The sequence below is a fragment of the Amycolatopsis echigonensis genome (assembly GCF_014174495.1).
In the GTDB taxonomy this organism is placed as follows: domain Bacteria; phylum Actinomycetota; class Actinomycetes; order Mycobacteriales; family Pseudonocardiaceae; genus Amycolatopsis; species Amycolatopsis echigonensis.
The window spans coordinates 167,464-223,883 of record NZ_JACJHR010000002.1 but is presented as its reverse complement, the minus strand read 5'-3'; the positions used below and the strand labels follow the sequence as shown (position 1 = coordinate 223,883).

At 68.3% G+C, this 56,420-nt stretch carries 54 protein-coding genes and 1 tRNA gene (2 of these 55 only partly in view); 33 read left to right on the top strand and 22 right to left on the bottom strand.

Annotated features, from left to right (window positions below; translation table 11 throughout):
• On the top strand, nt 1–826 hold the 3' portion of the coding sequence (locus H5411_RS02605; RefSeq protein WP_312877401.1) for an LLM class flavin-dependent oxidoreductase. 170 nt of this gene lie to the left of the window's left edge; 826 of the gene's 996 nt are visible here — the last part of the coding sequence; its start codon lies off the left edge, out of view; the stop codon is at nt 824–826.
• Between the two features lie 64 nt (nt 827–890).
• Here the strand turns inward: H5411_RS02605 and H5411_RS02600 are convergent, their stop codons facing one another.
• From H5411_RS02600 to H5411_RS02590, 3 genes are all read right to left on the bottom strand, one after another.
• Nucleotides 891–1,277, bottom strand: coding sequence for an SCO5389 family protein (locus tag H5411_RS02600; RefSeq protein WP_043831500.1), 387 nt, complete (start codon nt 1,275–1,277; stop codon nt 891–893).
• 92 nt (nt 1,278–1,369) lie between these two features.
• On the bottom strand, nt 1,370–2,095 hold the full coding sequence (locus tag H5411_RS02595; RefSeq protein WP_101436682.1) for an ABC transporter permease: 726 nt from the start codon (nt 2,093–2,095) through the stop codon (nt 1,370–1,372).
• Between the two features lie 11 nt (nt 2,096–2,106).
• Nucleotides 2,107–2,817: an ABC transporter ATP-binding protein gene (locus H5411_RS02590; RefSeq protein ID WP_183122835.1), complete on the bottom strand. Its 711-nt coding sequence runs from the start codon at nt 2,815–2,817 to the stop codon at nt 2,107–2,109.
• A gap of 166 nt (nt 2,818–2,983) precedes the next feature.
• On the opposite strand from H5411_RS02590, the gene H5411_RS02585 reads away from it, so the two are divergent.
• Together H5411_RS02585 and H5411_RS02580 are read left to right on the top strand one after the other, a co-directional pair.
• Nucleotides 2,984–4,786 carry a sensor histidine kinase gene (locus H5411_RS02585; RefSeq protein WP_183122834.1) on the top strand — a complete coding sequence of 601 codons (1,803 nt, stop codon included), beginning with the start codon at nt 2,984–2,986 and terminating at the stop codon, nt 4,784–4,786.
• Nucleotides 4,726–5,382, top strand: a complete 657-nt coding sequence (locus H5411_RS02580; RefSeq protein WP_183122833.1) for a response regulator — start codon at nt 4,726–4,728, stop codon at nt 5,380–5,382. Before H5411_RS02585 ends, H5411_RS02580 begins: the two co-directional genes overlap by 61 nt.
• On the opposite strand, the gene H5411_RS02575 is transcribed toward H5411_RS02580, so the two are convergent.
• Nucleotides 5,379–5,975: a TetR/AcrR family transcriptional regulator gene (locus H5411_RS02575; protein WP_312877399.1), complete on the bottom strand. Its 597-nt coding sequence runs from the start codon at nt 5,973–5,975 to the stop codon at nt 5,379–5,381. The genes H5411_RS02580 and H5411_RS02575 overlap by 4 nt on opposite strands.
• A gap of 62 nt (nt 5,976–6,037) precedes the next feature.
• Here H5411_RS02575 and H5411_RS02570 point away from each other — a divergent pair, with 62 nt between their 5' ends.
• Complete coding sequence (locus H5411_RS02570) at nt 6,038–6,949, top strand: NADP-dependent oxidoreductase (protein ID WP_101436677.1); 912 nt, start codon at nt 6,038–6,040, stop codon at nt 6,947–6,949.
• On the opposite strand, the gene H5411_RS02565 is transcribed toward H5411_RS02570, so the two are convergent.
• Nucleotides 6,946–8,262 carry an FAD-dependent oxidoreductase gene (locus H5411_RS02565; RefSeq protein ID WP_183122856.1) on the bottom strand — a complete coding sequence of 439 codons (1,317 nt, stop codon included), beginning with the start codon at nt 8,260–8,262 and terminating at the stop codon, nt 6,946–6,948. The genes H5411_RS02570 and H5411_RS02565 overlap by 4 nt on opposite strands.
• Nucleotides 8,263–8,373: 111 nt before the next feature.
• Between H5411_RS02565 and H5411_RS02560 the strand changes: the two genes are divergently transcribed.
• From H5411_RS02560 to H5411_RS48815, 4 genes are all read left to right on the top strand, one after another.
• Nucleotides 8,374–9,018, top strand: a complete 645-nt coding sequence (locus tag H5411_RS02560; RefSeq protein WP_101436675.1) for an aminodeoxychorismate/anthranilate synthase component II — start codon at nt 8,374–8,376, stop codon at nt 9,016–9,018.
• 14 nt (nt 9,019–9,032) lie between these two features.
• The gene (locus tag H5411_RS02555; protein WP_183122855.1) at nt 9,033–9,836 is read left to right on the top strand and encodes an ABC transporter ATP-binding protein; all 804 of its coding nucleotides are present in this window, start codon (nt 9,033–9,035) and stop codon (nt 9,834–9,836) included.
• Entirely contained in the window at nt 9,824–10,468 is a 645-nt protein-coding gene (locus H5411_RS02550; protein WP_183122831.1) for a hypothetical protein, read from the top strand. The genes H5411_RS02555 and H5411_RS02550 overlap by 13 nt, the downstream gene beginning before the upstream one ends.
• A gap of 304 nt (nt 10,469–10,772) precedes the next feature.
• Complete coding sequence (locus H5411_RS48815; RefSeq protein ID WP_101436672.1) at nt 10,773–11,102, top strand: effector-associated constant component EACC1; 330 nt, start codon at nt 10,773–10,775, stop codon at nt 11,100–11,102.
• 61 nt (nt 11,103–11,163) lie between these two features.
• Here the strand turns inward: H5411_RS48815 and pknB are convergent, their stop codons facing one another.
• The 7 genes from pknB to H5411_RS49740 all read right to left on the bottom strand — a co-directional run bounded on the left by pknB (nt 11,164) and on the right by H5411_RS49740 (nt 20,513).
• The gene (pknB, locus tag H5411_RS02540; RefSeq protein ID WP_183122854.1) at nt 11,164–13,152 is read right to left on the bottom strand and encodes a Stk1 family PASTA domain-containing Ser/Thr kinase; all 1,989 of its coding nucleotides are present in this window, start codon (nt 13,150–13,152) and stop codon (nt 11,164–11,166) included.
• Nucleotides 13,149–14,396, bottom strand: a complete 1,248-nt coding sequence (locus H5411_RS02535) for a serine/threonine-protein kinase (protein ID WP_183122830.1) — start codon at nt 14,394–14,396, stop codon at nt 13,149–13,151. The genes pknB and H5411_RS02535 overlap by 4 nt, the downstream gene beginning before the upstream one ends.
• Nucleotides 14,397–14,399: 3 nt before the next feature.
• Entirely contained in the window at nt 14,400–15,863 is a 1,464-nt protein-coding gene (locus H5411_RS02530) for a peptidoglycan D,D-transpeptidase FtsI family protein (RefSeq protein ID WP_183122829.1), read from the bottom strand.
• A complete protein-coding gene (locus H5411_RS02525) occupies nt 15,860–17,347 on the bottom strand; it encodes an FtsW/RodA/SpoVE family cell cycle protein (RefSeq protein WP_183122828.1) in 1,488 nt (495 codons plus the stop codon). The genes H5411_RS02530 and H5411_RS02525 overlap by 4 nt, the downstream gene beginning before the upstream one ends.
• A complete protein-coding gene (locus H5411_RS02520; protein WP_183122827.1) occupies nt 17,347–18,723 on the bottom strand; it encodes a PP2C family protein-serine/threonine phosphatase in 1,377 nt (458 codons plus the stop codon). The genes H5411_RS02525 and H5411_RS02520 overlap by 1 nt, the downstream gene beginning before the upstream one ends.
• Nucleotides 18,720–19,181 carry an FHA domain-containing protein FhaB/FipA gene (locus tag H5411_RS02515; RefSeq protein WP_101436667.1) on the bottom strand — a complete coding sequence of 154 codons (462 nt, stop codon included), beginning with the start codon at nt 19,179–19,181 and terminating at the stop codon, nt 18,720–18,722. The genes H5411_RS02520 and H5411_RS02515 overlap by 4 nt, the downstream gene beginning before the upstream one ends.
• Nucleotides 19,182–19,283: 102 nt before the next feature.
• Nucleotides 19,284–20,513 carry a DUF3662 and FHA domain-containing protein gene (locus H5411_RS49740; RefSeq protein ID WP_183122826.1) on the bottom strand — a complete coding sequence of 410 codons (1,230 nt, stop codon included), beginning with the start codon at nt 20,511–20,513 and terminating at the stop codon, nt 19,284–19,286.
• Between the two features lie 130 nt (nt 20,514–20,643).
• On the opposite strand from H5411_RS49740, the gene H5411_RS02505 reads away from it, so the two are divergent.
• The 7 genes from H5411_RS02505 (at nt 20,644) to H5411_RS02475 (ending at nt 27,305) form a co-directional block, all read left to right on the top strand.
• Nucleotides 20,644–20,726, top strand: a tRNA-Leu gene (locus H5411_RS02505).
• Nucleotides 20,727–21,131: 405 nt separating this feature from the next.
• Entirely contained in the window at nt 21,132–21,500 is a 369-nt protein-coding gene (locus tag H5411_RS02500; protein ID WP_101436658.1) for a WXG100 family type VII secretion target, read from the top strand.
• The gene (locus tag H5411_RS02495; RefSeq protein WP_183122825.1) at nt 21,497–22,867 is read left to right on the top strand and encodes a putative T7SS-secreted protein; all 1,371 of its coding nucleotides are present in this window, start codon (nt 21,497–21,499) and stop codon (nt 22,865–22,867) included. The genes H5411_RS02500 and H5411_RS02495 overlap by 4 nt, the downstream gene beginning before the upstream one ends.
• A gap of 105 nt (nt 22,868–22,972) precedes the next feature.
• The gene (locus tag H5411_RS02490; protein ID WP_101436656.1) at nt 22,973–23,482 is read left to right on the top strand and encodes a hypothetical protein; all 510 of its coding nucleotides are present in this window, start codon (nt 22,973–22,975) and stop codon (nt 23,480–23,482) included.
• A gap of 39 nt (nt 23,483–23,521) precedes the next feature.
• Complete coding sequence (locus tag H5411_RS02485; protein ID WP_101436655.1) at nt 23,522–24,148, top strand: hypothetical protein; 627 nt, start codon at nt 23,522–23,524, stop codon at nt 24,146–24,148.
• A 38-nt stretch (nt 24,149–24,186) separates the two neighbouring features.
• Nucleotides 24,187–24,750 carry a hypothetical protein gene (locus H5411_RS02480; protein WP_143271402.1) on the top strand — a complete coding sequence of 188 codons (564 nt, stop codon included), beginning with the start codon at nt 24,187–24,189 and terminating at the stop codon, nt 24,748–24,750.
• 542 nt (nt 24,751–25,292) lie between these two features.
• Nucleotides 25,293–27,305: an NB-ARC domain-containing protein gene (locus H5411_RS02475; protein ID WP_183122824.1), complete on the top strand. Its 2,013-nt coding sequence runs from the start codon at nt 25,293–25,295 to the stop codon at nt 27,303–27,305.
• Here H5411_RS02475 and H5411_RS02470 read toward each other — a convergent pair whose 3' ends face one another.
• The 5 genes from H5411_RS02470 to H5411_RS02450 form a co-directional block, all read right to left on the bottom strand.
• Nucleotides 27,306–28,484, bottom strand: a complete 1,179-nt coding sequence (locus tag H5411_RS02470; protein ID WP_183122823.1) for a hypothetical protein — start codon at nt 28,482–28,484, stop codon at nt 27,306–27,308. It lies immediately after the preceding gene.
• 497 nt (nt 28,485–28,981) lie between these two features.
• Nucleotides 28,982–29,317, bottom strand: a complete 336-nt coding sequence (locus tag H5411_RS02465; RefSeq protein WP_037367447.1) for a hypothetical protein — start codon at nt 29,315–29,317, stop codon at nt 28,982–28,984.
• Nucleotides 29,318–29,353: 36 nt separating this feature from the next.
• A complete protein-coding gene (locus tag H5411_RS02460) occupies nt 29,354–30,088 on the bottom strand; it encodes a S1 family peptidase (RefSeq protein ID WP_101436649.1) in 735 nt (244 codons plus the stop codon).
• 124 nt (nt 30,089–30,212) lie between these two features.
• Nucleotides 30,213–30,968: a S1 family peptidase gene (locus H5411_RS02455; RefSeq protein ID WP_101436648.1), complete on the bottom strand. Its 756-nt coding sequence runs from the start codon at nt 30,966–30,968 to the stop codon at nt 30,213–30,215.
• Between the two features lie 122 nt (nt 30,969–31,090).
• Nucleotides 31,091–31,465 carry an FKBP-type peptidyl-prolyl cis-trans isomerase gene (locus H5411_RS02450; protein WP_101436647.1) on the bottom strand — a complete coding sequence of 125 codons (375 nt, stop codon included), beginning with the start codon at nt 31,463–31,465 and terminating at the stop codon, nt 31,091–31,093.
• Nucleotides 31,466–31,628: 163 nt separating this feature from the next.
• Between H5411_RS02450 and H5411_RS02445 the strand changes: the two genes are divergently transcribed.
• From H5411_RS02445 to H5411_RS02430, 4 genes are all read left to right on the top strand, one after another.
• Entirely contained in the window at nt 31,629–34,844 is a 3,216-nt protein-coding gene (locus H5411_RS02445; protein WP_101436646.1) for a penicillin acylase family protein, read from the top strand.
• A gap of 177 nt (nt 34,845–35,021) precedes the next feature.
• On the top strand, nt 35,022–36,053 hold the full coding sequence (locus H5411_RS02440) for a trans-sulfuration enzyme family protein (RefSeq protein ID WP_101436645.1): 1,032 nt from the start codon (nt 35,022–35,024) through the stop codon (nt 36,051–36,053).
• A 237-nt stretch (nt 36,054–36,290) separates the two neighbouring features.
• Nucleotides 36,291–37,025, top strand: a complete 735-nt coding sequence (locus tag H5411_RS02435; protein WP_101440921.1) for a hypothetical protein — start codon at nt 36,291–36,293, stop codon at nt 37,023–37,025.
• On the top strand, nt 37,025–37,621 hold the full coding sequence (locus tag H5411_RS02430) for a class F sortase (RefSeq protein WP_183122822.1): 597 nt from the start codon (nt 37,025–37,027) through the stop codon (nt 37,619–37,621). Before H5411_RS02435 ends, H5411_RS02430 begins: the two co-directional genes overlap by 1 nt.
• A 1-nt stretch (nt 37,622) precedes the next feature.
• On the opposite strand, the gene H5411_RS02425 is transcribed toward H5411_RS02430, so the two are convergent.
• On the bottom strand, nt 37,623–38,360 hold the full coding sequence (locus H5411_RS02425) for a FadR/GntR family transcriptional regulator (RefSeq protein ID WP_183122821.1): 738 nt from the start codon (nt 38,358–38,360) through the stop codon (nt 37,623–37,625).
• Between the two features lie 75 nt (nt 38,361–38,435).
• Between H5411_RS02425 and H5411_RS02420 the strand changes: the two genes are divergently transcribed.
• Genes H5411_RS02420 through H5411_RS02385 form a run of 8 tightly spaced genes read left to right on the top strand, consistent with a single transcriptional unit; the run spans nt 38,436 to nt 46,750 of the window.
• Nucleotides 38,436–39,926, top strand: a complete 1,491-nt coding sequence (locus H5411_RS02420; RefSeq protein ID WP_183122820.1) for an ABC transporter substrate-binding protein — start codon at nt 38,436–38,438, stop codon at nt 39,924–39,926.
• Nucleotides 39,923–40,867: an ABC transporter permease gene (locus H5411_RS02415; protein WP_183122819.1), complete on the top strand. Its 945-nt coding sequence runs from the start codon at nt 39,923–39,925 to the stop codon at nt 40,865–40,867. Before H5411_RS02420 ends, H5411_RS02415 begins: the two co-directional genes overlap by 4 nt.
• Nucleotides 40,867–41,682: an ABC transporter permease gene (locus tag H5411_RS02410; RefSeq protein ID WP_183122818.1), complete on the top strand. Its 816-nt coding sequence runs from the start codon at nt 40,867–40,869 to the stop codon at nt 41,680–41,682. Before H5411_RS02415 ends, H5411_RS02410 begins: the two co-directional genes overlap by 1 nt.
• Nucleotides 41,679–42,413, top strand: coding sequence for an ABC transporter ATP-binding protein (locus H5411_RS02405; protein ID WP_183122817.1), 735 nt, complete (start codon nt 41,679–41,681; stop codon nt 42,411–42,413). The genes H5411_RS02410 and H5411_RS02405 overlap by 4 nt, the downstream gene beginning before the upstream one ends.
• Nucleotides 42,410–43,177 carry an ATP-binding cassette domain-containing protein gene (locus H5411_RS02400; protein WP_183122816.1) on the top strand — a complete coding sequence of 256 codons (768 nt, stop codon included), beginning with the start codon at nt 42,410–42,412 and terminating at the stop codon, nt 43,175–43,177. Before H5411_RS02405 ends, H5411_RS02400 begins: the two co-directional genes overlap by 4 nt.
• Nucleotides 43,170–44,594: an aldehyde dehydrogenase family protein gene (locus H5411_RS02395; RefSeq protein WP_183122815.1), complete on the top strand. Its 1,425-nt coding sequence runs from the start codon at nt 43,170–43,172 to the stop codon at nt 44,592–44,594. The genes H5411_RS02400 and H5411_RS02395 overlap by 8 nt, the downstream gene beginning before the upstream one ends.
• Nucleotides 44,591–45,349, top strand: coding sequence for an SDR family NAD(P)-dependent oxidoreductase (locus tag H5411_RS02390; RefSeq protein WP_183122814.1), 759 nt, complete (start codon nt 44,591–44,593; stop codon nt 45,347–45,349). The genes H5411_RS02395 and H5411_RS02390 overlap by 4 nt, the downstream gene beginning before the upstream one ends.
• 15 nt (nt 45,350–45,364) lie before the next feature.
• Nucleotides 45,365–46,750, top strand: a complete 1,386-nt coding sequence (locus H5411_RS02385; RefSeq protein WP_183122813.1) for an amidase — start codon at nt 45,365–45,367, stop codon at nt 46,748–46,750.
• A 37-nt stretch (nt 46,751–46,787) separates the two neighbouring features.
• Here H5411_RS02385 and H5411_RS02380 read toward each other — a convergent pair whose 3' ends face one another.
• Together H5411_RS02380 and H5411_RS02375 are read right to left on the bottom strand one after the other, a co-directional pair.
• Nucleotides 46,788–47,648, bottom strand: a complete 861-nt coding sequence (locus tag H5411_RS02380) for an HpcH/HpaI aldolase/citrate lyase family protein (RefSeq protein ID WP_183122812.1) — start codon at nt 47,646–47,648, stop codon at nt 46,788–46,790.
• A complete protein-coding gene (locus H5411_RS02375) occupies nt 47,645–48,715 on the bottom strand; it encodes an HpcH/HpaI aldolase/citrate lyase family protein (RefSeq protein WP_183122811.1) in 1,071 nt (356 codons plus the stop codon). The genes H5411_RS02380 and H5411_RS02375 overlap by 4 nt, the downstream gene beginning before the upstream one ends.
• 419 nt (nt 48,716–49,134) lie before the next feature.
• On the opposite strand from H5411_RS02375, the gene H5411_RS02370 reads away from it, so the two are divergent.
• The 3 genes from H5411_RS02370 to H5411_RS02360 are packed head-to-tail and all read left to right on the top strand — an operon-like array spanning nt 49,135 to nt 51,433.
• Complete coding sequence (locus H5411_RS02370) at nt 49,135–49,797, top strand: hypothetical protein (protein ID WP_183122810.1); 663 nt, start codon at nt 49,135–49,137, stop codon at nt 49,795–49,797.
• A gap of 41 nt (nt 49,798–49,838) precedes the next feature.
• Entirely contained in the window at nt 49,839–50,489 is a 651-nt protein-coding gene (locus tag H5411_RS02365; protein ID WP_183122809.1) for an SDR family oxidoreductase, read from the top strand.
• Complete coding sequence (locus H5411_RS02360; protein WP_183122808.1) at nt 50,489–51,433, top strand: ribose-phosphate diphosphokinase; 945 nt, start codon at nt 50,489–50,491, stop codon at nt 51,431–51,433. The genes H5411_RS02365 and H5411_RS02360 overlap by 1 nt, the downstream gene beginning before the upstream one ends.
• 11 nt (nt 51,434–51,444) lie before the next feature.
• On the opposite strand, the gene H5411_RS02355 is transcribed toward H5411_RS02360, so the two are convergent.
• On the bottom strand, nt 51,445–52,746 hold the full coding sequence (locus H5411_RS02355; RefSeq protein WP_101436630.1) for a D-arabinono-1,4-lactone oxidase: 1,302 nt from the start codon (nt 52,744–52,746) through the stop codon (nt 51,445–51,447).
• A 100-nt stretch (nt 52,747–52,846) separates the two neighbouring features.
• Here H5411_RS02355 and H5411_RS02350 point away from each other — a divergent pair, with 100 nt between their 5' ends.
• Nucleotides 52,847–54,034, top strand: coding sequence for an amino acid deaminase/aldolase (locus tag H5411_RS02350; RefSeq protein WP_101436629.1), 1,188 nt, complete (start codon nt 52,847–52,849; stop codon nt 54,032–54,034).
• A 17-nt stretch (nt 54,035–54,051) separates the two neighbouring features.
• Here H5411_RS02350 and H5411_RS02345 read toward each other — a convergent pair whose 3' ends face one another.
• Nucleotides 54,052–54,711 (bottom strand): TetR/AcrR family transcriptional regulator, encoded by a 660-nt coding sequence (locus H5411_RS02345; protein ID WP_101436628.1) that lies wholly within the window; start codon nt 54,709–54,711, stop codon nt 54,052–54,054.
• Nucleotides 54,712–54,825: 114 nt separating this feature from the next.
• Between H5411_RS02345 and H5411_RS02340 the strand changes: the two genes are divergently transcribed.
• Entirely contained in the window at nt 54,826–56,148 is a 1,323-nt protein-coding gene (locus tag H5411_RS02340) for a GH1 family beta-glucosidase (RefSeq protein WP_101440919.1), read from the top strand.
• Nucleotides 56,141–56,420 carry the beginning of an MFS transporter gene (locus tag H5411_RS02335; protein ID WP_101436627.1) on the top strand. It continues 980 nt past the right edge of the window, so only the first 280 of its 1,260 coding nucleotides appear in the window; it begins with the start codon at nt 56,141–56,143; its stop codon lies off the right edge, out of view. Before H5411_RS02340 ends, H5411_RS02335 begins: the two co-directional genes overlap by 8 nt.

Here is a 56,420-nt window from a genome sequence, read left to right as displayed (position 1 = left end):
GTATGGGGTGTGTCCGTCGGCCATCACGCTCGCCGCGCATGTGCTCGGCCAAACGTCGCGAATCAGCGTGGGCACGGCGGTGAGCGTGTTGTCCACGACGCATCCGGTGGCGCTGGCTGAGCAGTGGTCCATGCTCGACGCGGTCTCCGACGGGCGCCTGCGATTGGGTGTCGGCAGGGGTGGGCCGTGGCAGGACTTGGAGGTGTTCGGCACCGGATTGGCGCGCTACGACACGGGTTTCGCCGAGTCGCTGGATCTTCTGCTGACCGCCGCCACCGGCAAAGTCTCGGCTAGCGGCGACCAGTTTTCCTTCCGCGAGGTTTCGCTGCGCCCTGCTCCGCAACGTCCCCCGGAAGTCGTGGTGGCATGCGGCGGGCCGGCTTCTTCCTCAGTCCGGTTGGCCGCGGAACGTGAGTTGCCGTTGTTGCTGGGCCTGCACGCGGACGATTCCGAGAAGTCCGCGACCGTTGCCGCTTACGGCAAACCGGCGGCCCATGTGTCGACCGTGCTGTGCCAGGTCGGCGACGATGCGCGGGAGGTGGTGCGCCGCGCTTTGCCGGGGTGGCTGGCGGACGGCTTAGCCGCCCATGTGCCGGTGGACGACCGACCGGGTCCGGCTCGGGATCCTGGGGAATACACGGAAAAGCTGTGCGCGATCCATCCGGTCGGGCCGGTGGAGTATTGCGTCGAGACCTTGCGGACGAGCCTCCGGCGCACCGGGGTGTCCCACGTGATCATGTTCGTGGAAGCGTCCGGCACGCCGGAGGGCACGATGGCGAATATCGCGCGGATTGGTGCTGAGGTGCTGCCCGCGCTGCGGGATTAGCCGGGCGTTGGGACTCGCGCCTTCTCATCTCGCGGGTTCGAACGTTTTACCGGGGACTCGATGGTCAGCAGTCCCGCAGTTCAGGGCTCTGGTTCAGCAACTGCCCCCGCGGCGAGACGAACGCCCGGTACCGATCTCCGTCGGTGTCCCGGAACACGGCTACCCGGTGGCAGTTCTGGAACGCCAGCTTCACTCCGAAATGCCGCTCCAGCCCGCCCCGGATCGCGTCCGAGGCCAGTGCCCGCAGCAGCTGACCGCGGGCGGTCTCGTCCGGCGGCGGGGTTTCGTTGTCCGCGAATCCGTCCGCGGCGGTGTCTGCTTCCGCGATCACTCCGGTGATGACCTCCCACGCGTACGGCAGCGATTCCCGCACGCAGGCCACGAACTCGGCGTCGGAGACCTCCCCGCGTTCGGCCTTTTCCAGCAGCGCGGGCGATACGTCCAAGGACAAGACAACCTCCATGGTCAGCGGTACCCCTCAGGGCTACCGGCCCGCCGGGCCCGGCCACAAGAGAAAACGAGTTTCATCACCACTTTGGTGGATCACTCCCACCGGAACAGCCGCACGGCGAGCGCCGTTCCGCCCAGCGCGAAGGCGGCCAAGGCGGCGAACTGCAGCGGCTGTCCGCCGTTGCCGACCCAGGCGTCTTGGAGCGACTGGGTGCCTGGTGGCACGTAAGCGCCGATTTTCTGCAGCACCGGGGGCAGCAGCGGCCGTGGCAGGTAGACGCCGCCGAGGAACATGACGGGAAAGAAGGCGATCATCGCCAGTCCGCCGGCGGCTTTGCCCGTGCGGGCGAGGGACGCGGCGATCAAGCCGAGCGCGAAGATCGAAACCAGGCCGAGCAGCAGGGCCAGCAGGAAGAGCCCGGGGTGTCGCGGAATCGGCACGTCGAAGGCGATTTTGGCGGTGACGAGCATCAGCGCCACGCCGGCCAGTGCGACGGCGGCGTGGATGAGCACTTGGGCGAGCAGAAGATACGCGGGCGGCACCGGCGTGGTGGCGAGACGGCGAAGGATGCCTTGCTCGCGATAGGTCGCGACGGCGGCTGGGATCACCTGCAGGCCCAGCATCGCCAGTGCGATGACCACCAGCGACGGAACCCATAAGTCGACAAATCGGTATCCGCTGGTCACGGGGCTCGGCTCCCGCATTCCGGGGATCGAGCCGACGCCCAGCAAAACCGCGGTCGGCAGGAAGACGCCCAGGACCGCCCACAGCGGCGTGCGCAGGAAGAGTTTTGCTTCGGTCATCAGCAAAGTACGCATCGGAAATTCCTTCAGTTGCGCGAGGTGAGGGCGACGAACGCGTCTTGCAGATTGGGCTGTCCGGTATCGGCGAGCAGTTCTGCGGGAGTGCCGGTGGCGACGACTCGGCCCTGGTCAAGCAGCACGAGGCGATCGCACAGCCGTTGCGCCTCGTCCATGAAGTGGGTGACCAGCACGATCGTCACGCCGGAAGCGCGCACGTTCTCGACCAGCTGCCAGGTTTCCTGCCGGGCATGCGGGTCCAGGCCGGTGGTCAGCTCGTCGAGAATGGCGACCTCGGGGTTGCCGACCAGGGCGAGTGCGATCGACAGCCGCTGCCGCAGACCTCCGGAGAGCTTGCCGAAGGCGACGTCGCGGTGGGTATCCAGACCGAGTTGGGTCAGCAGCCCGTCGGTGTCGGCTGGGTTCGGGTAGAAGGACGCGAACAGTGCGAGCGCCTCGCGGACCCGCAGTTTCTCCGGCAGCCGTGCGTCCTGCAGCTGGGTGCCGACGCGTCTGCGCAGTTCGGCGGCATCGCGTGCTGGATCCAGGCCCAGCACGGAAATCATGCCGGAATCCGGTGAACGCAGACCCTGGAGACATTCGACCGTGGTGGTCTTCCCGGCTCCATTCGTGCCGAGAACGCCGAAAATCTCGCCGCGTTCGACGGAGAACGAGACGCCGTCGACCACGACCCGGCCCGCGTAGGCCTTGCGGAGTTCGGAAACTTCGATGAGTCGCATGCGAACGACGCTAGAAGCGCGCGCGGTCCGGCAGAATGAGCCGGAAACCCCGGTTGAGGTGGGATTTTGCGGGCAGTGGGGTGGGGCTAGGGCCACCTCGGTCCGGGAGCTGGGGCCAGGGCGCGGGAAGACCGGGGCGGCGAGACTGGGCCGGAGAGGGGGTGCCATGACGTCGGTGCGGCGTGCGTGGGCCCTCGCCGGGCTCGCAGTGGTGAGCTGGGTGGACGTCCTGCTCGAACTCATCGCGTTCGCGCTGTTGTGCGTCGGCCTGGTGCTGTTCTTCTCGCCGGTGGTCGAACTCGCCCGCATTCGGTCGCGGCGCACCCGGGAGCTGGTCGGTCAGTGGACTGGTCGGGAGATTCCCAGCCCGTACCGGCCTGCCCCGCCGGAGCCGCAACGCGAGCGCGACGGCTGGTACCGCGACGGCACCCAGCTGTACCGGCGCGCGTGGTGGATCCGCTGGAATCGACGTTTCACGTGGATCATGGAGGATCCGGCGACCGGCCGGGAGTTCGGCTGGCAGCTGCTGAACCCGCTGGTCGCGCTGGTTTTCGCGGGGCTTTCGCTGGTCTCGGGTCCAGTAGCGCTGCGCGGGTACGCCCGGTGGACCGCGTACTGGCTCGGCCCGCGCGCGCCGCGGGGGAAGAGCTGGCCCCACCGCCGGCTCGAGACGCTCGGGCACCAGCTCGGCCTGTGGGCGATCTCTTTGGCGCAGCTGGGCATGACGGTCGCCCAGCTCATCGTGTTGTTCGGGGCGGTACCGGTGTTCCCGACCGTCACGCGGGCCAGCCGCGCGGTCGCCGACACCTTCCGCCGCGAAGCGGAGCGCTGGACCGGCGTGCGGATCGCGCAGCCGTACGTCCCGCCGCCCGCACTGCCGATACCGCGCGGCGACGGCCTGTACCAGTTCGGCAAGCAGTTGTACGAGGAACCGTGGTGGCCGATGCGGCGCGCCCGGCTCCGCTGGATGCTCCGCGATCGTGCCACTTGGCGAGACATGGCGGCCGGAGTGGTGCTTCCGGTGGTGACGCCGGTGCTGTGGGTGCCGTCGGCGGCGCTGGTTTTCTGGGGGACGTACGGACTGGTCGCCTTGTGGATCGGGGCTGGTCATGGGTGGTTCGAGATGGTCGGGCTGCCTGCGGTGACGAGCACTGGCGGCGCGTTCGCGATGACGCCGGTGACGTTGGCGGCGGTGTTCCTGGGGCTGCTGCCGACGCGGTGGTCGGTCAGGGCGCAGGCGAAACTCGGCCGATGGCTGCTTGGCCCGACCGAGGCGTCCCGGCTGGCGCAGCGGGTGCACCGGCTCGACCAAAACCGGGTCGAGGTCACCGTCGCGCAGGCCGCTGAGCTGCGCAGGATCGAGCGCGACCTGCACGACGGCATCCAGTCGCGGCTGGTCGCGATGGGGATGAAGCTCGGCGCGGTGGAAGCGTTGATCGACCACGACCCGGACAAGGCGAAACAGCTGGCCGCCGAGTTGCGGGAAGCGTCGTCGGAGGCGCTCACCGAGCTGCGGTCGCTGGTGCGCGGCATCCATCCGCCGGTGTTGTCGGAGCGCGGGCTGGTCGACGCGGTGCGCGCGGCGGCGCTGGACAGTCCGTTGAAAGTCGAGGTCACGGCGTCAGTGCCGGGTCGGCTCGAACAGCCGGCGGAGGCTTGCGCGTACTTCGCGGTGTGCGAATTGCTCGGCAACGCGGCAAAACACGGCGAGGCCCGGCGCGCGACGGTGGCCCTGGAGTACCTCGACGGGGTGCTGCGCGCGATCGTGACCGACGACGGCAAGGGCGGGGCGGACGCCGCGCGGGGGACGGGTTTGCGCGGAATCGAGCGGAGACTGTCCGGATTCGCCGGTAGGTTGGCGCTGACCAGCCCGCCGGGCGGCCCGACGGAGGCGATCGTGGAGGTGCCGTGCCAGCTCGACCCCGGACCGTCGTCGCCGAAGACCAGTACCTCCTCCGAGACGGCCTGACCCACCTGCTCGCCGCACACGGTTTCGACGTCGTCGCGGCCGTCGGCTCCGGGCCCGAACTCGCCGCCGCGCTCCGCGAACACCGACCCGATGTGTCCATTGTGGACGTACGGATGCCGCCGACCAACACCGACGAGGGGCTCCAGGTCGCGCTCGCCGCCCGCCGGGAGAACCCCGGGCTGCCGATTCTCGTGCTGTCGCAACACGTCGAGCAGCTGTACGCGCGCGAACTCCTCGCGGACGGCACCGGCGCGATCGGCTATCTGCTGAAGGATCGGGTGTTCAACGCGGAGCAGTTCATCGACGCGGTTCGCCGGGTCGCCGCGGGCGGGACCGCGATGGACCCCGAAGTGATCGCAAAACTGGTAGCTGGCAACGCTTCGGACCCGTTGGCGGCTTTGACACCCCGGGAACGCGAGGTGCTCGGCTTGATGGCGGAAGGCTGCTCGAACGCCGCGATCGCCGGCCGGTTGCACTTCAGCGAAGGCGCGGTCGGCAAACACACCGCGAATATCTTCGCCAAGCTCGGGATTTCCGCGTCGGACGACACGAATCGCCGGGTGCTCGCGGTCCTGAAGTTCCTCGGCTCAAGTTAAGCGCGGAACGGCACTCGCACCGCGGGCGGCAGCGGTGCGGCAGCCGGGTGGGCACGGAACGACTGGAGCAGCAACGCCGTGAACCGCCGCACCGCCGCGACTCGCGCGGAAGCGGGTTCCATCTGGATGCCCTCGTTGGCGACCAACGCCAGCACGAGGTCCTCCAGCACGAAATCCGGGCGCAGATCGCCGGTTTCCTTCGCTCGGCGGATGAGTTCGAGCAGCATCCGCAGCGTCCGGGCGCGGTCGGCGACGAAATCGAGCTTGCGCGGCAGTTGGGCGACGAACGCGCGGAACCCCTGCTCACGCGCGTGCACCTCGGTGAGCTTCTCCAGCACCAGCACGAATCCCCGCCACGGATCAGCCGCCGCCAGGCCCTCCTCGACGATCGACGAGCACAACGCCAGCTCCTCGGCGAACGCTTCGGCGATCAACGCCTCTTTGGTCGGAAAATGCCGGTAAATCGTCGCGACGCTCACCTCGGCCTTCCGTGCGATTTCCCGCATCGGCACGCCGTATCCGCGGACGGTGAAAGCCACCCGGGCCGCGGCGAGAATGCGCACCCGGTTGTGCTCGGCGTCGGTCCGTCTCACTTCGGCCTTCCCCTCTCTCACTTCCGGCTGTCCCGCTGACCTGCTGGAATACCTTCGGAAGCATGAAAGCCGTCCAGTTTTCCCAGTATGGCCCGCCGAGCGTCGTGCACGTCGCCGATGTCGCCGAACCGCATGCCGGACCCGGTGAGATTCGCATTTCCGTGCGCGCGTCCGGCTTCTCCGCGGGCGAAACGAGCATCCGATCCGGTGCGCGAAAGGGCTTGGTGCCGGTGGAGTTCCCGTACCGGACCGGGTACGACGCCGCCGGCGTGGTGGACGAGGTCGGCGACGGGGTCGACGGGGTCGAGCTTGGTGCACCCGTCTTCGGCATGACCGCGGCGGATCGGCGAGGGGCCAACGCCGAGTACGCCGTTCTTGTCCACTGGGCGGCCAAACCGGCTTCGTGGAGCTGGGCCGAGGCGGGCGGGGCCGCGGGTGCGGTCGAAACCGCCACCCGGGTGCTCGATCAGCTCCCTGGCGGAACGATCCTGGTGCACGGCGCGGCGGGGAGCGTCGGCACGGTCGCCATCCAGCTGGCAGTAGCCCGCGGTGCCACGGTGATCGGCACCGCCAGCCCGCACAACCACGATTTCCTGCGCTCGCTCGGTGCCGAGCCGACGACTTACGGTCCCGGCCTTGTCGACCGAGTCCGCGCCCTGGCCAGCGTTGACGCCGTCTTCGACTGCGCTGGGGGAGCACTGCCGGACCTGATCGAGCTCACCGGAGATCCGGCTCGCGTCGTGACGATCGCTGATCCCACTGCGGCACAGCATGGCGTGCACTTCTCACACGGTGCCGCGATACCCGGCGCTGACCCGCTGGCGGTACACGGCCTTGGCGATGCGGTGAAACTCGCCGGGGAAGGCCGTCTGCGGATTCCCGTCGCAGCGACCTTCCCGCTCAGCGAAGCCGCGGCCGCGCACGAACTGAGCGAAAGCCGGCATGCCCGCGGGAAGATCGTGTACGTGAACTAAGCGCGCGAAACCCGCACCATCTCGTCCCGCTCCACGACCTTCACCCGCTCGCGTCCCTCGGCCTCGCCGAGCGACTTCTCGTGCGCGTCGAGCATGCCCCACCCTTCCCAGGTGGTGAACGCGATACCGCGTGCGGAAAGGAACTCCAGGATCGCGTCCGGCGACGAATGCCGCGGCGCGGCGAGAGTATCCGCGTCCGCCAGCAGGTTCGCGACCGTCTCGGCCGCGTCGCCCTTCGTGTGCCCGATCAGGCCGACCGGGCCGCGCTTGATCCAGCCGGTCACGTACACGCCGGGGACCTGGTTCTCGTCCAGGTCCAGCACGCGGCCGCCCTGGTTCGGGATCACGCCCGCGGTGTGGTCGAACGGGATTTCCGGCAGATGCGACGAGAGGTACCCGACCGCGCGGTACACCGCCTGCACGTCCCAGTCGTGGAACTCGCCGGTGCCGACGACCTTGCCGTCGCGGTACTCGGTGCGTTCGGTGCGCAGGCCGACCACCTTGCCGTCCTCGCCGAGCACCTCGACCGGCGAATGGAAGAAGTGCAGGTGCAGCCGGCGCGGACGGGTGCCCTCGTCGCGAATCGCCCATTCCTGCAGGGTCTTCACGACCATGTCGGTCTGCTTGGACGAGCGCAGTTCGGCGACGCTCGCCTCGTCGAACTCCATGTCCTCGGGGTGCACGATCACCTCGACGTTCGGCGAATGGTCGAGTTCGCGCAGTTCCAGCGGCGAGAACTTCGCCTGCGCCGGGCCGCGACGGCCGAACACGTGCACGTCGGTGACCGGGCTGGCCTTGAGGCACTCGTACACGTTCGCCGGGATGTCGGTCGGCAGCAGTTCGTCGGCGGTCTTGGCGAGCATGCGCGCCACGTCCAGCGCGACGTTGCCGACGCCGAGCACCGCGACCGACGACGCGGTGAGCGGCCAGGTGCGCGGCACGTCCGGGTGGCCGTCGTACCAGGACACGAAGTCGGCGGCGCCGTGGCTGCCCTCGAGGTCGATGCCGGGGAGGTCGAGCGCGCGGTCGGCCATCGCGCCGGTCGCGAAGATGACCGCGTCGTAGAACTCGCGCAGGTCGTCCAGCTTCAGGTCGGTGCCGTAGTCGACGTTGCCGAGCAGCCGGATGTTCGGCCGGTCGAGCACCTTGTGCAGGGCGTTGACGATGCCCTTGATGCGCGGGTGGTCGGGCGCGACGCCATAACGGATCAGCCCGAACGGCGCTGGCATGCGCTCGAACAGGTCGATCTCGACGCTCGCGTCGGACTTGTCCAGCAGGTCGGCGGCGTAGATGCCGGCGGGGCCGGCGCCCACCACGGCGACACGAAGGATTCGGCTCACCCGCTCCACGGTAAGTTAGGTGATCCTAACAATCACTGTGATCTGGCGTACGGTCCACCAGGTGGGAGCCGCTAAGCTGGCGGCATGCGCGTTCTCGTCGTCGACAACTACGACAGCTTCGTCTACAACCTCGTCCAGTACCTGGCGCAGCTCGGCGCCGACTGCACGGTGTGGCGCAACGACGTCGTCGATCTCGAGCGCGTGCCGGAGTTCGACGCGGTGCTCGTCTCCCCGGGGCCTGGTACGCCGGAACGCGCAGGTCAGAGCATTGAAGTGATCGCGAAATGCGCCGAGACGCGCACGCCGATGCTGGGCGTGTGCCTCGGCCACCAGGCGCTGGGCGTGCACTTCGGAGCCACCGTCGACCGGGCGGACGAACTGCTGCACGGCAAGACCAGCCAGGTGCGGCACACCGGCTCCGGCATCCTCGCCGGGCTGCCGGAGGAGTTCACCGCCACTCGGTATCACTCGCTCACCGTGTTGCCGGACACCATCGACCCGGCCGTCTTCGAGGTCACCGGGACCACCGAGAGCGGCATCGTGATGGGCATGCGGCACCGCGAACTGCCGCTGGAGGGCGTGCAGTTCCACCCGGAATCCGTGCTCACCGAATGCGGTCACCGGATGCTGGCGAACTGGATGGCGTCGGCGGGCCACCCGGTCGACCCGACCGTCGTCGACGACCTGGAGCGGGCCACCCGCGCCTTGCAGAAGGCCGCGGCTGCGTGACCGCGCCGGCTCCGCTGATCCGGCTCAGCGGAGTCGGAAAACGGTACGGAAGCGGCGAACCCGTCCTGACCCACATCGATTTCGAGGTGCCCGCCGGGCGGGTCGTCGGCATTCTCGGCGCCAACGGATCGGGCAAATCGACGCTGCTCCGGATCCTCGCCGGAGTGTCGCGCGCGTCGTACGGCGAGATCACCGGGATGCCTGCGGTCGGCTATCTTCCGGACCGGTTTCCCGGCGGCCAGCGGCTGAGTGCACGCGCTTACCTGCGGCATCTCGCGCGGATCCGCGGGCTGGCTGACCTGTCCGGGATCGATCCGCTGCTGAAGCGGCTCGCGCTGGTCGGCAGTCCGGACGCGCAATTGCGCACGCTGTCGAAGGGCAACGCGCAGAAGGTCGGCCTGGCCCAAGCCGTGCTGGTGCGGCCGGATCTGCTGATCCTCGACGAACCGTGGTCCGGCCTCGACGTCGGCACGCACACAGTGCTCGGCGAACTGGTCGCGGAAACCCGCGCACGCGGTGCGAGCGTCGTGTTCACCGACCACCGGCCGGACGTCGTGCGCGAACATGCCGACGAGGTGTACCGGCTCGAAGCCGGCCGGGTCGCGCCGCTGGAAACGCATCCGGAACGCAAGCGGATCACGCTGCTGCCGGTGGCGTCGAGCGTCGACAACTGGTCCGCCGAACCAGGCGTGCACGCGGTCGCGGACCAGGCAGGCGGCGTCGTCCTGACCGTCGACGCCGAACACGCCGACGCCGTGCTGCTGCGCGCGCTGTCCGGCGGCTGGTCGGTTCGGGAGGTGGCGCCGTGCTCGCAGTGAGCCGCTATTACCTGGCGCTGCTGGGACATTCGCAACGGTATTTGCCGGCCGGGCTCGCGTACCTCGCGTTGTGCTCAATCCTTTACGCAGACCCGAGTTCGCCAGTGCTTCCGCTGTACGGCGTGAGCGGCGCGGGGGTTCTCGTACTCGGCTGCTGGCTCACGATCGCCTTGCTGGACATCGAAGATCCGGTGCAACGGCTGATCACCCTCAACCACGCCGGCGGCAACCGCAAAACCATCGGCGGCGCGGTGCTGACGGTCTTCGGGTGCACTTTGCTGTGCACGTTGGCGACCGTCGCGTGGGCCGCGACGCATCGGAATCAGCTGCACTGGCAGATCGTCAGCGCCGGGCTGGTGACGCATTTGGCGTGCGCTCTGGTCGGCATCGCGATCGGCTTGCCATGCTCGCGGCTGCTGGTGTCGCGCATCGGCTGGACGGTGCTCGCCGCGGTCCTCGTCCTCGGCGTGGTGCTGCTGGGAAAGTGGGTCCCGGTAGTGCATCCGCTGCTGGAAGCGCTGATGAGCGGCTCCCCGTACGGCGGCCCGCTCGCGCTGGCGACAGGCACGTCGGTGGCGTTGCTGGCGGCGAGCATGACGGTGGTGGGCGCGGTCTCGACGCGCCGGTCGTGAATTCTCGCCAGCACGAACGAGTCCGGTTTGTTCGCGAAGCAGTCCATAGCCTGGTGGATTCACTGGCGGAATATTCCTTTCTCGGTTCGACCCGGCTCGGACCAGACAGCGAATGCGGCGATTCCCGATAACTTGCCCCTCGACCTGGTCATCTGCGTATCCGCGCTGGTCAAGCAGTATTCCCGGCGAAAGCAGACCTAGTGTTCTGCAAATTGCATTCGGCAAATGCCGATGTGGGGGTTCCGGTTTCGGCAGCGATTCGGCTACCCTCGCGCCGTCTGTAAGGCCCTCGAGGGGAGCATCCGTGACGGCAGGGATCGCCGCGATCACCGTGGACGGCTCCGCGGACGAGTTGCAGCACCTGGTTTCCTGGCTCGGCGCCGAGGACGAACTGGCCGGCCGCGTGCGGCTCGCCGGGCCGGGCAGCGGGGTTGTCGTGATGGTGAGCAGCCGGTCCGCCGGAACCTTCTGCCGGTCGCTCTTCGGCTGGTTGCGCGGGCACCGCGACGGACGGCGGGTGTCGCTCACCGTGAAACGCTCCGGGGCCGTCGAAGAGCTGGACGTCGAGTGCGGCGGCGGCCACGACGTAGACGAGGTGCTCGCCAGCGTGCGGAGTTTCCTCGACCAAGACTGATCGGCCGGCGCGAAAAAGGGCCCGCACGGTGCGCACCGTGCGGGCCCTCCTTACGAGCGGATCAGGGGTTGTTGTGGATCCCGCCCGGCGGGAAGATCCCGCCGCTGGAGCTCGACGTCGGCGAGCCGCCGCTGCCGTCGTCCTCCTGAATGGTCAGAATGACCGTCTGATTCGGGCTGATCTGGCTGCCCGCGGGCGGGTTCTGCTTCACCACGGTGTTCGGCTGGGCGCTGCCGCCGTGCGTCGTCTGCGGCTGGATGGTGCCCGACCAGCCGAGGCTCTGCAGCGTCCGGGTCGCCTGGTCCTGGGTCTGCCCGGTCAGGTCCGGCATCGTGATCTGCTGCGGGCCGGACGACACGGTCAGCTTCACCGTGCTGTTCGGGGGCAGGTTGCCGCCGTTGGGCTGCTGGTCGATGACCTGGTTCTTCGGCTTGTCCGAGGCCTGGTCGGTGCGCTTGACCTGGAAACCGGCGTTCTGCAGCGTCTGCTTCGCCGTCTCGTAGTCTTGGCCGACCGTGTTCGGCACCTCCTTCTGCGTGACGCCCGACCCGACGACGATGTCCACCGGCGTGCCTTCGGTGGCCGAGGAGTTCGCGGTCGGATTCTGCGACACGACCTTGCCGACGTCGCTCGGGTTGTCGACGGTCCGCGTCGTCGTGTTGCCGAGTTTCAGCTTGGCCTGGTCGAGCGCCGCTTTGGCGTCGTCCGGCGACTTGCCGCTCAGGTCCGGCACGGTGGTCTTGCCCGGCTGCGCGCCGATGGTGAGGGTGATCGTGGACGTGGTCGGCACCGTCGCGCCGACCTGCGGGTCGATCGCGATGACCTTGCCGATCTGGTCCTCGGTGCAGGTCTGGCCGCCGGGGTTGGTCGCCTCCGGGCCGCACACCACGGTCTTGTTCGGCGCGAACGACGAGAAGCCCGCCTGCTGCAGCGTGGACTTCGCCTGCACCACCGGCTGATTGACCACCGGCGGGATCTGGGCGTCCTTGTTGGTGTCGCGGAACGATCCGGACAGCCACACGATGAGCAGCGCGACGCCCGCCAGGAGCAGCGCGGCGATCAACCCGAAGATGATCCGGCGGCGGCGCTTGGCCCGCGGGTCCTCTTCCGGCTCGTCGGGGTACTCGTCGTAGGCGACCGGCTGGCGGCGGTCGGCGTTCATCACCTGGGTGCGCTCGTCGTCCGACATCACCATCGGGGCCGACGGGCGCTGCCCGGACAGCGTGCGGACCAGGTCCGAGCGCATTTCGGCGGCCGACTGGTACCGGTTCGCCGGGCCCTTGGCCAGCGCCTTCAGCACGACCGCGTCCAGCTCCGGCGACACCGCCGGGTTCACCGACGACGGCGGGTTCGGGTCCTCCCGCACGTGCTGGTACGCCACCGCGACCGGGGAATCGCCGGTGAACGGCGGCTCTCCGGTGATCAGTTCGTACAGCACGCAGCCCGCCGCGTAGACGTCCGACCGGGCGTCCACCGATTCGCCGCGAGCCTGCTCCGGCGAGAGGTACTGGGCGGTGCCGATGACGGCCGCGGTCTGCGTCATCGCCGACTGGCCGTCGTGCATGGCGCGCGCGATGCCGAAGTCCATCACCTTGACGGCGCCGTTCTTCGTGATCATCACGTTCGCCGGCTTCACGTCGCGGTGCACGATGCCGTGCCGGTGCGAGAAGTCGAGCGCGGCGCAGACGTCGGCCATGACCTCCATCGCGCGCTTCTGCGACAGCGGGCCCTCGGTCTTGACGATGTCGCGCAGCGTCCGGCCTTCGACGTACTCCATGACGATGTACGGCAGCGGTCCGACGTCGGTGTTCGCCTCGCCGGTGTCGTACACGGCGACGATCGCGGGATGGTTCAGCGCGGCGGCGTTCTGCGCCTCGCGCCGGAACCGCTCCTGGAACTGCGGATCGCGGGCGAGGTCCGCGCGCAGGACCTTGATCGCGACTTCCCGGCCCAGCCGCACGTCGTGCCCGTGGTGGACCTCGGACATACCTCCGTACCCGAGCGTGTCGCCCAGCTCGTACCGATTGGAGAGCAGTCTGGGTGTCGTCATCGCTTCGTGCCGTTCCATTCCGTCCAAGGTGTGGTCATCATGCCTTGCAGGCTCTGGGCCTCGCTCGTACCGGCCGGGGTGGCTGAGGTCGGTCCGCTCCCGCTGTCCACGCTTCGCGGCGGTCCGCCGTTGCCGGCCGACACCACTCTCGCGATCAAGAACGCCACGGCCACCAGGACCACGACGACGACCACCGCGAGCAGCACCCACCAGCCCCACTGGTTCCGCCTCGGCGGCGGGACCGGCGGTACTGGCGGACCCGGCGGAGCCGAGAGCGGCCGGAACGCGGGGTTGGAGCTGGGCCCGATCGGCGCGCCGGTCCCCGCCTGCGGCACTGGGGGCGGAACCGGCGGCGCTGGCGGTGCCTGGCCCGCCGCGTAGGCGGCGTTGACCAGGCCGAGCGGGGTGGGCAGCGGGCGTCCGGCGCGGACCGCGGCGATCGCGCCGGCGAACTCGCCGCCGCTGGCGTAGCGCTGCCGGGGGTCCTTCACCAGCGTCGCCTCGATCACCGCCCGCGCGCCCGGCGGGACGTCCGGCGGCAGCGGCGGCGGGACGTCGCGGATGTGCATCATCGCGACCGTCACCGCGTTCTCGGACAGGAACGGCCGGTGCCCGGCGAGGCATTCGTACCCGCACACCGCGAGCGAATAGACGTCGCTGGCGGGTTCCGCGTCCTGGCCGAGCGCCTGCTCCGGCGCGATGTAGTGCGCCGTGCCCATGACCATGCCGGACCGGGTGACCGGCGCCGCGTCGGCGGCCTTGGCCACGCCGAAGTCGGTGATCTTCACCTTGCCCGCGGGGGTGACCAGGATGTTGCCCGGTTTCACGTCGCGGTGCACCAAGCCCTGTTCGTGCGCGGCCTGCAGCGCGGTGCCCGCCTGCTCGAGCAGGTCGAGCGTGTAGTCCGCGGTGAGCCGCCCGTGCTTGGCGAGGATGCCCGCCAGCGGGTCGCCCTCCACGTACTCCATCACCAGGTACGCGATGGACAGGTCCTCGTTGACCGTCTCGCCGTAGTCGTGCACCGCGGCGATCCCGGCGTGGTTGAGCGAGGCGGTCATCCGTGCCTCGGTCCGGAACCGGTGCAGGAATTCGGCGTCGCCGGACAGTTCGGCCTTCAGCACCTTCACCGCGACGATCCGGTCGAGCCGGGTGTCGCTCGCCTGCCAGACCTCGCCCATCCCGCCGACGGCGATCCGGTTCGTCAGCTTGTAGCGCTCGGCCAGCAGCTGACCCGAGGACAGCATCGGCTATCCACCCCCGAGCCGGGCGGCGATGGCGGCGCGGCCGATCTCGGCGGCCACCGTGCCGCCGGTCGCGGCGAGACCGCGGTTGCCGCCGTTCTCGACGATGACCGAAACGGCGATCTGCGGGTTGTCCGACGGCGCGAACGCGGTGTACCACGCGTGCGGCGCGGTGTTCTTGGAGTCGGCGCCGTGCTCGGCGGTACCGGTCTTCGACGCGATCTTCAGTGCGTCGTTCTTGCCGCCGCCCTTGGTGAAGGACTCCGACGCGATCATCATGTCGGTGAGGATCTTGTCGTTCTCCGGCGACAGCGCGGCCTTGCCGGTGAGCGGCTCCGGGTCGACGTCCTCGATCGTCGACAGGTCCGGGGCCAGGATCGACTGGATCAGCTGCGGTTTCATCGCGGTGCCGCCGTTGGCGACGGTCGCCGACAGCAGACAGTCCTGCAGCGGGGTGAGCCGGACGTCGCGCTGGCCGATGCCGCTCTGGTAGAGCGCGCCCGGCGAGTCGAGCGCGCCGACGGTCGAGCCGACGACCCGCATCGGCACGGTCAGGTCGGTCTGCCCGATGCCGAAGTTGGCCGCGGCCGCCTTCATCTTGTCGGCGCCGAGCTGGCCCGCGAACGTCGCGAACGGGACGTTGCACGAATGCGCCAGCGCGTCCTTGAACGTGTTGCCGGGGCAGGTTTCGCCGGCGTAGTTCTCCAGCGTCGTGTTCGTGCCCGGAAGCTGCACGTTCGGTGCGGTGCTGACCTGGGTGTCCGGGCCGATGCCGCTCTCCAGCGCCGCGGTGGCGGTGACGATCTTGAACGTCGACCCCGGCGGGTAGTTCTCCGAGATCGCCCGGTTCAGCATCGGGTTCTTCGGGTCCTTGGCGTAGGCCTCCCAGGCCTTGTTCTGGTCGGTGCCGTGCGTCGCCAGCTGGTTCGGGTCGTACGACGGGGTCGAGACCATCGCGAGGATGCGGCCGGTCTTCGGCTCCATCGCGACCACCGCGCCGGTGTAGCCGCGCTGCGTCATCAGGTCGTAGGCGGCCTTCTGCACCTTCGGGTCGATGGTGAGCTTCACGTTGCCGCCGCGCGGATCGCGGCCGGTGACCATGTCCGACAGCCGCCGGACGAACAGCCGCGGGTCCGACCCGTTCAGCACGTCGTCCTCGGTCCGCTCGAGCCCGCCGGCACCGTAGTTGATCGAATAGTACCCGGTGACCGGGGCGTACATCGGGCCGTCGGCGTAGGTGCGGAAGAACTTGAACTTGTCGGTCGAGGGCTTCACGCCGGCCAGCACGGTGCCGTCCGGCGTGACGATTTGGCCGCGCTGACGGGAGTACTCGTCGTAGAGCACGCGCTGGTTGCGCGGATCGGTGCGGTACGTGTCGGCCTTGATGACCTGGACGTAGGTGTCGTTGGCCAGCAGCAGCACGATCATCACGAGCATCGCCATGCCGACCTTGCGCAGGGGGGCGTTCACGCGGTCCTCCCGTTCGGGTCGCCTTCGGCTGGCGGACGCCGCACCATCACGGTGTGCGCCTCGGCGATCGGAGCCTGCGGCTGCTGAGGCTTCGGCCGGGTGGCCGGCCTGCGCGCCGCGTCCGAAATCCGCAGCATCAGGGCGACCAGGATGTAGTTCGCCAGCAGCGAAGAGCCGCCGTAGGACAGGAAGGGCGCGGTCACGCCGGTTTCCGGGATGAGCGCGGTGACGCCGCCGACGACCACGAAAATCTGGATCACGATGGTGAAGGCGAGCCCGCCGCCGAGCAGTTTGCCGAACGTGTCGCGCACGGCCAGCGCGCTGCGCATGCCGCGCATCGCGAGCAGCATGTACAGCATCAGCACCGCGGCCAGCCCGATGAAGCCGAGCTCCTCGCCGATCGCGGCGGTGATGAAGTCGGTGCTCGCGGCGGGCGGGATGTCCGGGCGGCCCGCGCCGAGCCCGGTGCCGCCGACGCCGCCGGTGCCGAGCCCGAACAGGCCCTGCGCGAGCTGGTAGCTGCCGCCCAGCACGTCATAGCGCGGGCCGAGCGGGTCGGTCCAGTTCTCCACGCGCTGCTGGACGTGGCCGAACAGGTTGTAGGCGATGAGGCAGCCGCCGACGAAGAACGTCAGCCCGACGACGACCCAGATCGCGCGCTCGGTCGCGACGTAGAGCATCACCAGGATGATGCTGAAATACAGCAGCGACGTGCCGAGGTCCTTCTCGAACACGAGCACGCCGATCGCGACGGCGGCGGCGATCAGGATCGGGCCCAGGTCGCGTGCGCGGGGGAGTTCGACGCCGAGGAACTTCTTGCCCGCCACCATGAACAAGTCGCGTTTGGACACCAGGAACGACGCGAAGAACACCATCAGCAGCAGCTTCGCGAACTCGCCCGGCTGGATCGAGAAGAACGGCAGCTTCAGCCACACCTTCGCGCCGCCCGCCTCGGACAGGCTGGCGGGCAGCACCGCGGGCAGCGCGAGCGCGCCGAGCCCGATCAGGCCGCAGATGTAGCTGTAGCGGGTCAGCGTGCGGTGGTCGTTGACCACCACCAGCACCACCACGAACAGCACCAGCGAAACCGCGGTGAACAGCAGCTGCTTGGTGATTTCCGGCGAGTAGTCCTTGCCGCGCTGCAACGCGGACTCGGCCTTCGCCAGATCGAGCCGGTGAATCATCACCAGCCCGATCCCGTTCAGCAGCGCGACGCACGGCAGCAGCACCGGGTCGGCGTACGGGGCCCATCGGCGCACGGCGAGGTGCGTCGTGGCGAGGACGCCGAGGTACGCGAGCCCCACCCACAGGATCGAGAGCGTCAGCTCCTGCTCCTGGTTGGCCTCGACGATGACCAGGGCAAGGGTGACGATGCCCGCGGCGAACGCCAGCAGCGCGAGCTCCGTGCCCCTGCGCTTGGGGAGGTCTCGCGGCGGGTTCGTGGCGAACTGGGCGGACGTCGGGTCGGCCAACGGCTGGCCCATCAGTTACCGCCCCCCGTCGGCGGCGTACCCGCCGTCGAGCAGTCCCTCCCCGCAGGCTGGTTCGCCGACGAAGGCGTGCCGCCCGGCGGCGCCACGCTGGACGAGGGCGCGCCCGACGGCGGGACGCCCGAAGAATTGGCCGGTTTGCAGTCCGACAGCTTCTTCTTGAGACGCAGGAAATCGTCGATGTACTTGCGCGCGTCGTCGAGGCTTTCGCGCTTCACGCCGTTCTGCACCGCGATCCGCGCGTCCTCCTGCAACGCGCTGACGCGGAGCTTGTCGGTGCACAACTGTCCCGGCGGGCACGAGCCCTGCTCGAGCGAGTGCAGGTCGATGCCGAGGATGCTGCCCGGGACGCCGCGGTAGATCACGACCTCCTGATCGGGGCCTTCTCCGACGTAGTACTGGCTGAGCACGAAGTATCGAGTCGCGATCGCGGCGGCGCCCAGCACGATCAGCACCACGACCGCCCCCACGAGCCAGCGGAACCGTTTCCGCCGTTTCGCCTTGGGGTCTTCCTGCGGGGCCTGCGGTTCCTGTCGGGGCGCAGGCGGCGGCTGAGTCAGCGCGCGCGCCCGGGCCGCCGGGGAATCGCCCTGATGCATCTCGTCGCTGCCGTCGCCCGCGGCTCCGCCCACGATCGGGGCGTCGTCGCCGAAATCGACGTCGACCACGTCGGCGATGATGACGGTCACGTTGTCCGTGCCGCCGCCCTTGAGCGCCAGCTCGATCATCCGGTCGGCGCATTCCTGCGGATCCGGGATCTGCACGGCCTCGGCGAGCGTCTCGTCGCTGACCATTCCGGACAAACCGTCGGAGCAGATCAGGTACCGGTCACCGGGACGCGCCTCGCGCACGGTCAGGCTGGGCTCGACCTCGTGTCCGGTGAGCGCCTTGAGCAGCAGCGACCGCTGCGGGTGCACCGCCGCCTCTTCCGGCGTGATGCGGCCTTGTTCGAGCAGTTCGTTGACGAAACTGTCGTCGCGGGTGATCTGGGCGAATTGGCCGCCGCGCATCAGATACGCGCGCGAGTCGCCGACGTGGACCAGACCAAGCCGGTTTCCCGCGAACAGGACCGCGGTGAGCGTGGTGCCCATGCCGTCCAGATCGGGGTCCTGGGACACCAGTTCGGCGATCGCCGCGTTGCCGTTCTGGACGGCTTCGCGAAGCTGAGCGAGCAGGTCGTCGCCCGGCTCGTCGTCGTCGAGCGGGGCGAGCGAGGCGATGACGACCTTGCTGGCCACCTCACCTGCGGCGTGCCCGCCCATGCCGTCGGCGAGCGCGAGGAGGCGCGGGCCGGCGTAGACGGAGTCCTGGTTGTTGGAACGCACCAGGCCCCGGTCGCTGCGGGCCGCGTAGCGGAGGACGAGAGTCATGGGCGAAGCTCGATCACCGTCTTGCCGATCCGGATGGGGACTCCGAGCGGGACCCGGAGGGGTGCAGTGACCTTAGCCCGGTCGAGGTAGGTCCCGTTCGTCGAGCCCAGATCTTCCACGTACCAGTCCTCCCCGCGCAGCGCGATCCGGGCGTGCCGGGTCGATGCGTAGTCGTCGTCGAGCACCAGCGTCGAGTCGTCGGCGCGGCCGATGAGGATCGGCCGCCCGTCGAGCGCGATGCGGGTGCCCGCGAGGGCCCCGTGCGTGACGAGCAGTTGCTGCGGGGTCTTGCTGCCCCGCGGCTTCTTCTCTTTGCTCCGGCGGAAGGACGGCACCTGGACCCGGAGGCCCGAGGCGGCGTAGAGGTCCGAGCGCACGACTCGGAGCGCGGCGAACACGAAGAGCCAGAGCAGCACGAGAAAGCCCACTCTGGTGAGTTGAACGACCAGCTCTGGCACTTGTTGTGTCCGCTCCCGCCTGTGCCTGCAAGCCGCGGCGCCACGCACGCCGCGGTTCCCCCCGCAAGACAATTCTGCGGGAACCCTGTGGACGGTCTGCGCTCAGCCCTGGGTTCGGAACACCAGGGACGAATGACCCACCCGGATCACGTCGCCGTCGGCGAGCTGCCACGTCTGCACCGGGGTGCCGTTGACCGTGGTCCCGTTGGTCGACCCGATGTCGGCGAGCGTCGCGCTCTGCCCGTCCCAGGTGATCTCCAGGTGCCGCCGCGAAACGCCGGTGTCCGGGAGGCGGAAGTCGGCGTCCTGCCCGCGGCCGACGACGTTGCCGCCCTGCTTCAGCGAGTAGGTGCGGTTGGAGCCGTCGTCCAGCTGGAGGCTCGCCTGAAGCTGACGGCCCGCGGCCGGAGCACCCTGCTGCGCGTACGGGTCCTGGCCGTACCCCGCCTGCGGCTGGCCGCCGTACTGGTCGTACCCGCCCTGCTGGCCGTAACCCTGGTCGTAACCGGCCTGCGGCGGCTGGCCGTAGCCCTGGTCGTAACCGGCCTGCGGCGGCTGCCCGTAGCCCTGGTCGTACCCGGCCTGCGGAGCCTGGCCGCCATAGCCCTGGTCGTAGCCGCCCTGCGGGGCCTGGCCGTAACCCTGGTGGTCGTAGCCCGGCTGCGGAGCCTGGCCGCCATAGCCCTGGTCGTACCCGCCGTGCGGGGCCTGGCCGCCGTACTGGTCGTAGCCCGGCTGCGCGCCGTAGCCCTGGTCGTAGCCCTGCTGCGGCTGACCGCCATAACCCTGGTCGTACCCGGGCTGCTGGCCACCCTGCTGTCCGTAGCCGTACTGGCCGTGCTGGCCGTACGGGTCACCCTGGTCGTGTTGGCCGTAGCCGGGGGGCTGGCTCATTGGTGGGTCTCCTGCGTTGCTGGGTCGTGCCGACCGTGACGGCCCTTCCCCCGCAGCGGCGCGGGCGTCGGGATCGACGGACGAACGGGTCTTGAACTGTCCAGTATGCAGCGCCTCGTTGCGCTCGAGTGATACGACGACGTCACCATAGGTGTCCCAGCCCTGCGCGGCGAGGTGTTCCGCCACCGCCCTCGCGAGAACCCCGGTGACCCGCTGCTCATCGCCGGCCATGCGATCGTGGTCAGCCGCCCCCAAAGACACGATGTAGTGATTCGGGGCGAGCTGCCGACCGCCTGCCAGCTCACGAACGTTCTCCTCGCCTTCCCTCTCGAGCGCAACCGCCACTTCCTGTGTGACGACGTTGCCGCCGAACATGCGCGCGAAAGTATTCCCCACCAGGTTCTCGAGTCGCCTGTCGAAGCGCTCAACGCGACCCACCGGGGACGACCTCCTCACACGTGTGCTTCCGCATCGATCCTATCCGGGGGAGGAAGGGTTGGGCATGCCCCCGGTGAAACCCGTCAGAAGGCCCTGCTAAGCTTTGCTGGCTGCCTCAAGGAAGCAACTCGGGCGAGTGGCGGAATGGCAGACGCGCACGGTTCAGGTCCGTGTGTCCGAAAGGACGTGAGGGTTCAACTCCCTCCTCGCCCACCGTGGTCAGGCCCCCAGTCGTTTGTGCGACTGGGGGCCTTTTCCGTTTGTCGGTCGTTCCTTCGCCCCGGGGGGTCGAGCCCCGGACTCCCGCGCTGCCATTGGCTGCGGTTGGCCGGGGGCTGGGTTGGGTGTGGGCCAGGGCACAGTTTCGAGGCCTGGGGGATGCGCGCGGATGTCCGGGTTCGCGGTGTTGTGGGGATCGGGTTGGTTCTCGGTCGCAGTGCATGCGCGACGACGCACCGGTATCGCATGACGCCTTCTTTTATGACCAGGTGATGTCGACTCCATCCAGTTGGACGCCGCTGGGAGGCGGTGGGTTCGGGTGGATTTCCGCGTTTTGCGAGCGGGAAGTGGCTGTCTCGTTACAATCAGTGGCGCTGACTGCTGCGAGGGGAGACGTAGATGTCGGGCGGATACCAGGTCGACCTCGGGCGGATGGGGACTCTCATCTCCACGCTCGAGCAGGCCAAAGAGCGGATGACCAGTGCTAACGCGAAGCTCAAGGGGTCATCGCCCGGTGAACTAGGAAGCCGCGACATCGATTCGGCCGGCGGCGAGTTCCAAGACCGGTGGGAGTACGGGATCGGGAAGATCGCCGAGTTCTCCGGGACAGTAGCCGAGGGCTTGTCCAAAGCGAAACAGGTCTACGCGGACATGGAGAAGAAGGTCGCGGACCAATTCGGGAAAGGGATGGGCACGCCGGCGTCGGCACCGCCCGCCGTCGCTCCGCCGTCGGCGATCAGCGCCCGGCTCGACGGGCCGGCCCGATGAACTGGGACCGGGTCGCGGACGCGGTCGCGCCGGTGGAGACGGGAAGCTATCCGGCACTCGGGTTCGATCCCGCGCCAGGTGTCGTAGCCAAGGTGACTGACGTCGCGACGACGTTGGGCAGCGTGGCGACCGAAATGGGCCAGGCATACGAAGACCTGGCGAAGCTCGGAAAATCCGACGGGTTCTGGGAAGGCGACGGGGCGCAGGCGTTCCAGAAAACGGTCGGGCAGGTGCCGGAGTACCTGGACAAGGCACACCGATCACTGTCCGGTGCTTCCGGGACCCTCACCCGGTGGGCCGAAGACCTCGGCACCATGCAGCGGCAGGCAGCGGACCTGGAGCACCAGGCAGAGGCGGCCCAGGCCCAGGTGAGTTCTGCCCAGGCCAACCCTGACTTCCGGCTGGCCGGGCAGGCTTTCAGCGACCCAGCGCAGTTGCAGCAGGCCCAGGAGGCGCTGGGGAAGGCGCAACAGCAACTGAACAAAGCGCAGGGAGACCTGGACGCTCTGCGCGAAAGCGCGAAACGGCTGCTCGCGCAGCACGGGGACCTTGCGGGGCAAGTCGCCGAAGCACTGCGCAAGGCAAAGGACGAGGCACCGGAAGAGCCCGGTCTGCTCGACAAAATCGGTGACGCCATCGGCAAAATGGCCGACGGGATCAAGAAGCTCGCTGGCGACGTCTGGGGCTGGGTCAAGGAACACGCCGACGTCATCGCCAAGATCGGCGACGTGCTGTCCACCGTCGGCAATGTGCTGGGGGTCGTAGCACTGGCCACGTCGTGGATCCCCGGAGTCAATGCGGTTACCGCGGCCGCGGCGGTAGGGGTCAGTGCCGCCGCGGCCGGGACGAAACTGCTTGCGAAAGCCGCTGGCGCTGACGTGTCGTGGGGAAGCATCGCGATGGACGCGGTGGGTGTCATTCCCGGCGGAAAAGTCGTGGCTGGAGCCAAGAACGCGGTCGCGCAGGCCACTCGCGGTGCGGCCCTCGCGAAAATGGGGAAGGCCGGCGAACTGGCGGGCAAAGTGCCTGGCGTCGGGCAAAAGGTGATCAAGGGGATCGGCGGCACGGTAGCCCGGGACGGGGCCGGTGCCGCGATCAAGATCGACGGGCAGGTGGTCAAGATCGGCGGCCAGGACGTCAGCCCCATCACGATGAACGCGTTGCGATCCGATCCCGCCGCGGCGATCGACCAGGCAGCTCGGTATTCGCACGGCAAAGCGGTGGACTTGGCGAACAAGCTCCCCGGAATCAACCTGGAACCGTTCAGCACCAAGGGAATCGTGGCCGGAGTTGCGGTCAACTCCGGGATCGGCGTGGCGAAAGCCGAAGCGAAGGACTACGCGGTGGACAAGATCACCGGAGGCTGACCCGAGCCGGTCCGGACGTGACTGTGACATTAGAGGTGGCGGGTGAATCAAGAGAGAGAGTCGATACGCGGGTGGGCGACTGCCTTGTGGGGAGAGCCCGCGGGGGTGGTCGCGTTCCAGCGCAAGCGCTTCAAGTTGACCTTGCCGAACAGGCAGGACATCGGAACGTGGAGCATCGGCAAGAAGATCCTCTACGTTCTCGCCTTTCCGATATTCATTCCGTACGCAATCATCCTGTATGTGCTGAACTTTTGGGAAATCTACCCCAAGTGGCCGACCAGGACGGGGACGCTGACCGTGCGCGGGACGCTCCCGTACGGCCCGGCGATCGACTTCGTCGACCTGATGAAGAAGGCACCGAAGAAGTCCTGGGTGGTTTTTTCGAGGTCACACGTCGTCTTCGTCCAAGACGGGCTCGACCAGGGTGCTCCGGTTCCCTTCTGGCAAAGCGGGCCGGAGCTGAACGTGGAACTCACCCCCGGAGCTGAGGAAGGAGCTCTCCGGATCTACTGGCCGGAACACGGACAGGCGGTTCTGAAGCTGAGCGAAGAGGAAGAGGCGCTCGTCAGGAGCTTCGCTCAATCGTACGGCGAAGGGTGGTCCCGCTTCCGGTAATCGGCGTTGGTCTCACTACTCTCAGACAGGACGGGACTCATGACGGACGTGTCCGCTCCACCGGAACCACCCGGGTTCTCCCTCTTCCTGCCCGACGGTTTCCTCGCCTTGCCGGCAGGGAATATCGACGAGGAACAGTTCCGGTCTCTCGCCGCTTCAGTGTCCGCTGAGTTCGGCGCGGGCCCCGACGCCGAGATCGACCAAGGCATCGCCGAAACAACCGCGATGCTCGTGAGCACCGCTGCCATGGCCGAGGCTGGCGGTTCCAGTTACACCGCCGCCGGGTTCTTCCGCTCCCCTGACGACCTGAAGCGGCCGATCATGGCGGTGGTCAACTGCTTCTGCCTGGAATCGGATCATTCGTCGACCGCTGTGGCGATCTCCGGCCTCGAGGAGGTTCAGCGCAGCACCTCGACGGGACCGGTCGAGGTAGTGGAATTGCCGGCAGGCCCGGCGGTGATCGCGCAGTCGGCCTCGGTCGGGAGCATTTCGATCGGCGAAGGATCGGTCCAGGTCACCGAACACGCGATCACCGCGTGGATACCGGGCACTAAGGTGATTCTCGCCCTCGCCGTGACCAGCAACAACACCGAAGACTGGACTCATGTGGTCGACCTGGCGCGCGGCATCTTCGAGACCTTCGAGTGGGTCGACACCACCGGCTGATGGCTTCAACGGTGAGTTGATAGATCGGAAAGTTACTGATGACGATGATGAACCCCTATGCGTCGGCGGCATCTCCTGGTCGCTGGTTTCCTCCTGCCCTGGTCGGAAAGATCCGTGCCACTACGATGCGATGGGGTTCCGCGAGCGCCGGGATCGGCTTGCTCATGATCATCGCCGTACCCGTCTTCGGGTACCGCCTTCCCACTTCCTATGACGTGACAACCGGGCTGACGGTCGTCTTGGGGATTACCGCGGCGTGTTGCCTGATGCTCTCCGGGATTGGCCTGATGGTGGCGCGTTGCTATTTCTCGGCTGGGCAGCTCGCGCACCGCAAGGAGTACACCGTACTGGGAGTTCAGCTGGGGACGGCTATTCCAGGGTGGCTGGCAACGATTGTGTTCGTTTTCTGGTACGTCATTACCGTGACGACATCGGGTAGCTACTCCGGTATGGAACAGCTTCACTTCACAGTGCCCATCGTGCTCTACCTCATCACCCCCGTCGTCGCGGCGCTCATCAACTCAGTCAACTTGATCACCGCCTTTTCTCTTTTCTTTCCCTCGCCCCGCCGGTTGAGTAGGTACAGTTCCGGGCTTGCATAACCGAGTCGGATGGGTGGCTGATGGGCCAGGAGCTGGGAGTCCGGGTCGAGCGGTACTTCGAGGGCGGCTGGCGGGAGCCTGTGCAAGTCGTCGTGCTCGGACGGGTCAAAGCAGGGCGCGATCGGCGGCGGCGGGCTGATCGGTCGCTGGGGTGTGTCGCGGAGGCTGGTCTTGAGATCCTCGCAAATCTCGCGTGGCCCTTGGTGGCGCTTTGGGAGTTCGTGACAGTTCCGAAGCGACGCCGGAAACCGGTGGCCGTACCTAGTGGACCAGCTCGGGGGCAGGCGTTCGAGGCGGCCTCGAGGTTGAAGGGGCGGGGCGGAGAGATCGCGGTGGTGCGCGGGCGGCGCGGGTGGCGCGGGTGGCGTTGGTTGAGGTTCGCGAAGCAGCACCGGTCGTGGTGTGGCAGGGGAGTGCGCAATGGAGCCCTTCGCCTGCCTGTTTGTACTGGGAAGACGGCTCGATGTTGATCCTTGCGCCGCGGTGATTTCGGCGGCGCAATTCCGGTAACCTGAGTCAAGATCAGCTGGGCGGGGGAAACAGTGAGCGACGGCAACTACTTCGACGGCCAGGCAGACAAGGTGTTCCAGGCTCGCAATGTGTACGGCGACGTGCATTTCCACGGTCCGCAGCAACCTGCGGCACCGGCGTTGCAGGTTCAGGCGCCGCCGAAGCATTACCGGAACAACGAGCGCCAGCTGGCTGCGCTTACTCGGATCCATGACGAAGCTCTGGACCGGGTAGCGATCGCGATCGTGCGAGGTGCGCCGGGCAGTGGGCGCACGACTCTGTGCGAAACCTGGCTGCACCAGCATCAGGACCGGTTCGACCGGTTCTACGACGTGCGCGTGGGCCACCGGGCGGGTGCCGACGTGCTGGCCGAGCTGCTGTCCAAGCTCGGATACGGTCCGGACGAGATGCAGGCGAGTCTCGAGGGGCGCGCGGCGATGTGGCAGTCGCAGACTGCTGAGTTCAAGGTCGCGCTGCTGGTCGACGACGCGTTGAGCGCGGCTGAGGTGAAGGCGCTGCTGCCGACGCATCCCGGTTCGTACGTGCTCGTGGTCGGGTCGGGGCTGGATGCGCTGCGTGCCCGGTATTCCGCTCGCGAGGTCGAGCTGGAACCGTTGAGCAACGAGGCGGCGCTGGGCGTCCTGACTGAGCTGGTGGGCGAGGAAAAGCTCGCCGCGGAACCGGAACAGCGGGAAGAACTGCTCCGGATTTGCGCTGGTTCTGCAGCGGAACTCAACGTCGCGGGCATGATCCTCGCGCGTCAGGGCGGGACGGTGCAGCGCCTGATCGCGCGGATCCGCGCGAAGGGCGCCTTGGCCAGCGCGGTGTTTGACGTCGCGTACGAGCTGTTGAGCGAGCAGGAACAAGCGGTCTACCGATTCTTCGGGGCGCACCCGGGCAGCGGTGACGTCCGGCTGGAAACCGTCGCGGCGGTGCTCAGCCTCGATGAGTTCGACGCTGAGGACGCGTTGCAGAAACTGGTGTCCGCCAAGCTGATCGAGGTGATCAGGGGCCGCTACCGGATGTCCGAGCTTGCTCGGCTGCACGCTGCCGGGCTGGCTGGCGAGCTGTCGGACGTCGTGGTCGGGTATTACGCGGAGCAAGGGCTCAAGATCGCGGAAAGTGCGCTGCCCACTGGCTGGCCGGCGAGGATTTGGCCGGGTTTCGGGTCGGCGTCGGTGTCGGCGGCGGAGGCCTGGGAGTGGTTGTTCGCTGAACAGACGAACCTGCTTGCCGCGGCGGAGGTCGCGTTGCAGGCGGGGGCACACGAGGACGTCATTCGGCTGGCGAGGGCGTTGTGGCCGGTCTACAAAGACGGCGCGTCCCCCGCGGAGCTGGTGGCGGTGAGCCAGGACGCGGTCCAGGCCGCGCAGGCTGCTGCGATGCCGCTTGCCGAGGGATTGGTCCGCACTCAGCTCGGGTTCGCGCGGATGCAACTGCGGGATTGGGCTGCGGCGCAGGAGCAGTTCGCCGTCGCGGCCGAGTTGGCCACTACGCCGGAGGAGCACGCGTCCGCGCTGGAAGCGCGCGGGCTCGCGTTTTTCGAACCTGGATGGATCGCTCGGCAGCAGGGGCGGCCGGAGGACGCGGTTTCGTTGCTGGGCCGGGCGGAAGTCTGTTTTCGGGAGAGCCTCGCGCTGGCTGAGGAGATCGGTCGCGACCGTCGTCTTGCGTTGATTCGGATGCATCTGGCCAAGGTTGTCCCGCCGGAGGAGGCGGCCACTCTGCTCGCGCAAGCGGAGCAGGGACTGAAGAACGAGCCGGGCAATCTGGTGAAGGTTCGGTTGTGGCAGGGGCGGAAGCTGATCGAAGCCGGTTCCTTCGAGGCAGGCGCGGTGGTGCTGGCCGAAGTCGACTCGGCGGCGGAACAGGCCAACCTGCAGCGGGAACGCATTGCCGCGTTGTGGTCCCGCTCGGAGGCGGCGCTTGCCCGTGGTTTCCGTGATCAGGCGAAGGCGCACGCGAAAGATGCGCTGAACATCGCGCGGATGCACGGTTTCACGGCCGAGGCGGCTGATCTGCTGATCTGGATCGAACAGCTCTGACTATCCATAGTGGACGGTAAGGCGTGCCTCGTGCTTGCGGCCGCCCGCGGTGAAGGGAAGCTGTTCGGGGAAGTCGAGGCCTAGCAGGTCGCGCGTGTACAGCAGCGACGGCACGGCCTGTGGCAGGTCGGTGCCGGTGAAGGACACGACCAGACCGTCGCGGCTGCCGGCCAGCCAGCCGGATCCGTACGGGCAAGCGGCCCATTCGCAGCCGGGGAATTCGGCGAGGGTGATGGCGATCCAGCGGCCCGGGTCAGGGAAACGGTCGCCCAGCACGATGTCGGCGCGGCGCAGGAGGCGGGGGTCGGGGCCGTCGACGTGGACGACTAGGTGAGCGTCGGCGGAGGCTGCGGCGAATCGGGTGACCTCGTCGCCGCGGACCTGGACCCATTGCGCGCCGGGTTCTTGGCGTTGGACGCGCGGCAGTGGGAACGCGGTGAATCCGGCTGGTTCAGCTGGTGGCGACAGTCGAAGCGTGCGATAGCCGAGGTCGGTCAGGAGGGCTGCGGACTGTCCGGGGACGCTCGTGGCGAGTTCGGTCGCGACGACCAGGTCCGCGGGCTGGGTCGCGGTGCGCAGTTGGTCAGCCAGGCTTTCGTCGGTCAAGGACGGGGCGGCGCGCAGGAGGGCGGCCACCGGCGAATCGGGATCGACGGCATCGTGTGGTGCGGCGGCCAGCAGGACTGGGGTGCCGAGGCAGGCGGAGTAGTAGGTGACGGAGCCGTGGTCGCCGATGGTGACGTCGGCGGCTACTGCGGCTGGCTGCCACAGGTCTTCTTCCGGCAGGACGATGACGCCCGTCCGCTGCCATTTTCGCAGCCACATTTCCAGTTGCCACGGGTAATGGCCTTGTCCGATGTTGGGGTGCAGGGCGAGCACGACGGTGAATTCGTCGAGCGGCAACTGGCTGGCAATGCGGGCGGGCAACTCTGGGCGGGTCCCGTACAGGGAATCCGCGCCCCATGTTGACGAGACCAGAACCAGCGTTTGCTCGCCGGTTACGCCTAGTGCTTGGCGGTAGGATTCGCGCAGTTCTCGGGCGTCCCGCAGGCGGTCCAGGCAGGAGTCTCCGGCGATGACGGCGTGGTCAGCGGCTTCCGGACAGTACTGCCGCAGCCGGGTGAGCTGCTCGGGGTGGGACAGGACGTGATGTTCGGCGATCACCTCGCCGTGATGCATCAGCCATTCCTCGGACAACCCGAAAACCGGTTTCCGGTTTCCGGTTTCCGGTTTCCGGTTTCCGGTTTCCGGTTTCCGGTTTCCGGTTTCCGGTTTCCAAGAATTTATTATACCCCATTCCGTGCGGCAAAACCGTCAACGGAGCGCGCAATTCGTGCAAATCCCCGCCGTAACTGGCGGCCAAAGCCCAGTCGAAGTCCTCCGCCACGACGTCTTCCCACGGTTCCAGCGGGATCCCGCGCGCGGCGAGGTACTCCTCCGTCCCCCGGGTGAACGCGCTCGAAGCCGGGCACGTGAACACCACCTGTATCCGGGGATCCCCAGCGAACAACGGCAGCACGTCCAGCAGCCGAGTCGCCGCGGTGACGTTGTGCACGACCGCCAGCAGCGTGCGTTCCGTGGGCACGGTGCGCCATCGGCGCGGCACGGGGAACGACGACGAAGGCACGGAGAGCGATCCTACCGATCGCTCTCCGTGCCGGTCGTCGAAGAAAGGCTCAGAGACTGATATTGCCTTGTACGTCACGCAGCTGAACGACCTTGGCCCCCTCGGCCACGGTGCCCACGTGATTCGTCACCCCGCCGCTGCGTGCCTCCTGGTGCACCTCGAACTCGGTGCGCAGCGCCGCGCCGAACTCCGGGTCCTGGCGGCTGACCTCGTCGAGGCGTTCGGCCAGCGCGGTCACGGTGGCCGGGTCGTCGGGGGTGGCCGCCTCCAGTTCCGCGGTTGCCTTGCTGTTGCCGGAGAACTTGCGCTTGACCAGGTCGTACAGCCCGGTCGCGGCCTTCGTGGCCAGCGCGGTGGCGACAGCGGTCAGGATCGGCTCGGGCATGCGACTCTCCTCAGGTCGGCGGCCCTTCCACCGTACTCACTTCGCGTGCTCGTCGATCCACTCGGCGATCACATCGATGCGCGACGTCGTTTCCGCGCCGGTGTGCGGGCAGTCCGGGCCGTTGTTCTCGATCGAGATCAGCTTGCCGTCGGTGAAATACGGCGCGCCCGTGTCGTAAGTGCACGCGCTGGTGGACGCCGAGGGCGATACACCGTGGATGGCGACTGTCGTGCTGCCGACCGACGAGATCTTCATCGTGCCCTGCTGCAACTGCTTGGACGGCACTGGATTCTGTGCCGTCCGGCTGCCCCAGCCGGCCAGGGTGACCTGTTGTCCGACGCCGGGCACCAGGTGGTTCACGGTGAGCGGCTTGACCTCGGAGACCGGGCTGTCGAGCTTCGCCAGCGCGACGTCGTTCGGGCCGGCTTGCAGGACCTGTGTGACCTTGCGCTGGACGCCTTTTTCCTTGGTCTCGTCGACGAGACCCAGCGACACCGTCGTCGGATACGGCACCGGGCCGGACACCCGGTTCTTGTTGGCGTCGTGGAAACAGTGGCCGGTCGTGACGATCCACTGCGGTGCGACGAGCGCTGCCGAACAGAAGCTCGAGTACGTGCTTCCGTTCGGCAGCGGGATTCCGGTCATGCTCAGCTTCGCGGCGAAGCCGAATTGGCCTGCTGGGACGTCAGAACCGTTGGCGACGGCCAAAGCCGGGCTCGCGGTGAGGATGGGCAGGAGAACTGCTGCGGAGATCGCGGCGCGGACGCGCATTCTGTCCCTTCGTCCGGGTCACCGGCGGACGCCGATGAACTCGGCCTTCCACGCTAACGACACCGTCCGCGTCGCGGAATTCCCTTGATGGGCGACGAAAACTGACCGATCGCGGGACTTGCCCTCACGCGGTGTGGGTGGCGATCCAGTTCGCGAGGATGTCGACGCGAGCGGTGGTCTCGGGCGTCGAGTGGGGGCAGTTGGGGCCGGTCGACTCGACCGAGACGAGGCGGCCGGTGTTGCCTTCGGCGACGAAGTACGGTGCGCCCGAGTCGTAGCTGCACGCGCTGGTGTCCTTCTTCGGCGCGATGCCGACGACGCTCACGGTGGTGGCGTCGGAACCGACGACCTGCATCGCGCCCTGCTGCAGTTTGTTCGACGGCTTCGGGGAAACCTCGGTCAGGCTGCCCCAACCGGCGAGCGTCACCTGCTGGCCGGTGGCCGGCGCGGCAGGCGAGACGGTCAGCGGCGTGATGTCGGTGACCGGCTGGTCGAGCTTGGCGAGCGCGACGTCGTTAGTACCCGCCTGCTGCACCTCGGTGACCTGACGCCGTTCGCCCTTGCCCGGCTCGTCGGTGGTCGCGCCGAGCAGCACCGAAGTCCCGTACGGCACCGGCCCGGAAACGGGCTTGCGGTTGACGTCGTGGAAACAGTGTCCGGCGGTGATGATCCACTGCGGCGCGATCAGGGAACCCGAGCATCCGCTCGAATAAGTGGTGCCGTCCGCGCGCGGGATGACGGGCATGGACAGCTTGGCCGCGAACGGATACTCACCGGGCGCCACATCGTTGCCGTTCGCGACCGCGGACGCGGGTGCCGCGACAGCGAGCGCGGCACCGGCGGCGAGGAAGGCAGCGGAAAGGGCAGCACGCAAACGCATGAAATATCCTCCGGAAGACGACTACTCAATGCGAACGTTAGGCGCCTTCCGGTTCCCCTGAAAGGGGGATCAGCCGGGGCTGCCCGATCGGGCTTGCCCGGCTGCCCGCGTTTTCTCGGAGGTCAGCGCACGCCGACCAGATCGACGACGAAAATCAGCGTTTCGTTCGGCGCGATCACGCCGCCCGCGCCGCGCTCGCCGTAAGCCAGGTGCGGCGGGATCACCAGCTGGCGGCGGCCGCCGACCTTCATGCCGGTCACGCCCTGGTCCCAGCCCGGGATGACCTGGCCCGCGCCGAGCTGGAAATCGAGCGGCGCGCCGCGGTCGTAAGAGGCGTCGAATTGCGCGCCGGTGGAGTGCGAGACCCCGACGTAATGCACGCTGACAGCGTTGCCCGACTTGGCTTCGGGGCCGTCGCCGACCGTGATGTCTTTGATCTGCAGCTCGGCGGGCGGCGGTCCGTCCGGGCGCTCGACTTGGGGCTTTTCCACGCTCATGGGGCTCACCGTACCTATCGGCGAAACGCTGCGCCGGATGGAGTACCGCCGGATGGACTACTCCCAACGAGGGGATAAACGCGAAAACTCTTCACATGTGTGCTACCCGTCGGTAGCGTGCGCTGGGTCACCCTGGGGCATCCTTCGTGGACGGAGCTGTGGCATGCGACGACGCATTCCCATCCTGGCCGCGGGCGCGGTAGCCGTGCTCACGGCCGGGCTAGTGCAAATCGGGACCGCGGCACCGGCTTCCGCCGCGTTGCCCGGCAACGACTATTGCGCGGGCCAATGCAACGACATCCTCCCGCCCGGCGAGAACGGGAGCGCGACGCTCGCCGAAATCCTCGCCAACAAGGCGTTCGGCACCCAGCCCGGGCACGCCGACGACCAGCTTGGCAAATACGCCGACCTGGCGGGCGGGTACAAGACGCTGACGACCGACACCATCGGCAAATTCTTCAACGACTCGTCCTTCGGAGTGCCCGCCGACCAGGTCGCGAGCACCCTGAAACCGCGGGACGACGTGACGATCACCCGCGACAAGGCCACCGGCGTCCCGCACATCCAGGGCACGACGCGGTCCGGCACCGAATACGGCGCGGGGTACGCCGCGGCGCAGGATCGCTTGTGGCTCATGGACATCATGCGCCGGGTCGGCCGCGGCCAGCTGACGTCGTACGCGGGCGGCGCGGAAGCGAACCGCGAGCTGGAGCAGTCTTTCTTCGCCTCCGCGCCGTATACCGAGGACGAGCTGCAGCAGCAGATCGACGCGGTGGCGGCGAGCGGCCCGCGAGGCAAGCAGGGTCTCGCCGACGCGCAGGCGTACGTCGAAGGCATCAACAAATACATCACCGATTCGCACAACGGCCGGTATTTCCCGGGCGAGTACGTGCTGACCGGGCACGTCGACGCGATCACCAACGCGGGCACCATCGAACCGTTCAAGCTCACTGACCTCGTCGTGCTCGCCTCGGTGGTCGGCGCGCAGTTCGGCGCCGGCGGTGGCGGCGAGGTGCAGAACGCGATCGCGAAGCTGGCGCTGCAGGAGAAGTACGGGGTCGAGCAGGGCGAAAAGGTGTGGCAGAGCCTGCGTGCCGCGGACGATCCGGAGGCCGTGAAGACCCTGCACGACGGGCAGAATTTCCCGTACGGCAACACACTGGCGAATCCGCAGGGCGCGGCGTTGCCGGACAAGGGCTCGGTGACGAACCAGCAGCTCGTGTTCGACCCGACCGGCTCGGCGGCCTCCGCGCAACCGAAGGTCAAGGTTCCCGCGCCGAAGGACCAGGAATCCGCGCGCGGCATGTTCGACAACGGCGTGCTGCCGGGCAACATGCTCAAGGAAAAGCACGGCATGTCCAACGCGCTGCTCGTGTCCGGCGCGAAGACCGCCAGCGGTCATCCAGTCGCCGTGTTCGGCCCACAGACCGGATATTTCGCGCCGCAGTTGTTGCTGCTGCAGGAAATCCAGGGCCCGGGCATCAGTGCGCGGGGCGCGTCGTTCGCCGGGCTCAGCATGTACGTGCTGCTCGGCCGCGGCCAGGACTACTCGTGGAGCGCGACGACCGCGGCGCAGGACATCATCGACACGTACGCGCTGCCGTTGTGCGATCCGAGCGGCAAACCGGCCACGAAGGACTCGAACTACTACCTCTACCAGGGCAAGTGTCTTCCGATGGACACAGTGGAGCGCAAGAACGCCTGGTCGCCGACGGTCGCGGACGGCACCGCGGCCGGGTCCTACACGCTGCGCAGCTACCGCACGAAGTACGGCCCAGTGACCTCGCGCGCGACGGTGGACGGGAAGCCGGTGGCGTACTCGTCGCTGCGGTCCTCGTACTTCCACGAGGTGGATTCGCTGATCGGGTTCCAGGAGTTCAACGACCCGGGCTTCGTCAAATCGGCCGCGGACTTCCAGCGCGCCGCCAACGACGTCAACTTCACCTTCAACTGGTTCTACGCCGATTCGAAGGACATCGCGTACTTCAACTCCGGCGCGAACCCGGTACGCAATTCCACTGTGGACCCGATGATGCCGGTGTGGGGCGACCGCGGGTTCGACTGGAAGGGCTGGAACCCGGCGGGCAACAAGGCTGACTACACGCCCGCGTCGGAGCACCCGCAGTCGGTGAACCAGGACTACTACATCAGCTGGAACAACGCACAATCCAACGGCTATGCGTCGGGCGGCGCGGACAAGTCCGCCGTGCACCGCGGCGATTTGCTCGACGCGCGGGTCAAGGCGCTGCTTTCCAGCGGCACCAAGGTGACCCGGGTGAATCTGACCCAGGCGATGGAGGACGCGGCGCTGGCTGACCTGCGGGCGGAGAAGGTGCTGCCGCTGCTGCTGCAGGTGCTCGACAAGGCTCCGCTCACCGGTGCCGCGGCCGATGCCGAGGCGAAGCTGAAGACGTGGATGCAGCACGGACACCAGCGCGTCGAGTCCAGTGCGGGCAGCAAGACCTACAACGACGCCGACGCGATCCGGATCATGGACGCGTGGTGGCCGCTGCTGGTCACCGGCGAGTTCAAGCCGGCGATGGGCGACGACGCGTTCAGTGCGATGACGAACGTGCTGCAGATCAACGAAAGCCCGTCCGGCTTCCAGAACGAGACGCCGGGCAAGCACGTCGGGCAGCCGCACCAGGGTTCGGCGTATCAGCACGGTTGGTGGGGTTACGTCAGCAAGGACCTCCGCACCGCGCTCGGACAGCCGGTGGCAGGCCCGCTGGGCGCGAAGTTCTGCGGCGGCGGCGACCTGACCGCGTGCCGGCAGACGCTCGTCGACTCCCTGACCACTGCCGCCGGTCAGGCCGCGAACACGGTGTACCCGGGCGACGGCGACTGCTCGGCGGGCGACCAGTGGTGCGCCGACTCGATCATCCAGCGTCCGCTGGGCGGCATCACGCACGGCAAGATCAGCACGCAGAACCGGCCGACGTTCCAGCAGGTCGTGGAGTACCCCGCGCACCGCGGCGACAACGTCTCGAACCTCGCGGCGGGCAAGCCGGTGAACGCTTCCAGCGCGGAAACCGGGTTCTACAACTCCCCGGCTTCGAACGCGGTCGACGGCAATCCGAGCACCCGCTGGGCGAGCGATTGGAGCGACAACCAGTCGATCACCGTGGATCTCGGCTCGGTGCAGCAGGTTTCGCGAGCGGTGCTGTCGTGGGAGAAGGCCTACGGCAAGGGGTACAAGATCCAGCTGTCCACGGACGGCACCGACTGGCACGACGCCGCGGTGGTGACGGACGGGAACGGGGGTATCGACAACGTTTCGTTCGCACCTGCGGACGCGCGGTTCGTTCGGATGCAGGGAGTCACGCGCGGGACTAAGTACGGGTATTCGCTGTACGAGTTCGAGATTTACGCGCACTGACCTCGGTCGCTACCGAAGCGACGATGAGAACCGCCCCGGCCAGCAGGATCGGCCGGGGCGGTCCCTCATGGTCGCCAGCCCGACCCGGCTGGATGTCGTCCACTTTGTGGAACGGCTGACCACCTGGTGATATTCGTCGCCCTGCCGTTGAGACGGTCGCGAAGTTACCGTGTCCGCATGGACGACTGGACTCCGCGGACCCGCGCGATCGCGGCGGGCCGGCCGCACGGCCCTGGCGAGCCGCTGACCACGCCGATCGTTGCCACGAGCACCTTTGAGGCCGGCGGCGACGCGGTGTACGCGCGCTCCGACGGGACGGCTACCTGGGCTGCCTTCGAGGAGGTTGTCGGGTCGCTCGAGGGCGGCACTGCGGTCGCCTTCGCGTCCGGCGTCGCCACGTTGTCTGCGGTGCTGGATTCGCTGCCGGTCGGGTCGACGGTTGCTGTTCCGTCGTTCAGTTACGCCGTCACGCGCGGAGCGTTGAAGCACGCACAGCAGGTCGGTCGGCTCACGGTCACCGAATTGGAGCCGACGGACACGCAGGCGTGGCTCGACTGCGACGCCGATCTGCTGTGGCTCGAATCGCCGACCAACCCGACGCTCGACGTGATGGACATCGAGACGATCGCGCGCGGTACGAGGGGACGCGTAGTCGTCGACAACACCTTCGCGACTTCACTGCATCAGCAACCACTGTCGCTTGGCGCGGACATCGTGGTGCACAGCGCGACAAAGCTCATTGGCGGACACAGCGACCTTCTGCTCGGCGTCGCGGTCGCAGCCGAGCAGACCCTTGTGGACGAACTGCGCGCGGCGCGGACTCGGGTCGGTGCGACACCGGGTGCGCTCGAAACGTGGCTCGCGTTGCGCGGTTTGCGGACGCTTCCGGTGCGCCTCGCCGAGCAAACTCGTACCGCGGAGTTGCTGGTGTCCCGGTTGGCGGAACACCCGGCGGTAACAAAGGTCCGCTACCCGGGTTTCGGAATGATGGTGGCGTTCGAAGTCGCCGACGCCGACGCTGCCGACAAGGTATGCGCGAGCGTCCGGTTGATCCGGCCGGCGACGAGTCTCGGCGGGGTGGAAAGCCTGATGGAACGGCGTGCCTGGCTGCCCGGCGAGGAACGCGTGCCGCCGGGATTGATCCGGTTTTCCGTCGGATTGGAAGACCCGGAAGACCTGTGGCGGGATTTGCTGACCGCGCTCGGTTGATTTACGCCATTTCCTCACGAACCCTGTCCGGGTTGCCTGGCAAGTGTTACGGTATGGGCACGGCGGGCCGGAAACTCGGCAATCGGGCGGAATCATCGCTACCGGAAAGCAGTTCGTTACCGCTTTCCGCGGTGTTATTAATCACCAGCTAAAGGGTTACCCATATCGGCTGAAACCCCGGCAGGATCAGCGGGCGCGGTGGGGGTCATCGCGCCTTTCCTCAGAGGGGTAATCACCTTGAAGAAGACCCTGGGCAGACTCGCGGGCGCTGTGCTCGCGAGCGCCCTGATCAGCCTTGCCGTCGTGCCCGCCGCGAACGCGGATCCCGTGACGGATACTTCCTCCTCGGCTCCGGCCGACGCGGGCGAGTCGACTCCTCCCTCCGAGTCTCCGGCCAGCGAGACCACGCCGCCTGTTTCCTCCCCGGCGACCTCTGCTCCGGCGACGGAGACCGGCACGCCGACGGAGACCAGCGCGCCGACCGAGACCGGTAACCCGACCGAGACGGGCAAGCCGACCGAGACCGGCCAGCCGACTGACACCAGCAAGCCCACCACGCCGACCACGACCTCCTCGGAGACTCCTCCGGAGGAGCCGCCGTACGTGGACGACATCGCTTACGGCGTGGACCTCGACGGCAACGACGGCGTCTTCGTGATCGCGTGCGCCGCCGGCGAGCCGACGAACGTGCACTCCAAGGACTTCGACCTCGTCGAGGGCCCGTACCAGTTCGAGGACGACGGCCGCTACTGGGGCTGGACGGTCAAGCGCCATGAGGGCGTCTCGTTCGACAACGGCATCGTCTACGCGTCCTGGACCTGCGGCACCAAGCCGACCGACGGCGGGCACGTTCCCCCGGCCGGCGGCGCGGGCGCGGGCTCCGCTGGCACCACCGGCGGACACGGTGACTCGCAGGTGAAGTACGCGCCGAAGCACGGCATCGAGACCGGCTTCGGGGGCATGGCCGCCTGATGACCAGGAAGTACGGGCAGGGCGTCGCTCTCGCGGGCGCTCTGCTCCTCTCCCTCTCGCTGAGCGCGTGCGGTTCGGACGCCCCGGCGGCGCCCGCCGCGCAGGCGCCGGCCAGTGCGGCGGTCCCGGTGACCAAGCCGTTCACCGGGCTGCGGCCGACGTCGGTCGAGATCCCGAAGATCGGCGCGAAATCGTCGCTGATCACCGTGATGCCGAACAAGGACGGCCAGATTTCGGTGCCTTCGGTGAAGAACCCGATGCAGGCCGCGTGGTACCGGCTTTCGCCGGTGCCGGGCGACGTGGGCCCGGCGATCGTGCTCGGGCACGTCGACGGCAACCACCAACCGGGCATCTTCTACAAGCTCAAGGACGTGAACCCGGGCGACGAGGTCGACGTCGAACGCAGCGACGGCAAGAAGCTGAAGTTCGTGGTGGACCACAAGGAACAGGTCCCCAAGGACACGTTCCCGACGCAGGCCGTCTTCGGCAACACGGACAAGCCGCAGCTGCGCCTCATCACCTGCGGCGGCGTGTTCGACCACGCCGAGCACAGCTACAAGGACAACATCGTGGTGTACGCGAACCTGGTTTCCTGACTCAGGTCAGCAACGGGGTGAGCAGCGTTCGCTGCTCCCTCGGCACGTATTCCGCGTAATTGTCGTACAGCGCTTGCCGCGCCAACCGCGCCGCCGACTCCCCGTCGGCGGCGCGGATCGCGTTGAGCACCTCTTCGTGGTGCCGCAGCCACGAGCACATCAGCGTGCCGCGGTCGTTGGCGTGGCTGAGTTTGTCCTCGATCAATTCCAGCACGACGCCGCGGACGACTTCGCCGCTCACCACCAGTAGCGGATTTCGTGACACTCGGGCAATGACGTCGTGGAACGCGACGTCCGCGCGGCTGAATTCGGCGTATCCGTCCGCCGCCGCCATTCCTTCCAGCGCGACGTCGAGCGCGGTCAAATCCTCGGCGGTGCGCAGTTCCGCGGCCAGCAGGTGCGACGAACCGTCCAGCACCATCCGGAATTGCAGCAGTTCCGCCAGTCCGACGTGTTCCGCCCGCGCCAGCCGGTGCATCGACCGCTGCAGCGCGCCCGGCGAAGCGGCCAGCACCTCGGGCCCGCGCGGATCGCCGGGTCGTGACCGGATCAGCTCGGCGGCCTGCAGCACCCGCAGCGCCTCGCGCACGGTCGAGCGGCCGACGCCGAACTGCGTCATCAGCTCCCGTTCCCCGGGCAGCCGTTCGCCGGGTTTGAGTTGGCCGCTCACCACGGCCTCCTCGATCTGCTCCACGATCCGCTCGTAGGCGCGGACCGGAGCCACCGGTTCGAACTTCATCTTGACCTCGGTGTCTGCCGGATGCGAGTCTGCTGGAGGTTACTGGTCAGACCAGTGTACTGAGCAGGAGGCGGAATGAAAGCCCGGAGCACCGCGGCGGCACTGGCGCTGCTGCTCGTGACGTCCGGTTGCTCGGCAGGTTCCAGCGCGAGTGTTTCCCCAGGTCCGGACACGCTTTCCGTCGGATACACGGCGGAGCCGGCGAACTTCGACTTCACCCGGTCCGACGGCGTGGCCATCCCGCAGGCGCTGCTCTACAACGTCTACGAGGGCCTGGTGAAGCTCGATCCGCAGGGCCGGATCGTGCCGCTGCTCGCGAAGTCCTGGACGATCAGCCCGGATCGCAAGACGTACGACTTCCAGTTGCAGCAGGGCGTCAAGTTCAGCAACGGAGCGCCGTTCACCGCGTCCGACGTGCAGTTTTCGCTGATGCGGGTGAAGACCGACTGGACGATCTCGCTCAAATCGGCGATGGACGTCGTGGATCACGTCGAGGTCGTCGCGCCGGATCACGCTCGGGTAGTGCTGTCGAAACCCAGCAACGGCTGGCTGTTCAGTCTCACCAGCAGGCTCGGCGCGATGTTCAGCCCGACCGGGGTCGCGGACCTGGCGAACCATCCGGTCGGCACCGGACCGTACGAGGTAGCCTCGCGCCGACGCGGGGATTCCATTGTGCTGCGGGAGAATCCGCAGTACTGGGGCCGCAAGCCGGCGTATCGCACGGTCGTGCTCAAGTACTTCGCCGACCCGACCGCGCTCAACAACGCCTTGCTGTCCAACGGGATCGACGTGATCTCCAATCTCACGTCGGCCGATTCGATCCCGCAGTTCCAGGGCGACGACCGGTTCACCGTGCAGCAGGGCACCACGAACAGCGAGGTCACGCTGGCGTTCAACGGCCGCCGCGCGCCGCTGAACGACGTGCGCGTCCGTCGCGCGCTCACCTACGCCATCGACCGGAAAGCCGTGCTGGACCTGGTTTTCAACGGTCGCGGCACGCTTATCGGCAGCATGGTCCCGCCCACCGACCCGTGGTACGAGGATCTGTCGAAGGTCTATTCCTACGACCCGGCGAAGGCGAAGCAGCTGCTCGCCGAGGCCGGGGTGCACGATCTCAAACTGCGGCTGCGGATCCCGAACCTGCCGTACGCGGTGTCGGCGGCGCAGGTGGTGCAATCGCAGCTGGCGGACGTCGGGGTCACCGCGACGATCGAGCCGCTCGATTTCCCGGCGGTGTGGCTCAAGCAGGTCTTCACCGACCACGACTACGACCTCTCGATCATCCAGCACGTCGAAGCCCGCGACATCTCGACGTTCGGAAAACCCAAGTACTACTGGGGATACGACAGCAAGCGCGTGCAGCAACTGCTCGCCGCGGCGGACAGCGGTACGCCGCAGGAGCAGGTGGCGGACATGAAGGAGGTCGCGCGGCAGATCAACACCGACGCGGCCGCGGACTGGCTGTTCCTGTTCCCGAACGTCGTGGTCGCCAAGAAGAAGGTGACCGGACTCGCGCGGAACCAGGTCAGCGAATCCTTCGACCTGACCGGGGTGAGGCCGGCATGACCGCGCGCGTGCTGCGGCGGGTGGCCGTGTTCGCGGTGAGCCTGTTCGTGGCGTCCATTGTGGTGTTCCTGTTCATGGCCGTGCTGCCGGGCGATCCCGCGCAGGTCGCGCTCGGCGTCAACGCGACTCCGGAGCTGCTCGCGAAGACCCGCGCCGAATTCGGCATCGACCGGCCGCTGGTCGAGCAGTACCTGAGCTGGATGGGCGGGGTTCTGCACGGCGATTTCGGCCGGTCGTACGTCACGCGGGAGGCGATCAGCCCGCAGCTGCTGGACCGGCTCGGCGTCACGTTGTGGCTGGTCGGCGCGGGAATGCTGGTCGCGCTGGTGATCGCTGTGCCCGTCGGCGCGTTCGCCGCGGTGCGGCACCGGAAAGCCAGCGGCGTCGCGGTTTCCGGGCTGTCGCAGGTCGGTGTGGCGATCCCGGCGTTCCTCGCGGGCATCATCCTGGTGCAGATTTTCGCCGTGCAACTGCGCTGGCTGCCGAGCGGCGGATGGACCCCACCGGACCAGAACGCGGGCGAGTTCTTGCGCGGGCTGATCCTCCCGGCGTTGTCGCTCGGGCTGGTGCAGGGGGCGGTGCTCACGCGCTATGTCCGCTCCGCGGTGCTCGACACGCTCGGCCAGGACTACCTCCGCACCGCCAGGTCCAAGGGTCTTTTGCCTGGTCAGGCGTTGTTCCGACACGGGTTGCGCAACGCGTCCGTCCCGGTGGTCACGGTGCTCGGCCTGCAGCTGACGACGCTGCTGATCGGCGCAGTCGTGGTGGAGCGCGTTTTCGTCCTGCCCGGGCTCGGCAGCATGTTGCTGGACGCGGTCGCGCGGCGCGATCTGCTGACCGTGCAAGGGATCGTGCTGGTGCTGGTGGCCGGAGTGCTGCTGGTGAACTTCGTGGTCGACGTGCTCTATGCGGTGCTCGACCCGAGACTGCGGGGGTCCTGATGCGCCGCAACGGAAATCTCCTGCTCGGCGGGATTCTGGTCGCGCTGGTCGTGGTGGCCGCGCTGGTGTCGTTCGTCTGGACGCCGTACAACCCGGTGCAGGTCAACGCGCCGGACCGCCTGCTCGGCTTCTCCGCGCAGCACCTGTTCGGAACCGACAAATTCGGCCGTGACGTCTTCAGCCAGATCCTCGTCGGCGCGCGGACCACGCTGTACGTCGGCGTGGTCGCGGTCGGCATCGCGGCGGTGATCGGCACGCCGCTGGGCGTGCTGGCGGCGATGGCCCCGCGCTGGCTCGGCGAGTTCGTGATGCGGGTGAACGACCTGGTGCTCGCGTTTCCCGCGCTGCTGCTGGCGATCATGTTCGGTGCGGTGTTCGGCGCGGACACGCTCACCGCGATGGTCGCCATCGGCATCGCGACCATCCCGTCGTTCGCCCGGATCGCCCGGTCCGGATCGCTGCAGGTGATGAGCAGCGAATACGTGCTGGCCGCGCGGGCCGGGGGACGGTCGCGGTCGCGGATCGCCTGGGCGCACGTGCTGCCGAACATCGGCGGGCTGCTGATCGTGCAGGCGTCGGTGTCGTTCGCGATCGCGGTGCTGGCCGAGGCGGCGCTGTCGTTCCTTGGCTTCGGCACACGGCCGCCGACGCCGTCGTGGGGCCGGATGCTGCAGGAATCGCAGGAACTGCTCACCGCGCATCCGCGGCTCGCGCTCGTGCCCGGCGTCGCGATCGCGTTGGCGGTGCTTGGATTCAACCTTCTCGGCGACGGTCTGCGCGACCGTCTCGACCCCCGATTGGCGGCGCGGGTATGACGCTGACGGTGGAAAACCTGCAGGTCGCGGACCTGGTGCGCGGGGTCTCGTTCGAGCTGGGCGCGGGCGAGCGGGTCGGGTTGATCGGCGAATCCGGGTCCGGGAAATCGCTCACCGCGCTGTCCGTACTGGGCCTGCTGCCGGAAGAACTGTCGGCTACCGGTTCGGTGCGGCTGGACGGTCGGGAGCTGCTCGGAGCGTCCGAAAAGGAGCTCTCTCGGTTGCGCGGCAACGAGATGGCGATGGTGTTCCAGGAGCCGATGACGGCGCTCAACCCGGCGATGCGGGTCGGGCGGCAGGTCACCGAGCCGTTCCGGGTACACGGCCGGCGCGGGCGTCCGGCGGAGGAACTGCTGACCGCGGTCGGCTTGCCGGGCGTCGCGCGGGCGTATCCGCACCAGCTGTCCGGCGGGCAGCGGCAACGAGTAGTGCTGGCGATCGCGCTGGCCAACAACCCGGCGCTGCTGATCTGCGACGAACCGACGACCGCGCTGGACGTCACCGTGCAGGCGCAGATCCTGTCGCTGATCAAGGAGCGGTTGTCGGCGGAGAGTTCGCTGCTGTTCATCACGCACGACCTGGCGGTGGTGGCGCAGATGTGCGACCGGGTGCTGGTGATGCTCGACGGGTCCATTGTGGAGCATGGCTCGACGCGAGAAGTCTTGACCGCGCCGAAGCATTCTTATACGCAGCGGTTGCTCGCGGCTTCCGATCTGGAGGGCGCGCGATGATCTCCGTACGGGGCCTGGAGCGGCGCTACAAGCGGCGGGACGTGCATGCCTTGCGCGGCGTGAGTTTCGACGTTTCCGCTGGTGATCGGTTCGGGATCGTCGGCGAATCCGGCTCCGGGAAGTCCACGTTGGTGCGCCTGCTCGCCGCGTTGGATCGGCCGACCGCGGGCACGGTGTCGTTCCAAGGACAGCGGATCGACTCGTTGCCCGAACGGAAGCTGCGGTTCCTGCGCCGCGAAATGCAGATCGTGTTCCAGGACCCGATGGGCTCGCTCGACCCGCGGATGCGCGTGCGGGACATCGTGTCCGAACCGCTCGGTCGCCGGTCGCCGGAGCGTGTTGCCGAATTACTGACCGCGGTCGGGCTGCCCGAGGACGCGGCGATGCGGTACCCGCACCAGTTCTCCGGCGGGCAGCGGCAACGGATCTCGATCGCCCGCGCGCTCGCGCCGAACCCGAGCGTGCTGATCGCGGACGAACCGGTGAGCGCGCTGGACGTTTCGGTGCGCGCGCAGATCCTGGATCTGCTGGCCCGGCTGGTCGACGAGTTCTCGTTGACGCTGATTTTCGTCTCGCACGACCTCGGCGTGGTACGGCACGTGTGCGACCGCGTCGCGGTGATGCGGCGCGGGGAGATCGTGGAGATCGGTCCGGTCGACCAGGTTTACGCCGAGCCGGAGCACGAGTACACCCGGGAACTGCTGGCCGCCGCGCCGAATCTGCGGACCGAGCTGGCTCGGTTGAAGGGAGAAACGGATGCCTGACTACCCGGACGGCCTGCCGATTGGTCCCGACTGGGTGTCCACAGTGGATGCCGCGGACGTGGTGTTTCCCTATGACGGCAGCGTGATCGGCACCGCGCCGGTCGGCACTGCGGCGCTGGCTTCGCGTGCTGTTGACGAGGCGGTGGCAGTAGCTCGCGAGGTCGCTTCGCTGCCTTCGCGGACTCGGCGCACGTTGCTGAACGACATGGCTTCGGCGATCCGTGAGCGTCGGGCGGAGTTTGCGCAGCTGCTCGTCCTGGAGACCGGAAAACCGCTGGTCGACTGCCAGGTGGAGGTCGCGCGGACGATCGTCACTTGGGAAGCCGCGGCCGAGGAAGTGTCGCGGCTGCACGGCGAAACCGTGCCGCTCGACCTGCTGCCGTCCGGCGACGGACTGGTCGGGTTCTGGAAGCGCAAGCCGATCGGTGTGGTCGTCGGGATCGCCGGGTTCAACTACCCGCTGCTGCTGGCGTCGCACAAAATCGCCCCGGCGATCGCGGCCGGCTGCCCGGTGGTGGTGAAGCCCGCGCCGCAAACCCCGTTGGCGACGTTGTGGCTGGTGCACCTGGTCCGCTCGTTGACCGATCTGCCCGCGATGGTCCAGTTGGTCACCGGAGACGCTGCCGTGGGATCGGCGCTGGTCACGGACCGACGGATCGGCGCGGTGTCCTTCACCGGATCGGCCGCCGTCGGCCACCAGATCGCCCGCGACGCCGCGCCGACGAAAACCCTGCTGGAACTGGGCTCGAACGCGGCACTGGTGGTCGCCGAGGACGCCGACCTCGACGCAGCCGCCGACGCCGTGCTGCGCGGCGGGTTCTACGCGTCCGGACAGGCTTGTATTTCCGTACAACGGGTGCTGGCGGTGTCGTCCGTGGCGGCGGAGTTCACCGACAAGGTGCTCGCGCGGCTCGGCGAAGTGACCGTTGGTGATCCGCGCTCGCCGGAAACCCGGGTGTCGGCGCTGATCGATGAACGCTCGACCGCGCGGGTCGCCGAGTGGGTCGACAAAGCGGTCGCGGCGGGCGCGCGGCTCTTGGCCGGGGGTTCGGTGCGCGACGGCGTGCTCGAGCCGACGGTGCTCGCGGACGTCCCGGACGGCGTCGAATGCTGGGACGAGGAAATCTTCGGCCCGGTCGTCTGCCTGCGCACAGTGTCCGATGTGGACGAAGCATTCGCCGGGGTCAACGCGTCGCGGTACGGCTTGCACGCGAGCGTGTACAGCCGCTCGCTGAAGACCGCCTTCCGCGCGCTGGACGAGTTGGAGGTCGGCGGGGTAGTGGTGAACGAGGTGCCGGGTTTCCGGTCCGACACGATGCCGTACGGCGGGGTCAAGGACTCCGGGATCGGCCGCGAGGGGCCGCGATTCGCCGTGGAAGAACTGACTGTGACCAGGATGGCGGTGCTGCGCCCGTGAACTACGCCGGACTGTTCCGAATGGACGGTCGCCGGGCCGTCGTGCTCGGCGCGGGCAGCGGAATCGGCCGCGAGGCCGCCCGAGCGCTGGACGCGCACGGTGCGTCGGTGATCTGCGCGGACCGTGACGTCGCCGCCGCGCGGGAGACCGGTGTCGGCGAGGCGTACGAGATCGACCTGCTCGCCCCCGGTGCGATCGCGGCTGCCGCCACCGAACTGGGTCCGCTGGACGCTGTCGTGCTGACCGCAGCCACCAACGTCCGGAAACGCCTGCTGGACTACACGCGCGAAGAGTTCGACCGCGTGGTGGAGCTGAACCTGGGCGTCGCCTTCGAGGTGCTTCGCGCGTTCGGCGCACCGATGGTCGCGCAGGGCCGGGGAAGCATCATCGGCTTCTCCTCGATCCGCGGCACCACCGTCGAACCCGGACAAGGCCCGTACGCAGCGACGAAGGGCGGCTTAGTGCAGCTCTTCCGCACTGCCGCCGCGGAATTCGGACCGTCCGGCGTACGCGTCAACGCCATCGCCCCTGGCGTCGTAGAGACGCCCCTGACCGCACAGATCAAAGCGCGTCCCGATTGGTACGACGCCTACGCCCAGAAGGGCGCCCTCGGCCGCTGGGCGCGCGCGGACGAACTGGCCGGTGCCGTCGTGTACCTCGCTTCGGACGCTTCAACCTTCGTCACCGGCTCTGTCCTGGCCGTTGACGGCGGCTGGACCGCGGTCGACGGCCGCTTTGACCCACCCGCTTCGTGAATCGGAGGTTCCGCGATGACCGAATTGGCCGACCTGACCGCTAACGAGTTGGTAGCCGGGTACCGTGCGCGGACGTTCTCGCCCGTCGAAGTCACCGAAGCCGTCCTCGCGCGCATCGACGCTCGCGAACCCGAACTTCGCGCCCTGTACGCGTACGACGCTGCTTCCGCGCGCGAAGCAGCGAAGGCCTCCGAAGCACGCTGGCACGCCGGTGAACCCTCCGGCCCCATCGATGGCGTCCCTCTGACGCTGAAGGAAAACATCGCCTCCTACGGCGTCCCCACACCGCTAGGCACCGCCGCTACCGCTCTAACGCCCGCAGCCGCCGACGCCCCCGCCGCAGCCCGTGTACGCGAGTCAGGCGCAGTACTGCTGGCGAAGACGACCATGCCCGACTACGGCATGCTCACCTCCGGCCTCTCGAGCTTCCACGCTGCTTCGCGCAACCCATGGGACCTCACGCGCACGCCTGGCGGCTCCAGCGCCGGTGCCGCCTCCGCAGCCGCCGCGGGCTACGGTCCGCTGCACGTGGGCACCGACATCGGCGGCTCAATCCGCCTCCCCGCCGGTTGGTGCGGACTAGTCGGCCTGAAACCCAGCTTCGGCCGCGTACCAGTCGACCCGCCCTTCCTCGGCCGCGTCGCCGGGCCGCTGACCAGGACCGTCGTCGATACCGCGCTGCTGATGAGCGTCCTTGCCCAGCCCGATTCGCGGGATCACCTCAGCTTGCCGCCAGCTTCCATCGACTGGCTTTCCCTGACCGGCTCCCTGTCCGGCTTGCGCGTCGGCCTGCACCTGGACCCCGGTGTCGGCCTCCCCGTCACCCCCGCCGTCGCCGACGCGGTCACTGCCGCCGCCGAGCGGTTCTCAAACGCTGGCGCAGTCGTAGAATCCGTCGCCCCGTTCCTGACCCGAGAACACCTGAACGGCCTGGACACCTTCTGGCGAGTCCGCGCCTGGTCGGACATGGCCGCGCTCTCGGAAGAGCAGCGCGCACAAGTCCTGCCGTACATCGCGGAATGGGCCGCCGGAGGAGCGGATGCGTCCGGTGTGGACACTTACCGCGGTTTCGCGGCCATCGATGCGATCAGCGTGGCAGCCCTGCGCGCGACCGGACCGTACGACGTGGTCCTCTCGCCGACCTGCCCCGTCCTGCCGCCGCCCGCGGACTGGCCATCCCCGACGAACGACCCGACGCGGCCGTTCGAGCACATCGCTTTCACCGTGCCGTACAACATGTCCGGGCAACCCGCGGTGTCCGTGAACTGCGGCTATACGCCGGGAGGCTTGCCGATCGGCCTGCAGATCGCGGGGCGTCGGTTCGCGGATCTGGACGTGCTGAGGGTGGCGGCGGAGTTCGAAAAGCTGCGCGGGGAACAGCGCCCGTGGCCGGTCAACTGAGCGGCTCGCCTCGCCCTGAGCGGAACCGCCGCCCGCGTTACTTCGACCCGATCGCCTCCGCCAACGCCAGCACCCGGCGGGCGTTCTCCACGTGCAGGTTCTCGATCATCCGCCCGTCCACCGTCACCACACCGCGGCCCTCAGCCGAAGCTTCCTCGAACGCCGCGATGATCCGCTTCGACCGGTCGATTTCCTCCTCCGACGGCGCGAAGATCCGGTTGCACGGCTCCACCTGCGAAGGATGGATCAACGTCTTCCCGTCGAACCCGTACTGCCGCCCCTGCAAGCATTCCGCCTCGAAGCCGGCCGCGTCCTTGACGTCGTTGTAGACCCCGTCCAGGATCACCTTTCCGGTCGCGCGCGCGGCCAGCAGGCACAGCGAAAGCTCGCCCAGCAACGGGCCCCGGCCGGGCACGAACTCCGCGTGCAGTTCCTTCGCCAGGTCGTTCGTGCCCATCACCAGCACGGTCAACCGTTCCGAGGCCGCCGCGATCTCCTCGGCGTGCAGCATCGCGATCGGCGTCTCGACCATCGCCCAGATCTTCGTGTGCTCCGGTGCTCCGCCGAGTTCCAGCGCGCGCTCGATGTTGTGCACCTCGGCCGCCGAGTTCACCTTCGGCACCACCACGGCAGCGGGACCGGCGGCGGCCGCGGCGCGCAGGTCGGCGTCGTGCCATTCGGTGTCCAGGCCGTTGACCCTGATCGTCACTTCCTTCGAACCGTACGAAGAAACAGCAGCGCACACCCGCTCCCGCGCGGCTTCCTTCGCGTCCGGAGCGACGGCGTCTTCCAGATCCAGGATCAACGCATCCGCCGGAAGGGTTTTCGCCTTCTCCAGCGCGCGTTCGTTCGCGCCGGGCATGTACAGCACGGACCGCCGCGGTCGAAGCTCGGTCATGACTGGATCTCCTTCGTCGCGGCGTCGTACGCGGCGGCCAGTTCCGGGTCGGTGGCGGCCAGTTCGTCAGCCAGTTCCACGACCACCCGGCACTGCTTGACCGAGGCGTCGTCCTGCATTTTCCCGTCGATCATCACCGCGCCGGTTCCGTCGCCCATTTCGGCGATCACGCGCCGGGCCCAGGCGACGTCGGCGGGGGACGGCGAGAAAACCTTCTTCGCGATGTCGATCTGCACCGGGTGCAGGCTCCACGCGCCGACGCAGCCGAGCAGGAACGCGTTGCGGAACTGGTCCTCGCAGGCCACCACGTCGCGGATGTCGCCGAACGGTCCGTAGTACGGAAGGATCCCGTTCATCGCACACGCGTCGACCATCCGCGCGACCGTGTAGTGCCACAGATCCTGCTGATACGTCGTCCGGCCTTCGGTGAGGTCCTCGCCGACCGGGTCGGTGCGCACCAGATAACCCGGGTGACCGCCGCCGACCCGCGTCGTCTTCATCCGGCGGCTCGCGGCCAGGTCGGCCGGGCCCAGCGAGATGCCCTGCATGCGCGGCGACGCGCCGGCGATCTCCTCGACGTTCGCCACGCCGCTCGCCGTTTCCAGGATCGCGTGCACCAGCAGCGGTTTCGTCAGCCCGGCCCGCGCTTCCAGCTGCGCCAGCAACCGGTCGACGTAGTGAATGTCCTGCGCGCCCTCGACCTTCGGAACCATGATCACGTCGAGCTTGTCGCCGATCTCGGTGACCAGCGTGATCAGGTCGTCCAGCACCCACGGCGAGTCGAGGCTGTTCACCCGCGTCCACAGCTGCGTGCGGCCGAAATCAGTCGCCTTCGCGATCGACACCAGTCCGGCGCGCGCGGCTTCCTTGCGGTCCGCGCGGACCGCGTCCTCGAGGTTGCCGAGCAGCACGTCGGTCTTCTTCGCGAGGTCAGGGACCTTCGCGGCCATCTTTTCGTTGCCCGGATCGAAAAAGTGGATCATGCGGGAAGGCCGCACCGGGATCTGCCTCGGCGGCTGCGGCGCTCCGACGGCGAGCGGGGCGAAGAAGTCCTTCGGCGAGCGCATCCTGGTCCTCCCGGCGGGTCCTTGACCGACGGGTAACCCTAAACCGGAGAAGGGAACCCTCGCTGCGGCGAAGCTCACCCGCCATCCGGGTGACGCCCGTGACCAGCGGAAGTCCACAGTGGAGCCGCGCCGATTAGGCCGATCGGAGTAGGGCGTTGCGCTGCCTGCCCCGCCCCGCGCCGGGCGGCGCGACACCCAGGGAACGCGCTCCGTGCCCGCCACTCACCCCCGTCTCACTCGGTTGGCCGCACGGTCGGGCTGAAGTCGAACGACCGCCTACCGACCGGTCACCGACCGCAGAGCGCCGCCGATCGCACGCGGCCCGGCAACCCGGAGACCTCGCGTCTGTGCACTGGTACTCAGTTCATGTACCGGTTTTCGCCGGTGCACGGGATCAGGTGCTTGAAGGAGGCGGACTCGTGGCGGCTACCCCACAGAACACCGAGCGCTCGACGGTCGCCGGCGGTGCGAAGCGCAGCCGGACGACGGCGAGCCGGGTGCTGCCGCCGATCGAGCTCCCCGCGAGCGTCGACGAGCTGGCGCGCAAGGCCGCGGCCCTGCTGGGCTGGAACGGCGTAGTGCTGCCCGCGACGACCCTGCTCGGCCGCAAGGTCAGCATCGTCGCGAAGCTGCGGACCGACGTGCACGCGGAGCGCATCGCGATGGGTGTCGGTCCCGTCGCCGATCGCGCCCTCGTCGACACCTGGACCTGGCCAGAGCTGGCCGCGACCGCACCCGCGCCGGCCGCCGAGATCATCGGCGTCCTCGCGGTCGCCCGGCACTGGCGGACCGCGATGGCCTCCGCGGTGCCCTTTTCGCGCTACGGCGAGGCCGCGATGGTTCTTCCATCGCCTGCCGTGCTGACCGACGACTACGTGACGAACTGCCTGCCGCGCGCCCGTGCGTACGGTCTCGCGGTCGTCACCGCCGACCCGTACGCCACCGCCGACCTCGACCTCGACACCCATCACGACCGGGTGCTGCTGCAGGAGGACCCGGTTTCGCGCTGGGTCAACGAGATGGCCTACGACCTGCTGCTGCGCGAGGACTCCGACGCCCCAGTCCCCGCCGAGGCGGACTGAAGCACCGGCGTCGGGCCTCGCGCGGCGATAGAGTCGGGCTCATGCGAGTCGTTATTGCTGGCGGACACGGCCAGATCGCCCTGCACCTGGAAAAGCTGCTCGCGCAGCGGCACGACGCGCCGGTCGGCATCGTGCGCAACCCCGGCCACGAGGCGGACCTCACGGCCGTCGGCGCCGAGACTGTCGTGCTCGACCTCGAAAAGTCCGATGTGGACGCTGTCGCCCAGGTGCTCGAAGGCGCGGACGCGGCGGTGTTCTCCGCCGGTGCCGGACCGGGCAGCGGCGAGGCGCGCAAAGACACCGTCGACCGCGGCGCGGCCGTGCTGTTCGCCGACGCCGCGCAGCGAGCGGGCGTCCGCCGGTTCATCCAGGTCGGTTCGATGGGCGCGGACAACCCGGACGTCCCCGGCCTCGACCCGGTTTTCGCCGCCTACCTGCGGGCCAAGCGCGCGGCGGAGGACGACCTCAAGGGCCGCGACCTCGACTGGACGATCCTGCGTCCCGGCCGCCTGACCAACGATTCCGGCACCGGCCGGGTGAAAATCGCCGAGAAGACCGGACGCGCGGAGGTCCCGCGCGAGGACGTCGCCGCGGTGCTGCTGGCGCTGCTCGACACCCCGGCGACCGCTCGGCGGACGCTGGAGCTGATCTCCGGCGACGATTCCATCGCCGACGCGCTGTCCCGGATCTGATGCGCGACATCGCGGTTTTCAGCGGCAGCGCGCACCCCGAGCTCGCCGAGGAAATCTGCGCCAACCTGGGCGTTCCGCTGCTTCCCGTGCAGATCGACCGCTTCGCCAACGACTGCCTCCAGGTCCAGCTCCAGGCCAACTGCCGCGAGCGGGACGTCTTTCTGATCCAGCCGCTGGTCAAACCGGTGCAGGAACACCTGGTCGAGCTGCTGCTGATGCTCGACGCGGCCCGCGGCGCCTCGGCCGCGCGCACGACCGTCGTGATGCCGCACTATTCGTACGCGCGCTCGGACAAAAAGGACGCGCCGCGGATCTCCATCGGCGGCAGGCTGGTCGCGGACCTGATGGTCACCGCGGGCGCGAACCGCGTGCTCACCATGACGCTGCACTCGCCGCAGGTGCACGGGTTCTTCAGCGTGCCGGTCGACCATCTGCACGCGCTGCACGAGCTGGCCCGGTACTTCCGCCAGTACGACCTGTCGGAAACCACGGTCGTGTCGCCGGATTTGGGCAACGCCAAGGAAGCCGCGCATTTCGCCCGGCTGCTCGGGACGAAGGTCGCGGCCGGTGCGAAACAGCGGTTCGCCGACGACCGCGTCGAGATCACGTCGGTGATCGGCGAGATCGCCGGACGCGACATCATCGTGCTGGACGACGAGATCGCGCGCGGCAGCACGGTGCTGGAACTGCTGGACCGGCTGCGGGAGATGGGCGCGCGGTCGATCCGGGTCGCCTGCACGCACGGGCTGTTCGCCGACGGCGCGCTCAAGCGGATCGGCGGCCAGGAGGACGTCCTGGAGATCGTCTGCACGAACACCGTGCCGGTGCCCGCCGAGGAACGCACGGAGAAACTGCGGATCCTGTCCATCGCCCCGGCGCTGGCCGAGGCGATGCGGCGAATCCACAATGGAGAGTCAGTCAGCTCGCTGTTCGAACCGAACTGACGCCGAGCTGATCACACCGTGCCGAGGACCCGGTCGAGGTAGGTGTTCGCGAACGTCCCGGTCGGGTCGCACTCCTTCCGCACCCGCAGGAAGTCGTCGAAGTGCGGGTAGCGGGTGCGCAGCACGGACGCGTCGAGATCGTGCATTTTGCCCCAGTGCGGCCGCCCGCCGACCTGGCCTGCGACGGCCTCGAACGCGGCGAAGTACTCGCGGTAGGGCATGCCGAGGAACTGGTGGATCGCGATGTACGCGGAGTCGCGGCCGTTCGCGGTGGACAGCCAGATGTCGTCCGCCGCGGCCACCCGCACCTCGACCGGGAACGCCACCGGGTCTTTCAGCCGTGGCACCACTGCGCGCAGTTCGGCCAGCACGTCGAGCACTGCGTCGCGCGGCACCGCGTACTCCGATTCCACGAACCGCACGCCGCGGTGGGTGACGAACACGCGGTGCGAGAGATCGCTGTACTCCCGCGGTGACGACACCTGCGACGCGAACGCGCCGAGCGGACGCACCAGCTTCGGCACCGCGCGGCCGAGCCGGCAGAGCCCGCCGAACGCGACGTTCTCGGTGAGCTCGTAGTCCACGAACTGCCGCAAGCGGGACAACGGTTTCCGCTCGGCGTCCAGCGGCAGGCGGTTGTTGCGCTTCACCAACGCCTTGCTGCCGTAGGGAAACCAGTAGAACTCGAAGTGGTCGTTGTTCGCCGCGTTGTCGTCGAAGCCTTCGAGGACCTGTTCCAGCGGCTCCGGGCGTTCCTGCGCAGAGAGCACAAAGGACGGTTCACATTGGAGGGTCACCGTGCTGATGACGCCCAGTGCGCCAAGGCCGACGCGGGCGGCGTGGAACAACTCCGGGCGTTCGTCGGCCGAGCAGCGGACCACCGAACCGTCCGCCAGCACGAGCTCCAGCGCGACGATCTGCGTCGCGATCCCGCCGAAGCGCGCACCGGTGCCGTGCGTGCCGGTGGAAATCGCGCCCGCGATGGTCTGCGCGTCGATGTCGCCGAGGTTCGTCATGGCGAGCCCGAGCGCGTCGAGAGCGGCGTTGAGGGTGCGGAGCGTGGTGCCGGAACGGACGGTGACCTGCTGCGTTTCGAGGTCGGCGCGGGCGATGCCGGTCCACGCGGTGAGGTCGAGCGCGTCGGAATCGGCGGCGGCGATCGCGGTGAAAGAATGGCCGCTGCCCCAGGCTCGGACGCGATGTCCCGCCTGGGAGATCCCGTGCACGACCTCGGCGATCTCGGCCGTGCTGCGCGGCCGGTGCACCCGTTGCGGGGTGGCCTTGGCCGTTCCGGCCCAGTTGCTCCACGTCATTGCGGCACCTGTTCTTCGCTGGGAGGTTCCCACGATAGATACCGGAACCGTAAGTGAATAGTATTCGCGTTTCAAGCGTTGTTGTCGTACCGTAAGTGGCGTGACCACCTCAGCGCACGGGTACGACCTCGCGACGAAGGACCTGGATCCGCCGCTCGCGATCGTCGATCTGGACGCCTTCGACGCCAACGCCGACGACCTGCTGCGCCGGGCCGCGGGCAAGCCGATCCGGGTGGTCAGCAAGTCCGTGCGCTGCCGTGCGCTGCTGGAGCGAGCGCTCGCCCGGGACGGCTTCGAAGGACTGATGTGCTACTCGCTCGCCGAGGCCGTTTGGCACGCTGAGCTGGGCACTTCCGCCGACATCGTGGTCGCGTACCCGACCGCCGACCACGAAGCGCTCCGCCGGCTGGCCGCGAGCGAACGCGCCCGCGCGGCGATCACGATCATGGTCGATTCGACCGAGCACCTCGACCTCGTCGACGCCGCTCTCGGCCACGGCCACCCGGACATCCGCGTGTGCCTCGAACTCGACGCGTCCTGGCGTCCGCTGCCCGGCGTGCACGTCGGCACCCGGCGTTCGCCGGTGTTCACCCCGGGGCAGGCAGCCGCGGTCGCCCGCCGGATCGTGACGCGGCCGGGCTTCCGGCTGGCCGGGATGATGGCGTACGAAGGCCAGATCGCCGGACTCGGCGACGCGGCGGGCAAAGGCCTGCGGAACCGGGTGATCGGCTGGATGCAACGCCGTTCGGCGGCTGAACTCGCTCGCCGCCGGGCTGCCGCGGTACGCGCCGTGCGCGAGGTCGCTGACCTGGAGTTCGTCAACGGAGGCGGCACCGGAAGCATCGAGACCACCCGCGCGGAGGACGTCGTCACCGAGATCGCCGCCGGTTCCGGATTCCTCGCGCCGACGCTGTTCGACGGTTATTCGCACTTCCAGCCGCGTCCGGCCGCGTTGTTCGCGCTCCCGGTGGTGCGCCGCCCGGCCAAGAACGTCGCGACGCTGTACTCCGGCGGCTACATCGCCTCCGGCCCGACCGGCCCGTCGCGCGAACCGTCGCCGTACCTGCCGGAAGGCTTGCGCCTGCTGGGTTTCGAAGGCGCCGGCGAGGTCCAGACTCCGGTGACCGGCGAGGCCGCGCGCACGCTGCGGCTCGGCGACCGGGTCTGGCTGCGGCACGCGAAAGCCGGCGAACTGGCCGAACGGTTCCTGGCCTACCACCTCGTCCGCGGCAGCCAGGTCGAGCGCACCGTTCCGACCTACCGCGGCGAGGGCCAGAACTTCGGCTGAGCGCTGGCCCTCGAGCCCTAGTCGCCGAATTTGCCGGCCAGATAACCCTTCACCACGTCCTTGGCCTCAGCGACGATCCGCTCGTCGCCGTTCGGGTCGCGGCGGAAGGCGAGTTTCAGCAGCGCGTCCGCCACCTCGTTGGCGATCGCGATGGCGAACCGCAGTTCGTCAGCGGGACGGTCGACGTGCCCGCGCAGGATTTCGACCAGCGAATCCGCGATGACCGAGTTGTTGTCGCGGTCGTCAGCCAGCAGCCGGACGTCGATGACGTCTCCGAAGTGGACCTTCGAGAACCCCGGCACCTCGCGGTGCATCCGCAGGTAGATGTCCAGCACCGAGTCGACGATGTTCCACCAGTGCTCGGGGCTCAGCTCCTGCAGCCGCTCGTTCACCGCGGCCACGAACCGTTCCAGGTTCCGCTGCGTCAGTGCCTGCACGACCGCGCGTTTGTCCGGGAAGAACTGGTAGAGCGAACCGACCGCGACGCCGGCGCGTTTCGCGATCAGCGTGGTGGTGAGCGCGTCGTAGCCCAGCTCGTCGATGAGCACGGCGCTCGCGTCCAGCATCTGTTCCACCCGCCGGGCACTGCGTTGCTGAACCGGCTTTCGCCGCAACGGTGTGGGTTCAGCCTGGGTCTCGGCCACGTCGTTCCTCGGAGTCTCTCGCGATTCACTCATCTGATCTGGGACTTTAGCGTCCCGCGGGGCTTCCCCCGAGACGAGTGACGACCTAACATATGAGAACTTTTCACGTTCACCCGCGAGGGTGTCCGAAGGCAAGGGGTGCTCAGCGTGGACCATCCGACCTTCCCGCCCGGCTTCCTGTGGGGTGTCTCGACCTCGGCGTTCCAGATCGAGGGGGCGACGGCCGAAGGCGGTCGCGGACCGTCCATCTGGGACACGTTCACCGCCGCCGAAGGCAAGATCGCCCGGGGCGAGGACGCCAAGGTAGCGGCCGACCACTATCACCGCTACTCCGACGACATCGCACTGATGGCGGAACTCGGCGTCGGCGCCTACCGGATGTCGATCGCGTGGCCGAGGATCCAGCCGGACGGCACCGGCAAGCCCAACGCGGAGGGACTCGCCTTCTACGACAAGCTGATCGACGAGGTCTGCGCGGCCGGAATCGCCCCGGCGATCACGCTGTACCACTGGGACACGCCGCAGGCGATCGAGGACGCGGGCGGCTGGCTTTCCCGCGACACCGCCTTCCGCTTCGCCGAATACGCCACGATCGTGGGCGAGCATTTCGCCGATCGGGCGAAACTCTGGATCCCGCTCAACGAACCGATGGTCATGTCGATCTACGGCTACGGAATCGGCGAGTATGCGCCCGGCCAGTTCCTCCTGCTCGACGCGCTCCCCACCGCGCATCACCAGAACCTCGCACACGGCCTGGCGGTGCAGGCGCTGCGTGCGGCGGGCGCCACCGGCATCGGCACCGCGAACAACCACTCGCCGATCTGGCCGGACCACGACACGCCTGCCGACCGCGCCGCCGCCGACTGGCTCGACGCGCTGATCAACCGCACCTTCGCCGACCCGATGCTGCTCGGCAGCTACCCCGAACAGGTGCACCCGCATCTGCCGGACAACTTCGCCGACGACCTGGCCACGATCGCGCAGCCGCTCGATTTCTACGGCGTCAACTACTACGAGCCCCAAGGCGTGACGGCTCCCGGAGAGGGCAACCCGCTGCCCTTCGAATTGCGCCCGATCGAGGGATATCCGATGACCACCAACGATTCGCCGATCGTCCCGCACGCGCTGCGCGAACTGCTGGTGTCCTTCCACGAGCGCTACCGCGAACACCTGCCGCCGATCCAGATCACCGAGAACGGCTGCAGTTTCGCCGACGAACCGGCCGCGGACGGCAGCGTGCCCGACCCCGAGCGCATCGACTTCCTCGCCAGCCACCTGCGGGCGCTGCGCGAAGCGATGGATGCCGGCGTGGACGTGCGCGGATACTTCGTCTGGTCGCTGCTGGACAACTTCGAATGGTCCAAGGGGTACGCGCCGCGGTTCGGGCTCGTGCACGTGGACTACGAAACGCAACGCCGTACGCCCAAGGATTCCTTCGCCTGGTACCGGAAGCTGGTCCGCCATGAGTGACACCGCCGCTGCTGTCCCGGAAGTCTTCGCCGAGCCGGTCAAGCGCGTCCGCGCCGGGTGGATGATGCTGCTGTTCCTCGCGAACATCGCGCTCTGGCTGGGCGTTTACGCGCCGATCCAGGTTCTGCTGCCGCAGCAGGCCGAACTGCTCGACGCCGCGCACAAGGAAACCGTCTTCGGCATCGTGACCGGCATCGGCGCGGCCGTCGCACTCGTCGCGAACCCGGCGATCGGCCTGCTCTCGGACCGCACCTGCTCGCGGTTCGGCAGGC

Bases quoted from the DNA above. Each gene is read 5' to 3' on its own strand.
- H5411_RS02595 (WP_101436682.1), bottom strand. From the start codon at position 2,095: ATGCGTACTTTGCTGATGACCGAAGCAAAACTCTTCCTGCGCACGCCG.
- H5411_RS02590 (WP_183122835.1), bottom strand. From the start codon at position 2,817: ATGCGACTCATCGAAGTTTCCGAACTCCGCAAGGCCTACGCGGGCCGG.
- H5411_RS02585 (WP_183122834.1), top strand. From the start codon at position 2,984: ATGACGTCGGTGCGGCGTGCGTGGGCCCTCGCCGGGCTCGCAGTGGTG.
- H5411_RS02570 (WP_101436677.1), top strand. From the start codon at position 6,038: ATGAAAGCCGTCCAGTTTTCCCAGTATGGCCCGCCGAGCGTCGTGCAC.
- H5411_RS02560 (WP_101436675.1), top strand. From the start codon at position 8,374: ATGCGCGTTCTCGTCGTCGACAACTACGACAGCTTCGTCTACAACCTC.
- pknB (WP_183122854.1), bottom strand. From the start codon at position 13,152: ATGACGACACCCAGACTGCTCTCCAATCGGTACGAGCTGGGCGACACG.
- H5411_RS02535 (WP_183122830.1), bottom strand. From the start codon at position 14,396: ATGCTGTCCTCGGGTCAGCTGCTGGCCGAGCGCTACAAGCTGACGAAC.
- H5411_RS02525 (WP_183122828.1), bottom strand. From the start codon at position 17,347: ATGGGCCAGCCGTTGGCCGACCCGACGTCCGCCCAGTTCGCCACGAAC.
- H5411_RS02520 (WP_183122827.1), bottom strand. From the start codon at position 18,723: ATGACTCTCGTCCTCCGCTACGCGGCCCGCAGCGACCGGGGCCTGGTG.
- H5411_RS02500 (WP_101436658.1), top strand. From the start codon at position 21,132: ATGTCGGGCGGATACCAGGTCGACCTCGGGCGGATGGGGACTCTCATC.
- H5411_RS02495 (WP_183122825.1), top strand. From the start codon at position 21,497: ATGAACTGGGACCGGGTCGCGGACGCGGTCGCGCCGGTGGAGACGGGA.
- H5411_RS02485 (WP_101436655.1), top strand. From the start codon at position 23,522: ATGACGGACGTGTCCGCTCCACCGGAACCACCCGGGTTCTCCCTCTTC.
- H5411_RS02480 (WP_143271402.1), top strand. From the start codon at position 24,187: ATGACGATGATGAACCCCTATGCGTCGGCGGCATCTCCTGGTCGCTGG.
- H5411_RS02470 (WP_183122823.1), bottom strand. From the start codon at position 28,484: ATGCATCACGGCGAGGTGATCGCCGAACATCACGTCCTGTCCCACCCC.
- H5411_RS02465 (WP_037367447.1), bottom strand. From the start codon at position 29,317: ATGCCCGAGCCGATCCTGACCGCTGTCGCCACCGCGCTGGCCACGAAG.
- H5411_RS02460 (WP_101436649.1), bottom strand. From the start codon at position 30,088: ATGCGCGTCCGCGCCGCGATCTCCGCAGCAGTTCTCCTGCCCATCCTC.
- H5411_RS02455 (WP_101436648.1), bottom strand. From the start codon at position 30,968: ATGCGTTTGCGTGCTGCCCTTTCCGCTGCCTTCCTCGCCGCCGGTGCC.
- H5411_RS02450 (WP_101436647.1), bottom strand. From the start codon at position 31,465: ATGAGCGTGGAAAAGCCCCAAGTCGAGCGCCCGGACGGACCGCCGCCC.
- H5411_RS02445 (WP_101436646.1), top strand. From the start codon at position 31,629: ATGCGACGACGCATTCCCATCCTGGCCGCGGGCGCGGTAGCCGTGCTC.
- H5411_RS02440 (WP_101436645.1), top strand. From the start codon at position 35,022: ATGGACGACTGGACTCCGCGGACCCGCGCGATCGCGGCGGGCCGGCCG.
- H5411_RS02430 (WP_183122822.1), top strand. From the start codon at position 37,025: ATGACCAGGAAGTACGGGCAGGGCGTCGCTCTCGCGGGCGCTCTGCTC.
- H5411_RS02425 (WP_183122821.1), bottom strand. From the start codon at position 38,360: ATGAAGTTCGAACCGGTGGCTCCGGTCCGCGCCTACGAGCGGATCGTG.
- H5411_RS02420 (WP_183122820.1), top strand. From the start codon at position 38,436: ATGAAAGCCCGGAGCACCGCGGCGGCACTGGCGCTGCTGCTCGTGACG.
- H5411_RS02415 (WP_183122819.1), top strand. From the start codon at position 39,923: ATGACCGCGCGCGTGCTGCGGCGGGTGGCCGTGTTCGCGGTGAGCCTG.
- H5411_RS02410 (WP_183122818.1), top strand. From the start codon at position 40,867: ATGCGCCGCAACGGAAATCTCCTGCTCGGCGGGATTCTGGTCGCGCTG.
- H5411_RS02405 (WP_183122817.1), top strand. From the start codon at position 41,679: ATGACGCTGACGGTGGAAAACCTGCAGGTCGCGGACCTGGTGCGCGGG.
- H5411_RS02400 (WP_183122816.1), top strand. From the start codon at position 42,410: ATGATCTCCGTACGGGGCCTGGAGCGGCGCTACAAGCGGCGGGACGTG.
- H5411_RS02395 (WP_183122815.1), top strand. From the start codon at position 43,170: ATGCCTGACTACCCGGACGGCCTGCCGATTGGTCCCGACTGGGTGTCC.
- H5411_RS02385 (WP_183122813.1), top strand. From the start codon at position 45,365: ATGACCGAATTGGCCGACCTGACCGCTAACGAGTTGGTAGCCGGGTAC.
- H5411_RS02380 (WP_183122812.1), bottom strand. From the start codon at position 47,648: ATGACCGAGCTTCGACCGCGGCGGTCCGTGCTGTACATGCCCGGCGCG.
- H5411_RS02375 (WP_183122811.1), bottom strand. From the start codon at position 48,715: ATGCGCTCGCCGAAGGACTTCTTCGCCCCGCTCGCCGTCGGAGCGCCG.
- H5411_RS02365 (WP_183122809.1), top strand. From the start codon at position 49,839: ATGCGAGTCGTTATTGCTGGCGGACACGGCCAGATCGCCCTGCACCTG.
- H5411_RS02360 (WP_183122808.1), top strand. From the start codon at position 50,489: ATGCGCGACATCGCGGTTTTCAGCGGCAGCGCGCACCCCGAGCTCGCC.
- H5411_RS02355 (WP_101436630.1), bottom strand. From the start codon at position 52,746: ATGACGTGGAGCAACTGGGCCGGAACGGCCAAGGCCACCCCGCAACGG.
- H5411_RS02345 (WP_101436628.1), bottom strand. From the start codon at position 54,711: ATGAGTGAATCGCGAGAGACTCCGAGGAACGACGTGGCCGAGACCCAG.